The organism is Chloracidobacterium sp. N (genome assembly GCF_018304765.1).
GTDB classification, from domain to species: domain Bacteria; phylum Acidobacteriota; class Blastocatellia; order Chloracidobacteriales; family Chloracidobacteriaceae; genus Chloracidobacterium; species Chloracidobacterium aggregatum.
Map to the genome: position 1 here is coordinate 2,352,549 of NZ_CP072642.1, position 57,671 is coordinate 2,410,219.

Sequence of the window (57,671 nt, forward strand, 5' to 3'; positions counted from 1 at the left end):
AAAGCACGTACGCCTTCCTCCTTGTCCTCGCTGGCGAAACACAGGGCAAACAAATCCACTTCCCGGCGCAGCCCTTCGTCCAGGCCGGAGCGGGCCGCGGTTTTGACCGCCTCTTTGGCCATGCGGAGCGCCACCGGGCTTTTCTCGGCAATTTTGGCGGCCAGCGCCATGGTTTTCTCACGCAGCTCCGCGTGGGCAAAAACGTGGTTGACCAGTCCCACGGCATGGGCTTCCGCGGCCGTGATCATCTCCCCGGTGAGGATCATTTCCATGGCCTTGCCTTCCCCGACGAGACGGGTCAGGCGCTGCGTTCCGCCGCCGCCGGGAATGACTCCCAGATTGATTTCGGGCTGTCCCAGCTTCGCCTGTTCGCTGGCCACCCGGATGTCGCACGACAGAGCCAGTTCCAGCCCCCCGCCTAGGCAGAAGCCGTTGATCATGGCGATGACCGGCTTGGGAAAGGCTTCCATGGCATCAAACGCCCGGCGCTGGGTCATGACTTCCCGCTGGCTGAGCGCCGTCTGCCCGGCAAACTCCCCGATGTCCGCCCCGGCAATGAAGGCTTTGTCTCCCGCGCCGGTGATGACCAGCACCCGCACCTCCGCATCCGACTGGAGGGCATCGAGCGCCGCCAGGATTTCGTTTCGCGTCGCAATGTTGAGCGCATTGAGCTTGTTCGGCCGATTGACCGTCAGCACGGCCATGCGCTCGTGTTTTTCAACAAGCAGATTTTCGTACATGGTTCATTTCCCAACCTGTGTCCCACGCCGGCCCGGCCCCGGTTTGCCCCGAGTTACCTGCATCGTTACCTGCATCGTCACCTGCATCGTTACCTGCATCCGGGCAAGCCATTTCCAGTGTTTCCGGCGGGGCGTGCCGAGGCCTAGTGGGCCGCGTGGGCCTGCTCTTCGAGCCACCGTTCGGCGTCAATGGCAGCCATACAGCCGGTGCCGGCGGCCGTCACCGCCTGGCGATAGGTAAAGTCCTGCACATCGCCGGCCGCAAAAATGCCCGGCACGCTGGTGTGGGTCGAGCCGGGCTTCGTCAGGATGTAGCCCTGTGGATTGAGGTCGAGCTGCCCGACGAACAGGGACGTATTCGGCTGGTGGCCGATAGCAACGAACAGCCCGTCGCATTTGTAGTCAAAGACTTCGTCGTTCGTCAGATTCCGCAACCGGAGACCGGTCACACCCGTTTCCCGCTGCCCGTGGACCTCTTCCACAACGGTATCCCAGAGAAAGGTGATCTTGGGATTGGCAAAGGCCCGCGCCTGCATGATTTTCGAGGCGCGCAGTTCACGCCGCCGGTGAATGAGTGTCACCTTCGTGGCGTATTTCGTCAGGAAGGTCGCTTCCTCAACGGCCGTATCGCCGCCGCCCACAACGGCGACTTCGCGATCCTTGAAGAAAAAACCATCGCAGGTGGCGCAGGCGGAAACGCCATACCCTTTGAGATGTTCTTCTGACGGGAGCCCCAGCCACTTGGCTGAAGCGCCGGAGGAAATGATGACGGCATCAGCCGTGTATTCGTCATCCCGCGCCCAGACCCGAAAGGGGCGCGTTGTGAAATCCACCGCTGTCACGTTGCGCGTCAGGATGTCCGTCTCGAAGCGCACCGCCTGGGCGCGCATGTTGGCCATCAATTCGGGGCCGAGGATGCCGTGCTCAAAACCGGGATAGTTGTCCACATCGGTCGTAATCATCAGTTGCCCGCCGGGGATGTTTTCCGGACCCTCGCCCTCAAAAAGCAATGGCTTCAGGTTGGCTCGCGCGGCATAAATGGCGGCTGTAAAACCGGCCGGGCCCGAGCCAATGATGATGACTCTGCGATGCTGACTGGTCACGCGGGGAACTCCTCCAGAAACCGACGCACCCGACCGTCTGGCCGGCTCGTCACAAAGTGCCCGGCATCTTATGTCTGCCACCTTTGGTGCTGCAAGCTTGTGTGCCATGCGCGGGACAGACCGGCGGCAGACGGGCATCGAACTGACAGCCCCGACCGGACAATTTGACAGCCCGTGATAAAGTTCCCGGTTTGATCGCACGCTGGTCAGGGACGCGCCACCCCAAGGGCCCCTTCCGGCGGCGTATGTTCACCAGGGAGGACATCGCATGAGCTTACGTGCATTGGGGGAAACGGTGCGTCGGGGGCTACGTCTCTTTTCATTCAAGCCCTTGTTCACCTTCATCCTCGTCCTGCTGTCCATGGTCGGCAATCTGGCCGCCCGCGCCCAGCAGGGACGCCCGACCCCGGCATCCACCCAGACACCACAGCCAGACGAAGCACCACAGACCCCATCCCCTTCAACCCCATCCGTCGAGTTGACCCTCGACCTGCCAGCCACACCACCGCTGCTCGGTTCTTTTTCCCTGCGCAATGCCGAACCTTCCCCGCAGGCCATTCCGTTCGTCGCCACGGCCTACAGCCTGAAAGGACGAACGGCATCGGGGGAATACGTCCGGCCCGGCATTGTCGCGGCTGACCCCCGCGTGTTGCCGCTCGGCTCGGTCGTCAAGGTTCACGCCGGGCAGTATTCCGGTGTCTATCACGTCAAAGATACCGGCGGCCGCATTCGTGGACGCCACATTGACATCTACATGCCCTCCACCCGCGATGCCATCCGTTTCGGACGGCGCACCGTCCGGGTGGAAGTCATCCGTACCGGACGGCCACAGCGTACCAAACTGGGAACGCGGTAGCCGCGCTCGTCCTTTCGGGCGGTGCCTGGCAGCGCGGATGGATGAAAACCTCATCCGCGCTTTTTTATGTCGTTCCACGGCCCTCACCTCTGAAAGCCAGCCCTGAACACACCCCATGCAGACCGGACTTGACCGCCTGTTCACCCACCACCTCGACCTGCTCCGCGACCGCCGCGTAGGACTCATCTGCAGCCCGGCTTCGGTGGATGTCATCTACCGCCACGCGGCTGACCTGTTTGCCGCCTGCCCGGCTTTTCGCCTGACGGCGCTGTTCGGCCCGCAGCATGGGTTTCGGGGCGAGACGCAAGACAACATGATCGAATGGGAAGGCTGGCCGCGTGATCCACGGCTGGGCGTCCCGGTGTTCAGCCTCTACGGGCAGACGCGCCAGCCAACCCCGGAGATGCTGGCCGAGGTGGACATTCTCGTGTTCGACGTGCCGGATGTCGGCACGCGCGTCTATACCTTCATCTGGACAATGGCGCTGGCGATGCAGGCGGCCCAGGCGCAGGGCATTCCGTTTGTCGTGCTGGACCGCCCCAACCCGATTGGCGGTCTCGACATCGAGGGGGCCGTTCTCGAACGTGAATGGGCATCCTTCGTCGGGATGTACCCCATCCCGATGCGACACGCGATGACGGTTGGCGAACTGGCGCGCATGTTCAATGCCACTGAGGGTATTGGCTGCGAGTTGCACGTCGTTCCCATGGAAGGCTGGTCACGGCCGCAGTGGTTTGACACCACCTGGCTGCCGTGGGTGATGCCTTCCCCGAACATGCCGACGCTCGATACCGCCACCGTCTATCCCGGCATGGTGCTGCTCGAAGGCACGACGCTTTCCGAAGGACGCGGCACGACGCGCCCGTTTGAAATCTTCGGCGCACCGTTCATTGACCCCTATGAACTGGCAGCCGCGCTCGAACCGCTCCAGTTGCCGGGAGTCCACTTCCGGCCGCTCTGGTTTCAACCAACGTTCAACAAGTTTGCCGGACAGGTGTGCGGCGGGCTTCAGCTTCACGTACAGAACCGCAACACATTTCGCTCGTACCGCACGGCCGTCGAAATTCTCAAGGCTGTCCGACGCCTGTATCCACAGGAACGTCTGTGGCGTGAGCCGCCCTACGAATACGTCTTTGACCGGCTTCCCTTCGATGTCATTGCCGGACAGGCGCGGCTGCGGGCTGCCATTGAAGCCGATGCCGACTGGGCTGATATTGCCGCAGCAGACGAACCGGCCCTGGAAGACTTCCGCCGCCGCCGTACCGCCTATCTGCTCTATTAGCCACGGGAGCGGTGTGCCTTACTCGATACGCAGGCGTCCCCGCGCGGCAATCTGCCCACGGGCATCGAGCCGCGCCGGCGTCACCACCACGACATAGCCGCTGCCGGGCCGGTCGCAGTCATAGACAAAGCTGTAGTTCTGCTGAAAGTCGCTGCCGTAGATGACTTCCTGCGCCGGAAAGACGAACCGTTCACCCCGCTCTTCGAGTTCCAGAAACAGCCCGCTTGGATTGAGGGAAAAATGCCGGGTGAGGGCGTCCACGTGGCCGGCCCGCAGGCGGTCCCGGTAGCGCGCAATGATGTCCGAAACCCGCTGGTTTTCAAATGGATCGGGCGGGGGCAGCGTATCGGCGGCGCTGGCTTGGGGCTCGGCAGGCAGGGTTTGCGCCACAGCCATCCCGGATGACAACGTCGGCAACGGATGAGGTGGCGTCTCCGGCGAGACCAACAGCGTCGAAAGTTTGTTTTTCAGGTAGTCCACTTCGTCGCGCAGCGAACGCAGGTCGGACTGAAGGGCTGTCAAATCCGCGCGCAGCGCCGTTTCCGGGGCTGGCCCGCCGGCCGCCTCCGGTCTGGAAGCGTTGCCTGACGTGGGCGGCGCGGGTTGGCTTTCAAGCCGCTGGAGACGTGCCTGCAACGCGCTGATTTCACCTTCGAGTTGCTGCCGCTGGGTACGCAGAAGCCACCAGAACACAACGGCCACAACCACGAGTCCAACCAGCGCCACCACAAGGGTCAGCAGTGCCACCGGCCACACATCAGGCGCGGCCGCCACGGACGGGTCATCGAGCTTCCACCCGGCGGCTTTCACCGGCCAGACTTCCGGCGGCGTGCCCGGCTGCCCGGCAAAGGATGCCAACAGCCCGGCCAGGATCGCCAACCGGTAGACGGCGGGAAAGACGTGGCAGCGTTTCCGAACCTGGTCCCACACCGTTCGCCACTGGCGGGCAGGCATCAGCTCGCCGTGGCAATGCTTTTGCCAGGTTTCCAGGGTGCTGTCACATCGTCCTGTGCCCGGCAAACCTGCCGGCCGCTGTCTTACCAGCCGGTCACTCATAGGTCATCATCCCCCGGCGTGGCTCAGGTTCTTTCCGTCTGCGGCGGCTGGTCGTCATAAAAACCGGCCCGGCGGGCCATGTCCTCAATCAGCGGATAGGGCTGGTCCGGCAGACTCGTGACCAGTTTCAGGTCTGGGTCGGCGTAGAGTACGCCGGTCACAAAGACAGAGGCTGGCGTCATTGCCGGGTAGTGCCGTCCACCGGTCAGGTAGCCGTTGATGGTCGGCCAGCGCTTCTCCGGGATGAGGTCGGTGTTGCCCCGCGAAGTAAACAGGGTCAGCAGCACATCCAGCGGGGCGTTGGTCCCCGGCAGGCGGATGTTGACCTGGCGGATGTCCACGTCCGTCTCCATCCCAAAACGGCGTTTGAGGTCAGCTTCACTCCAGCGGTCAAACCAGTTCACAGCCTGGGGACCATACTCCTGGGCGCCATCGCCAAGCACCACCTGCGGCAGATTCACCCCGGTAAATGGAGCCGTTCGCCGGCCGAGGTTCTGGTTGGTCGCCACCGAGAGCGCCCCAATCGGGACGTTGGTCTTCGCGCGACTGATGTCGCCTTCATTGAGCAGGGTCACATCGTGGACGTGCAGATCGTGCAGGCAGGCCGCGGCTTCCGGCAGCAGGCTGCCACTGGCCCGCGTCTTGAGGCGATCCAGCAGCGTTTCGGCTTCCGCCAGCAACGCCTGCCCGGAACGCTCAAAATCGGCAAAGAGCAGCAAACCCCAGGCATTCCCGCCCAGCACCAGATGAATCCCGTGTGGCAACTGGTCCCGTCCCAGACGGCGCTCAATGGCGGCGGCCGCCGCCTGAATGATGCCGTACGCCAGGATGTGGCGGAAAAAGAGCTGGGCGCAAAACCGCTGGTAGGCGTCGCGGTAGCTTTGGTTCTCAGGCAGGGTGGTATCGCGCTGGCGCTTCAGAATGAGGTGTTCCCGCTGCACGAAGGTCTCGCTTTTGAGTTCGTTGACGCGCAGCAGGTAAAAGGTGGGGAGGCTCAGATTGTGGTCGCGCAGCCCCGGCAGGTCGCTCACATCCATCTCCATGGGCGCAGCTTCCTCATTCGGCGCCAGCAACAGCCCCAGATGACGGCGAAACACACTGGCCTTGCGCAGCTTGACGCGGGGTGAAAGGTTCTGCTCGGCGGTGCGGAAAAACTGCCGGCCGGCCAGCCGCAGACTGTCCAGCACGAGGATTTCCGTCCCGCGCCGGACGGCAATATCGGTCGTGCCGCCGCCCACGTCAATGAACAGATCGAGCCGGTCGGAACTGGGCGGCAGGTTGGCCCCGGTCGCTGCCGCGGCACTTTCGTCCACGTCAGCACGGTAGTGGGAGGCCGCTTCAAAGTTGCGCATTCCGTGGCAAAGCCACTGGATCACCTGGATGTTCTCCCGGTTCTGCTTGTGGAACACATCCCGGTCAGTCCGGCTCATCGCCAGCGGAAAGGTGAAGGTGTAATCCGTCACCTGCGCCCGCCGGTTGAAGAACAGTTCGGCATGGGCAAACAGCAGCAGCAAACGCAGAAACAGCGCGCGGTAGGCGGAGGTCTGGGACTGTCCCCACTTGAGGTTGTCGTGCAGGTCCCAGGCGTTGGCGCCACTGCCGGCCGCCAGCAGCATGCGGTTGAGGCCGTCGGAGTAGAGGTTGGGAATGGCGGCGGCAAACAGGTGTTCGACCGTCAGCATCTCCGGCGATACTTCCCGCAGCGATGCAGAGCGGCGCGTCAGCAGGGTCGTCGAGAAATAGCCTTTGGCTCCGCCCCAGTTAAACGGTGCAAACCCCAGCCGGTTGGCTCCGTCGCCATTCCACAGACGCAGCGGGGCGAGAGAAAACCGCAGGGTGTCGGTCACACCACCGGCCGCAAAAGCCGCTGACGTGTTGCTCGTGCCGAAATCCACGGCGAGGTGGGCCGAAGTCGGCGTCCTTGCCCCGGCGTCCGGCAGCCGGGCGAGCCAGACAACGCCCCGCTCCACATCGCGTCCCTGGGCCGGCCACCACCAGCTCAGGGCGCGCGGACGATTCGCCCGGACCTGTCCGGTGGCATCCGCCGTTTCCTGCGGACGCAGCAGGGTGACGTATTCATCCTGCGACGCACCAAGCTCATACAGGTCGCCCAAGCGCCCGTTTTCATCCACCAACCGCCAGCGCCCGGAACGTTCCCGCAGACCCAGCCCGTGGGCCGCGTAAAAGTACCACTGCGGGTCCACCCTGGGCGGCCAGAGGGACAGAGAAGCCACGGCCAAATCCCGGGCCTCAAAGTAGCGCGCCGTCCAGGTGACTTCCCGCCCGCAGAGCTGAAACGTCCACACCACCTGCTGCCCATCAAAGGCGATGCGGGACTGCAGGCCCGTTCCGTCTTCCGCCAGCAACTCCGGGAAATACGCCAGGAACCGGCTCGTGACTGGCGCCATACACACAGAAATCCGTGAGGCATCGGTCAGTCCCTGAAGCTTGTGCACCGGATGAATGAGCGCCAGCCGCTGGTCTTCACGCGGATAATCCACCCGTCCGACGAAATCGCTCACAAAGAGACTCGCCAGGTCAACGATCTCATCCCTGGCGTCAAGCGCCAGCGTTTCGAGCCGACCGCGCACTTCGACCCCGATGGCATTCGGTCCCAGGGCGCGGTAGCTGACCGGCGAGGGCTGTCCGGGACCCAGGGCGGTTGTCATCCAGGCTGGCGGCTGAGGAAACTTGTCCACCAGGAAGTAGGTCTGCCCGCCGCGCTCATTCGGCTTGCGTAAGGGGTAGATGTCCAGCAGGTCTGTCGGTTTGGGCTGTTCGCGTACAAGCGGCCAGGCGGCCGGGCTGGAAGCCAGCCGTGGGGCCTGGTCAAGGCCGTAGGGTGCCGGCCCGAAGGCTTCGTCACACAGCCGTTCGAGAAGCCGGCCGAAGCTGAGCGGCAACACGTCCCGTGCCAGGCAGCGCAAATGCCGGTGGCACTTCTCACGCTCGAAATTATCGGTCAGCAACAGGGTCTGTGTGCGCGCCCAGGACAGGTGTTCACCGTCGAGGTATGGGCGCAGATAGTTTTCCTGCGACCAGTGCGAACGGGCACGCGCCGGAAAAAACACGACATCGGGATAGACTCCGCCCAGGGTCGTCGCGCCAACACTCAAAAGCTGAAACTCCCGCAACCCACCACCCTGCGGATAGGTCGTCTCCAGGGCCGGGTGCAGCGCCGGCGGATATTCCCGCGCCAGCAGCGCCGGCGTCAGCGGTTCGGTCAGGTAGGCCACGCCCATGGCGTGCAGCACGAACAGCGTCAGCCACTCCCAACGTGCAGTCTCATCGCCCTGTTCGACAGCCTGACGAAAACGATAGGCCGCCGCCCAGACTGTGGGGAGCGTCTCAAAAAAGCGGGGATTGGGAGCCGGCGGTGTGACCCGATGGGGGTCAATCGGGAAAAAGGTCTGCGCCCGAAATCCGCCGACTTCGCCAAGCATGCCCTGGTTGATGAGGAGTCCCATAGTCCCTCCCTGCCCTGTCCGTCTTTATGCCAACCCGGACAACACGGTGTTCAGGCGGCTGTATCCCGCTTTTGCACGAGAAACGTGTTCGATAACTCGCCGTAGCGATAGCCCGTCCAGGCATCCTCCAGCACTTCCAGCACCTGACAATCCGCCTGAGCAATGATCCCGAAAACCCGCCGCTGCGGCAACACATGCATTTCAACTTCCCCCAGGCGCGCCTTGGCCGTGCGCAGGTAGTCTTTGGCAACGAACGCATAGCCTTCCCGGTAGGTCGTGACCTGAAACAGCGCCACCCCACCAGGCAGCAGCGCCGACAGCAAACCTTCCAGGATCATCCGAATCACCGGCGGCGGATTGTGCTGCAGGACAATGACGGTGTACACCACGTGTACTTTGGGAAGGCGGACCACATCCTGTGGGTGTTGTATCTGAGAAAAGGCGATGTTGGTCAGTCCCAGCCCGTCCGTCCACTGCTTGGCCAGCGCCAGATGGGGCGCAGAAATGTCGTAGGCGTAAACCCGGCCGAAATGTTGGGCCAGCGCGTGCGTCACCCGCCCGACGCCACAGCCGTACTCCAGCACAGCTTTGTCAGCCACCCCATCGGGAAAACAACCGTTGCGCCGCAAAAGATGGAGAAACTGCTCGGCATTGCCATGACCGGAGGCATAGAACCACTCGCGATTGGCAGCGAGGTTGGTCTGTTTGAATTCTTCGCTCGTCAGCACCGACCAGTGCGGCTCTTCCCGGCCGAGCTTCTGCCAGCTTGCCTGAATGTGGGCGAGCAGTCGTTCCAGTGTTGTGGCATTCACTTCATCTTCGAGCACCAGGGGAGGCTCGAAACCACTCAGGGATGGGCCACAGAGGATGCGCTCACGCTCCCGAAACTCCCGGCAGCCAAAGAATGCCTGCCGCAGACTCGTCAGGTCCGGGTAATGCAGATGGGCTGGGATGTCTTCGGGCAACGGCTCCCGCCCCAGAATCAACCGGTACGCCCACCGTACAGCTTCCGGGGTGACTTCCGGGGGCAACGGCGGAGCCGGCTGGGAGGGCTTGGTGTCAGTGGACATCATTGGTGTGTGGGAAAGGGCTTCAAATTGAAAGCTGTCTGGGAATCTGCGGCTGTCGGTCAGCACCCGGTTGAAGTTGTTTCTGCCTGCCTCACGGCCCACCACGGAGACGCGCTGCATCGCCCGTACCGGGTGGTACCACAACTAGCTGGCCGCCCCGGTTCGGGCAAAGACATTCGCCCAGACGAGCCGGGCATAGTCGCCGCGTCTGAATTCCGGCGGCGGTGTCCAACCGTAGAAGTCAAACGAGGTCAGTTCCACCTTCACCCGTCCAAAGCGCAGGGCTTCCTGGGGGGCATTGTCCGCCGCCAGGCCAAACAACCGCGTCCGGCGCTTCATGCGCTCGATGACGGCACTTTCCACCCCCGGTGCAATGAGTTTGTCCAGGTCGGCGCGAATGTCGGGACTCCAACCCATGGTACGGTCGGGCGAGACCATATCCCCCATGATTTCGCGGATGAGGTCGAGCGCCAGCCGATAGGCCAGCCGGTCCCGCTCCTGCCGCGCCGGATCAAGTTGGTAGAGGTGACGCAGCCCGCCCGGATCGTCACTCCAGCCACGGGCATCGGCATCCCATTCAATCTGGTATTGCAGCAGGTGGACGAGTACGGCCGTGGACAAAAACACCTTTTCGGCATCCACCGGCTGTCCCCCGACCATATAGACCGGAAGATCGGCCAGCCGCAGCACACTGGGCGACATATCTTTCGCACCCGAGGCCAGACTGTAGGACTGCCCGCTCCCCACGCGATTTCCGGCAAAGTAGTTGAGGGCGGTGATCGCGGCGGCAACTTCGGTGGCGTTGAGGGGATTGCGTTGGGTCTGCCCGCCGTTGCTCCAGCGCTGAAGGGCGTCCGGCTGGGCTTTTCCAATGAGGTAGAGTTCGTCGAAGGTCGGCGCCAGAATGTCGCGGTAATAAACCAGACTGTGACGTGAACGCAGGGTCAGGTCCTGCGGATCGGCATAAAAACCGGTCAGCACCTGCCGCGCCAGCGCCACGCGCTCTTCCTCATTGAGGACAGCAAAGGCTTCGTGCGTGGCAAACTGCTGTGCCATCCGCCGGGCTTCTTCATTCACGTAGCGCGCGTCGGACTGCCGGTCTTCGGGAAGCGGACTGAACGGCGGCGGCGGCGGCAGGAAGTAGGGCATCAGCAGACAGCCGCCGATGCTCCAGTTGAGGTTGCTGCGCTGGCGCTCGCGGGCCAGAAACTGTCCGATGACCGGCAGCGCACAGGCACCGGTGCCGCCATAGACGCTACCGCAGATGAAGAAACGCACCTGGGTTTGCTTGAGCGTGTTGAAGTCAATCTGACTTCCGGCCGGTGAGTTGCGGTCCATCAGCGACGCCGCAAAGGCCGCAATGACGGGCGAACCGATGAAAGGCTTTTGATAAAAGCCCCGGTTGATTTTCACATCCAGGTCCTTGTCCTCGTAGAAGGCGTGGAGCAGAGGCGTCCCGTCCTTCTTGCCCGGAAACTGGCCGAGCAACTCGCGCAGGGTCGAAATGGGTTTGTCGAAGCCGGGCAGTGCCAGCGGGTCAAAGTCCCGTACCTTGGTGTTGACCGTCATCGCCCACGGGCTGGCCGCCAGCGGCTGGGCGTCCAGCGGCGGCGGCTCGCCGTTGCCGTCCTGCATCAGGTGCTGAATTTGGCGATAGCGGCGCAACGTCTCATTCAGGACGGTGAGCGCACCGGCGCTGCGGTCGGGGTCAATGCGCCAGATTTCGAGTTCGTCACTGGCGCTTGTGGGAAGGTTGCCCTGCATCCGCGTCGGAAAGCCGATGGCCAGCAGCCGCACGAGCGCATCAGCGACGCGCGTTCCATTCCCACCGGTCACGATGATGATGTTTTTCATGACACAGGCCCCCGCTTCTCAAATCAGAACGTCCCCGGCACAGTTCTCACCGTCGCCGGGGATAGAGATCACGCCGCCACGGACTCACTGCATGAGCCAGCAGCATCAGGAACGCATAGAACAGAATGCCAAAGACCATCCCGACCATCAGACCATAGCCGCCGATGATGTTGGCGTTGGACACGACGAACTTCCAGCCAATGAAACACAGCACAATGAGCGGGATGAACCCCAGGCAGACAAAGCCAACGGTTTCTCCCAACGACCAGTTGCGGGCCTGTGGGTTGGGCGCACTTTGCTTGCGGAGAAACTTCACCCCCAGCATTCCCAACGTGCACAGCAACCCGGTAGCGACAAGGTAGAGAAACCACTTGTCACCAACCACCTGCCACTCGCTGTCGCTCGTGTCGCTGACGAAATACTGGATGAGTTGTTCCGGCAGCGCCAGATGATAGCCAGTCAACCCAAACCATGGCTGTTGAATGTATGCTGCACCGAACTCCATAACGACTCACCCCAATATCGAAAATGCCGGACATCCCTCACTTGGGGCCAACGGCCAGGTAGATGTTGGCCACCATCTGGTTGCCCACTGGCGACCGTTCCCAAGTTCCCTGCCAGGTTGCCAGCAGATTGTAGGTGCGATTGGCCTGTGCAGCCACGCGATCATCGCGGGTGTTCCACTGTTCCAGCCAGGGCGGCAGGCGCTTTCTGGGGTCCAGGCGTCCGGTCAGGCGAAAAATGCGCCAGACCGGTGTTTTGGTTTTGCTTTCCCAGGTCGGCTGAACGGTCATCACTGTCCCTTGGGGCCCGACCGTTACCTGCAGATCGTCCAGCCGGGGATAGGCTTTGCCCGGTTCCTCCTGCGCCGGATACACCGGCGTGAGTTCCCACGTCACCAACTCCGCAAGCTGTGCAGCATCGGCTGTGTTCGTCGCCGCCTCAGACCACTGCGGCGCAATGGTGATGGACAGGCGGCGGTTGTTTTCCCGGCCAATCTGCACGTTGAACGATGGCAACGTCTCCGACTGTTTGTGTTTGATCCTGGCCACGCGCGGCCCCAGCCCCGCGCCGGACGCCGCGCCGGCCACCTCGACCTGCGGCGGCCCGGCAACAAAACAGGCAGACAAGGGCAGTTCGTGAATTTCCGGTTTGCTTTCAAGCTTGCGCAGCTCGCGTCGCAACCGCGCCACATTGTTGTCGTGCTGGCTGGCATCGCTTGAAAACACGAGCAGGTAAAACGGCCGCCAGGTCTGCCTGTCCTCTTCCGTCCGGTACGTAATAACCTGTTTGCGGTCCAACTCTGAGAACACTCTGCCGTCGAATTGGCTCCGAATGCCAAAGAGCGTGGCCTGCCAGGGCGGGTTTCCGTCACGGCCGGCCAGGAGTTTGAGACATTCATCCCGGAAGGCCACCGACAGCGTCGTGCCAATGGACTGCACACCATCCGTGACGAGCACGTGCATGCGCGGCGGCGGGCCCTTGGGTTTGCCTTCCAGATTGACGGAAAAACTGCGCACCGCCGCGGCCAAATCCGTATCGGGCAGGTTGTAAAACGCTTCCGTGTCCGGGGTTGGCGTCAGAGCGGCCCACGGGCGAGGCGGTTCGACCACACCGCCCACTCTGCGGAACTGAATCCTCATGGGCGGCTCGAACAACGGGCCGATTTCCGTCAGCAGGCGCAGGGTTTCACGGTAGGCGCTCGCTCCACGCTGATTCACATAGCCACGCATACTGCCACTGCCGTCCAGATACACAATCAGATCATCACTGGCCGGCGCTGCGCCCGATGCCGCACACACCGGCTGGTCAAGACCGGCGAGGGCATTTTTTTCAATCAGCTCGTTCCAGCGCGGTGGAGGCGTCGCACAGCCGCCAACCATCCCCAAAAAGGCGCTCAGGAAAAAGACGCATCCGAATCTCCAGCGCCACTCAGGCCGCCGGTGCTTCAGCGTCAGTCGTATCTGTCCTTGGAACATGAGGTTATGTCTCACGGTAGCCCTGCCAGGGTCGGCAGCCACGGAAAACGCCTCGTCAGCGGTTGTCGGGCAAAACTTGGGACAAATACTTGTTTTGAAAGCCATCTGCAAGTCATGGGAAGCCTTGGCAGTGAAGATGCCGCAGGGCGCGCCGATGGCCAGCCCAGTGCAGGCGCGTCAACGCGGCTTCAAAAGGCAGCCAGGCGCAGGCGTCATGTTCATCCGTCTGGAGTTGCACCGCGTCGGTCTCAACCTGCGCGGCAAAGGCATGCTCCCGGTTGAAGACCGGCCCGGCGGCGGGCGCAAACCAGGCGGCGTTCATCAGGGAGGTTTCGGCCAACCCCAACGCGGCCGGCTCGGTTGTCTGGCCGGTTTCCTCCCGCACCTCGCGCCGGGCGGCTGCCGCTGGCGTCTCACCCGGCTCTACCTGCCCGGTGACGGGCTGCCAGAAACCGCCACGGGCGTCTGTCCGCCGCAGCACGAGGTATTCCGTCTGCGCGCCTTGCCGCCGGAAAAGCCAGACCTGCACAGAAGCCTGCTCCAACTGCCGCCAGACGACCGCCCGCTCAAACACGCCGCCGAAGTGCCGTGTGACGTGACCGGCTACGTCATGGAGTGTTGGAGTCTGTCCGGTTTCCCTGGCAATGGACGTTACGGCCTTGTCGGTAATGCCGCAGGGCACGATGAAATCAAAATCCTCCAGGTGTGTCGTCACGTTGAGGGCAAAACCGTGGGACGTGATCCAGCGCGAGATGCGTACTCCCAGAGCTGCCATCTTGCGCTCACCGGCCACCCACACCCCCGTCAACCCCGCAACCCGCCCGGCGGCAATCCCGTACTCAGCAACAGTGCGGATGAGGACTTCTTCCAGATCACGCATGTAGCGGCGGATGTCGCGGCGGTCCGGGTTGAGATCGAGAATGGGATAGCCAACGAGTTGTCCCCACCCGTGATAGGTGACATCCCCGCCGCGCCCTGTTTCATAGACGGCAATGCCCCGCCGCTCCAAAACCGCCTTTGGCGCAACGATATGCTCCGGCTCAGCCGCGCGCCCCAGCGTGATGACCGGCGGATGTTCCAGCAGCAGCAGCGTATCGGGAACTTCTCCCTGCCGTCGCCGGGCGACGAGCTGCTCCTGCATGGCCAGCCCGGCAGCGTAATCCACGACACCGAGCGGCCAAACCTCGACGATCCGTTGTGCGGACATAAACTCCTGACCACAGACGAGCTACGGAGACGTAGTGACGTAATCCATCGTCTCCAGGTCACGGTCAGCGACATCCGGCTGTCCAAAGAACTTCAGCCATAAGAAGCCCACCGTGCCAGCCGTCAGTGAAGCCAGCAAAATGGTCATCTTGGAGGCGCTTACAATCAGAGCATTGTCGGGAAAGGCCAGGTTCGTGATGAAAATGGACATCGTGAAGCCAATCCCCCCCAGCAGCCCGGCGCCAAGCAGGTGTTTCCAGTTCAAATCCAGTGGCATCCGGCAGATGCCCAGCAGCACGGCCGCGACGCTGGCCAGAACGATGCCAACCGGCTTGCCAATGAACAGCCCCACGAAAATCCCGACCCCGTTGGCGCTGGAGATAAGCGCAAGCACCCCCTGCTCGATGACAATGCCCGTATTGGCCAGCGCAAACAGCGGCATGATGCCAAAGGCAACCGGCCGTTGCAGCCAGCGTTCGAGCCGATGGGAAGGCGAAGTCTCATCCTCGCTTTTTTCCGTGAACGGAATGGCAAAGGCCAGCAGGACGCCGGCTATCGTGGCATGAACGCCCGACTGGAACATACAGAACCACATGGCGATGCCACCCAGCAGGTAGGGCCACAGCGCCCTGATACCCCACCGGTTAAACATCAGCAGCACGACCAGAATGGCCAGCGTTGCGCCCAGGTAGCTCCAGGCCAGCGCCCCGGAGTAAAACAGGGCAATGACCACAATGGCGCCCAGATCATCAATCACGGCCAGCGCCGCCAGAAACACCTTGAGCGAACCCGGAACACGGTTGCCCAACAGCGCAAGCACTCCCAAGGCAAAGGCAATGTCCGTCGCCATCGGGATGCCTATTCCCGGCTGGGTGACGGTGCCATTGTTGAGCGTGAAGTGAATGGCCGCCGGCACGACGATCCCGCCCAGCGCCGCCACAATGGGCAACAGCGCATGACGAAGGTTGGATAGCTCGCCGACGTACAGCTCACGTTTGAGTTCCAGCCCGATGAACAGAAAAAAGACCGCCATCAACCCATCATTGACCCAGACCTCGACCGGAAGGCCCGCCACCTTGACGTGCCAGGCATGCAGATAGGCGTGCCCCAGTGGCGAGTTGGCCAGGATGAGGGAAACCACCGTGCAGACCAGCAGCAGAACACCACTCGCCTGCTCCGACAGCAAAAACCGCTTGAAGGTCGGCGACAGTCGAATTTCGATGATGGGCATCAGACGTTCTCCGCTGGCAAGGGGCAGACTTTCCCGAAAACATTTCCGGGGCATCCAAAGCACACGCTGACCGACTACGGTCAACGCACGGCAATTCCGGGACTTTGAGCGTAAACAGTGGTGATACTTCCGGCAACTATCTCGGCCACATCAATCAGTGGTTGCGGATAGATGCCGAAAAACAGGACGGCGGCGGCCGATACCACCATTGCAGCCCGTACGCCGGGCGTCAGGAGCAGCGGCGCGGCGTCCGCCAGATTTTCACTGGGCGGATTCAGAAACATCGCCCGCAGGAAACGGGCGTAATAGTAAAACGCAACCACCGCATTCAGGACGGCAATGACGGCCACGTACGTCAGCCACGGCTTGCCGCTCTGAATGAGCGAACCAAAGAGCAGGTACTTGCCAACGAAACCGGCTGTGGCCGGAATCCCGGCCAGTCCCAGAACGAAGATGAGCATGAGTACAGCCACGCTTGGCGCTTTGGCAAACAGGCCGTTCAGGTCATCCAGTTTCTCGCCGATGACCCCCTGCCGATGCAGGGCGATGATGACGGCAAAGACGCCGGTGTTCATCAGCGTGTAGGTCATGATGTGAAAGGCCACGCCCTGATAGCCCATTGGCGTGCCGGAGACGATGCCGAGCAGGATGTATCCGGCGTGCGCAATGCTTGAATAGGCCAGCAGCCGCTTGACATTGTCCTGTGTCACCGCGGCCAGGTTGCCAATCGTCATCGTCAGCACGGCCACGACCGTCAGCATGGCGGCCCAACCCGGCAAATCCTGCATCTCCCGCAGGGGAGCCAGCGCAAACAGCAGCATGCGCGCCAGCAGGACGTATGCCCCGGCCTTGGGGCCCACCGACATAAACGCCGTCACCGTCGTCGGCGCGCCTTCATAGGCATCCGGCGCCCACATGTGGAACGGCACGGCCGCAATCTTGAACAGCAGCCCGGCCGCCACAAGCACCATTGCCACCAGCAGCAGCAACCGTGGGTCGCCGTTTTCCGCGCCGGCGCCCTGGACGTAGTCGGCGATGGTTTCCGCAATCAGCCCCAGGTTCGTGTGCCCGGTCACGCCATAGACCAGCGACAGGCCGTACAGAATGAGCGCCGAGGAAAAAATCCCCGTCAGAAAGTATTTCATCGCCGCTTCGTTCGAGCGCCCGTCGCGCTTCAGGTAGCCCACGAGCACATAGACGCTCAGCGACATCAGCTCAAACGACACGAAAAGCGAAATGAGGTCGCCGCTGACGGCGACAAACATCATGCCCAGTGTCGAAAACAGAATCAGCGCGTAGTATTCACCGCGCTGCTCCCGTTCAAATTCGAGGTACTTGATCGAGTAGAGAATCGAGAACGCCGCCGCGACAATGAACACAAAGCGGAACACGACGGACAGCCCATCAATGAACAGCATTCCGTAGAAGGCGCTGACAGGCAGCCGATCGGCCACGCCCATGACCTGCTGGGCCAGCGCCAGCGCGACGAACCCCAGTCCCACCAGACTCAGGTAGGCCGTCACCTGCTTTTTGCCACGCGGCAGCGCCACGTCCAGCACCAGCGCCGCGCAGGCAAACAGGGTCAGGATGATTTCCGGCATGATGAGTGCCGTCTCACGCAGGGTCGGCAGCGGAGGCAGTTCAACAAGCAGAGGCAGCATGGTCAGATTCAGCATAACGGTAGATGATTCCCGGAGATGACCCAGCAGTGATTTTCACTGCGGTGTTTCGGACGCACGGGTTGGCGAAACAGCCGCTTTCCCGGCCGCAGCTTTCTCGATGCGTGCCGCGTCGCGCTGGGCAAAGTAGTTCGGCCGCATCTGGCGCACGACGACTTCCGTCGTACCATTGAGCAGGGTGACAAGCGGCTTCGGGTACACGCCAAAGATGATCATGGCCGCGACGAGCGGCGTCAGGTAGGCCCATTCACGGGCGTTCAAATCCGGCAGGTCGGCATTTTTCGGGTTTTTGACCGGCCCCAGAAACACCCGCTCATAGAGCCAGAGCATGTAGGCCGCGCCCAGAATGATGCCCGTCGTCCCCCAGAAAGCCCAGGTGATGTTGGCTTCAAACACACCGCGCAGCCCGATGAACTCTCCCACAAAGCCGTTGAGCAGCGGCAGACCAACGCTGGCCATCGTCGCAATCATGAACATCACCGAAAAGGCCGGCATGCTGATGACGATGCCGCCGTAGTCGGCAATCTGGCGCGTATGCCGCCGCTCGTAAAGAATCCCAATCATGATGAACAGGGCCGCGCTTGTGACCCCGTGGCTCAGCATCTGCAGGGCCGCACCGTTGATGCCGTTCGGGTTGAAGGCAAACAGCGAAAGCATCGTCGTTCCCATGTGCGCCACGGACGAGTAGGCAATCGTCTTTTTCATGTCCTTCTGCGCCAGCGCCACGAGTGACCCATACACGATGCCGAGAATGGCCAGCGTGGCCATCACCGAGGCGACGCGCGCATCCATGGCGGCGTCGGGAAACATGGGAAAGTTGAAGCGGACAAAGCCATACGTGCCGATCTTGAGCAGAATCCCGGCCAGAATCGCCGAACCGGCCGTCGGCGCTTCGACGTGCGCATCCGGCAGCCACGTGTGAAATGGAACCATCGGTACCTTGATGGCCAGCGCCAAAGCAAACCCGGCAAACAGCCACAACTGCAAGGACAGCGGCACCAGCGGATTCCCCTGCCCGTCGCGGGCGCTGCCAATCGCCTGAAGCGCGTAGATGTTGAAAGTCCCGTATGCCGTCGGCTCGGCGTCATACGTTCCACCGCCGGCCAGCGCCGCCCGGTACACCCCGGCCCGGCGGGCCGTTTCAATCCCCTCCAGCACCATGCCGCGCATCGGTGCATTGTTGCCGACGATGACCTCCGCCGCGGCCCTGACCTCGTTCGGATACCTGGCCGCGGTTTCAGCCGCCGTGAAGTAGAACTTGAACACGGCCACCAGCATCAGCAGCGAGCCAACCAGGGTGTAGATGAAAAACTTGATGGCCGAATACAGCCGCCGCTCGCCGCCCCAGATACCGATGAGCAGGTACATGGGCACGAGCATGACCTCGAAAAACACGTAGAACAGAAACAGATCGGCGGCCGCGAACACGCCAATCATGAACGACTGCATGATGAGCAGCAGCGCGTAGTATTCCTTCTCGCGCTTCTCGATGTAGCTCCACGAGCACAGCGCCACAATCGGGCCCAGAAAGGTCGTCAGCATCACCAGCGTCAGGGCCAGCCCGTCCACGCCCATCTGGTACTTGGCCCCGATGGCCGGAATCCACGCGGCCGTTTCCATAAACTGCAACCCGCGCACGTCGTAGTTCCACATCAGCACGAGCGGGAGCGAAGCCAGGAAACACAGCGTCATCCAGAGGGTGGCGAACTGCTTGATGAGGTCGGTACGGCGCTTGTCAAGGAAAAAGACGATGACGCCCCCGACCAGCGGCAGCCAGGTGACGAGACTCAGAATGCCAATCGGCCCGAAGTACAGCTCGGCCGGGCCGGAGGATGCCAGAAAAACGTTGCTCAGTATCATGCCGTGTAATCCCTTGATGAACTCCCTGAATACGCCCCTGTTTCAGCGTCCGGCGGCAAACACAAGCCTTACGGCGCCAGGACGCGCCCGGTCTGCGGCGACGAAGATGCCGGCGCCGGCGTGCGGCTCGGCGCAAACAGTTCCTTGAAGAGCGGATACCCCATGCCGGTAATGAACAGGAACAGCCCCAGCGCCATGACCAGGACGTAGTTCTGCATCAGCCCGGTCTGCAACGTGCGGAAGACCACCGAACCGGCGCGCGTCAGCCAGGCGAACATGTTAACGATGGAGTCCACGACGAAATCCAGCCCCCACGCCCCCAGGTTGATCTTTTTGAACGCACCCACCAGATAGACATCAATGAACTCATCCCAGAACCACTTGCGCACGCTCAGCACATACAGTGGGCGCAGGGTCTGGGCCAGCTTGTCGGGCAGTTCCGGGCGGATGACATAGAGAAAGTACGCCAACCCCATCATGGCCAGTGCCCAGACGACGCTCACCATGGCCAGCAGCCATTCGGTCGGGTTGACACCGGTGACGGGCTTTTCAGGATACAGCGTGGTGTCCATCACCGGAGCCAGCCAGTGATGGACGTAGTTGGGTATCGCGCCGCCTGTCAGCTCTTCCGACACACCGGCAAATCCGGCCCCAAAGGCGAACACCGCCAGCACGATGAGCGGGAGCGTCATCACCAGTGGCGACTCGTGCGGATGAAAATCCTTTGTCGCCGGAGCGTGGTGGTGCTCGTCGCCGTGATGGCCTTCCTGGAAATCCGGCCCTTCCAGAAAGCGTTCTTTGCCGAAGAAGGTCAGGCACATCAGGCGCGTCATGTAAAACGCCGTCACACCCGCCGTCAGAAAGCCCACCACATAGAGCGCCAGCCCCACGTCGTGGCTGAACACAGGCGTGTGCAGCGTCTTGGCCAGAATTTCGTCCTTACTGAAAAACCCGGAGAACGGGATGATGCCACAGATGGCAAACAGTGAGACCATCATCGTGGTAAAGGTGATGGGCATGTACTTTTTGAAGTTGCCGTAGTAGGTCATCTCCTGCTGGTGGCCGCTGGGCGAGCCGCCGTGGATGACACTGCCGGAACCCAGAAAGAGCTGGGCTTTGAAAAACGCATGCGTCACGACGTGGAACACGCCGGCGACAAAGGCCCCCACCCCGCAGCCGACGAACATGTAGCCAAGCTGCGAAACTGTCGAGTAAGCCAGAGCCTTTTTGATGTCGGTCTGGGTAATGCCAATGGTGGCCGCCACGAAGGCGGTCGCCATCCCAATGACGGCCACGGTCAGCATGGCCGTTGGCGCGCGCTGGAAGAGCGGGTTACACCGCGCCACGAGATACACCCCGGCCGTCACCATCGTGGCGGCGTGGATGAGCGCCGACACCGGTGTGGGGCCGGCCATGGCGTCCGGCAACCAGGTGTAGAGCGGAATCTGGGCGCTCTTTCCGGCGGCACCCAGAAACACCAGCAGGGCAATGACCGTCAGCGTGCCGGTCGTGAAACTGAGCGCCGCCAGCCCCAGCGGCTCCTGTGGCAGCGCCTTGACCATCACCATCACGTCGGCATAGTCGAGCGTGCCAAAGACGGCAAAAATCGCCATCATCGCCAGCATCAGCCCAAAGTCGCCGACACGGTTCATCACAAAGGCTTTCTTGGCGGCCACCCCGGCTTCGGGCTTCTTCAGGTAGTAGCCGATGAGCAGATAGGATGCCAACCCAACGCCTTCCCACCCGACGAACGTCATCAGAAAGTTCGCGCCCAACACCAGGTTGAGCATCATGAACATAAACAGGTTCAGGTAGGCGAAAAACCGGTGAAAACTCGGATCGCCGTGCATGTAGCCGATGGCGAACAGGTGAATGAAAAAGGCGACAAAGGTGACGAACAGGATGTACAGCCCGGAAAGCTGGTCGAGTTGGTACGCCCACTTGATGGAAAAGTCCGCCAGGCGTCCGGCACTTGGTCCCAGCGTCGTCGTCAGTGCCCCGCCCGGCATCCACTCAAACAGCGTGACCACATAAGGTGTGGCCACTTCTTCCGAAGCGCCGGCTTTTTCGGGTGCAGCCTCCGACGCCTGCGGATTTTCAGCCGCTTTGGCCACTTCCTTGGCACGCCGGGACTCCACATCCTCGCCGGACACCCGCGCCATCAACTCGGCTTCGCGCTGCCTGGCCGCCGCCTGAACCTGGGCATCGTGCGCATGGTGGCTGAACGCATAGACGGCAACTGCCGAGCAGACAAACGAAGCCGCCACCATCGTGCAGGCAATGGCACCGATGACCTTTTCAGAAAAACCAAGCCGCCGGGCAAACAGGCCGTTGATGATGAAACCGAGCAGCGGAAAGAACGGAACGAGTGCGACGAATTCCATCGAAGTCACCACTTGAGCAGGTTGATTTCGTCAGCCGCCACCGTTTCGCGGTTGCGGTACAGCGCCAGAAGCAGTCCCAGCCCCAGCGCGGCTTCGGCCGCGGCCACCACGATGACGAAAATCGTCATGACGTGGCCGTTGTAGGCATAGAGACTCCCCTGGGTCTGCCAGTAGCGCGCGAAGGCAATGAAGTTGAGATTGGCTGCGCTCAGCATCAGTTCCACCGACATAAAGATGACGATGATGTTGCGCCGGATGAGCACGCCGCCGATGCCAATGCTGAAAATGATGGCGCTCAGCACCAGAAACTTCGAGGTATCCACCTCCTTCAGCCCCTGGAGGTAACGCTCCATAAACGATGGTTCAGCAACCTGCCGGGCGGCCCAACCGGCCGCCAACGCCAAAAACGTCATCATCGGGTTTTCTCCCAGGGTCTAGTCGTAGGTTTCTTCCTGTCTGCGGTCACGCGCCAGCAGGACTGAACCCACAATCGCCATCAGCAGCAATACGGAAGCGATCTCGAAGGGCAGGACGGCGCGCGTGTACAGCGTCACGCCCAGCGTCTCCGTATCGGACGAGATCACACCGGCCGGGGCATTCGGGTCAGGGCGGGCATTCTCGATAGCCATGCGGTCGGCTGATGGGCGCGTTTTGAAGAAGCCCCCCCGCTGCTGCGTGTAGGTCACAGCGCCCAGCAGCGAAAGCCCCACCAGCGCCGCGATGACCGCCCCCGCCTTGTCCTGCCGGTTGAATGGATTTTCGACTTCGCTGCGGGTGTTGACGAGCATCAGCACAAACAGAAACAGCACCAGAATGCCGCCCACATAGACCAGAATCTGCGCCCCGGCCACAAATTCCGCCCGCAGCAGCAGGAACAGTGCCGCCGTGGCAATCAGCGTCGAAATCAGAAACAACGCGCAGTGAACCGGATTGCGCGCCGACACGGTAAAAACGGCAGCAAAGAGCGCCACCAGCGTCAGCATCCAGAAGAAGACGGCTTCCCAGCCAACGAGCAACATACTTCTCCCCTTTCACCCAGCGGACCGACCGGCCATTACGGGCATCGCCCCGGTCAGACTCCGGCCGGCTTGACGCCGGGCGACAGCTTGACCTTGCGCGTGCTGATGGGAATCGTCGTCCGCTGCGCGCGCAGGTTGAAACTCTTGGAATTGCGGTTGATGGCGTTGAGCAACGCCAGAATCGGAAACGCCGACAGAAGTCCGGCAACAGTGAAAAACACCTTGCCCTGCCAGTCCATTTCCAGTACGCCGCCGACGGAGCGCACCAGACCCAACTCTTTGCCAATGAGGAATATGGTGGCCGTCAGGACGATGTTGGCCAGCGCCGCCGGCATCAGCCACTTCCAGCCCAGCTCCATGAGCTGGTCGTAGCGGTAGCGGGGAAACGTCCAGCGCATCCAGATGAAAAGATAGAGGATGAGACCACACTTGATAGCAAAGGCCGTGACGCCGATGAGCGTCAGGACGGCTTCGCGGTACGCTTCAGGCGCCCGCGCGGCAATGGCGTCCATCCCCGGTACATACCATCCGCCCAGGTAGAGCGTCGCCCCAATCGCCGAAACGACGACCATGTTGGCGTACTCGGCAATGAAGAAGATGGAGAACCGAAAGCCGCTGTATTCCGTGTGAAACCCGCCGACCAGCTCGGACTCCGCTTCGGCCAGATCAAATGGCGCGCGGTTTGTCTCGGCCACAACCGAAACCAGAAAGACGATGAACGAGGGAAACAGAAAGAGAACAAACCACACGCCGAGACTTTTCTGGGCCTCAACAATGCCCTGCATCGAAAACGTGCGGGTGAAAATGAGCGCCGAGACAATCGTCAGCCCAATGGCGGCTTCATAACTCACCATCTGCGCTGAAGACCGCAGCGCACCGAGCAGCGGATACTTGCTGTTCGACGCCCAGCCGCCCAGGATGATACCCAACACCCCAACTGACGAAACCGACAGGATGAACAACAGACCGATGTTGATGTTGGTGATGCTGGCGTAGTGGGGGCCGTAGGGCAGGACCGCCAGAACAATGAACGCACACACCATACTGATGATGGGCGCCAGCGTAAAAATGGTCTTGTCGGCCTTGAAGGGAATGACATCTTCCTTGATGAGCAGTTTGATGCCATCGGCAGCCGGCTGGAGCAGTCCCAGCGGACCCGTGCGATTGGGTCCGACCCGCACCTGAATCCACGCGCTCACCTTGCGTTCCGCCAGCGTCAGATACGCCACGGCGGTCAACACCACGACCAGCATGACGCCAACCTGAATGAGCGGCCACACGATGAAATCCGCCGCGTCGGTTGCCGTCAGGTTGGCGGTTATCCATGTCGGCAGGTACGTGTAGAGCCACTCCACCAGCGACTCAATCCACTTCGGGGATGCGTTCAGCGCCAGCATCCAGGGCCAAGAGGTCATCATCATCGGTCAATCTCACCCAGCACAATATCGAGCGAACCAATCACGGCCACGACATCCGACACGAGCGAACCAATGGCCATCTTGCGCAATGCGCCCAAGTTAACAAATGAAGACGGACGCATGCGCAGCCGGTAGGGCTTTGTTCCCCCATCGGAAACCAGATACAGCCCCAACTCGCCTTTCGGGCCTTCGACCGAGTGATACACCTCGCCGGCCGGAACACGTATGACTTTTGGAACCTTTCCCATCACCGGGCCATCCGGCAGCCTGTCGAGCGCCTGCATGATGATGCGGCGGCTCTGGCGCATTTCTTCCATGCGCACAAGGTAGCGGTCGAAGGTATCGCCGTTTTCGCCAATCGGGATGTCAAACTCCAGGTCGGCATAGCACTCATAGGGATCGGTCTTGCGCACATCGTAATCTACACCTGACCCGCGCAGCGGTGCCCCGGTCAGGCCCAGACTGATGGCGTCTTCGGCCGAGATAACCCCAATCCCAACGGTACGCCCCAGCCAGATGCGGTTTTCGTTGAGCAGCGTCTCGTACTCCTCCAGCCGCTTGGGAAACAGGTCACAGAAGGCACGTACCTGAGCCTCAAACTCCGGGTAGGCGTCATAGGTCATCCCGCCAATCCGAAAGGCGTGGCAGGTCAGACGCGCCCCAAAGAAATTCTCGAAAATTTTGAGAATCTCCTCCCGCTCGCGGAAGGCATACAGAAAGACCGTAAAGCCGCCGATGTCGAGGGCGTGCGTCGCCAGCCACAGCAGATGGCTCGACAGCCGGTTGAGTTCGGTCAGAATGACCCGGAGGTACTGCGCCCGGGGCGGCACTTCAATCCCCATGGCTTTTTCGACCGTTTCGACATAGAGCAGCCCGTTCGAGACGGCAGCAATGTAGTCCAGGCGGTCGAAATACGGCGCAATCATCGGATAGAGCCGGTTCTCGAAGATTTTTTCCGCGCCCCGGTGGAGATAGCCAATGTCGCAGTCGAGGTCCACGACCCGCTCCCCATCGAGCTTGAGGATGACCCGCAGCACACCGTGCGTCGAAGGATGCTGCGGCCCCATGCTGAGTACCATCTGGTCAGCGTCAAACAGGGTCTCGGTATGATGTGTCACGAGCGGAATTTGGTTCATACGTCCTTCCTCACAGCGTTTCGGGCGCGCAGCCTGGGGAACGGTGCAACGCGGACAGGGGCATCGGGGTCAGCCATTATTCAAACTTCCCGGTGAGATCAGCCCCTTCCGGGATTTCAAGGATGTTCAGGTTCTCCGTCACCCACTCGTTGGGACGGTATTCAACCGGGTACTCCTTGCGGAGCGGAAACCCAACCCAGCCCTCCGGCAACAGGATGCGGCGCAGATCGGGGTGCCCCTCGAAGCAGATACCGAACATGTCGTACACCTCACGCTCCAGCCAGTTGGCCGTCGTCCAGATGTCACAGACGGTGTAGATGGGCTGTTCCTCCGGCAGCTCCGCCTTGACCCGCAGCCGCCGGTTTTCCGCGATGGAATACAACTGATAGACCACCTCGAAGGCCTTGCGGTCGGGGTAGTGAACAGCGGTGACATCCGTAAGCATGTCAAACCTGATGGAGGCGTCGTAGCGCAGATACCAGAGCAGATCGCGCGCGCGTTCCGGCGCCACCCGCAGGATTTGCTGCCCATTGCTGGTGACAGCCTCTTTGATGTCGTCCTGAAAAGCCGCGCGCAGGGACGCAATGAAGGAGTCGTCCTTGATTTCGGCATAAGCTGGTACGGCTTCTTTCTTGGCGGCGGCCTTGGCCGGGGCCTTGGCGGCGGCCTTGGCCGGGGCTTTGGCCGGTGCGGCCGGGGCCGCAGACTCGCCTTCCGGCGGTGCTGCCGCCGCCGCTTCACGGGCGGCTTTCGCCGCCGCCGCCTTGGCCTTGGCAGCGGCTATCTTGGCCTCACGTTCCGCATCCGGCGTGGCTCCCGCTTCGGAAGCCGGCGGCGCGGCGTCTGGTGTCGGCTTGGTTTCCTCAGACATGCGTTGCAAAAACCCCAATCTGGTGCAGGTTTGGGCGTCCTACAGGGGCGGAGACACCCTGCGCACGGGCTGCTTATAGCCCAGTGCAGGCACTGGTGACGAGTGTCCTTTCCGCCTTTTTTCCGTTGCAAGTATATGATTCTGAATATGTTAGAAAACTCACGCTGCCCATTCGGCGCCATTTGCGGGACGGGCGGCAGGTGAACCTGCCGTGGCTAAACCGGAGATAACGACGGGCACCAAAAAGGGCGGGGTTGTGTCACCCCGCCCCAGTCTTCAGGGATAGCGTGGCTGCCGGCAGTTACTTCGTCGCCGGCCGCCCATGGCTGCCGGCCGCGGTGGCGACGGCAACCGTGTTCGATGGGGACGGCCCGGCGGCCACGGGGCTCACCCCGTTCCCATGGACAGCGCCGGCGCCGTTGGCGGCGGCTTTTTTGGCACGCCCAAGCTGAACGAGCTTGGTTTCGCCGTTCTTGATGCCAAGCACTTTCTCCCGGAAAAGCTTTTCCATCATCCGCTTTTCTTCAGCCGCGGTCATCGGCACTTCTTCATCACGTGGACGAACGCGGGCCGCATCTTCGGGGTTGACGTTGAGGCTGTAGGGGGCATTCGGCAGCTCGACGTTCCGCCCCTTGGCGTAGATTTCGTGCTTGCCGTGCTCCTTGTACCACTTCGCCACCGTGGCGTTCTTGTGCATTTCCTCGATGATGTTCCGCCAGCCAACGCCGGTGTTGTAGGCGCAGAAGGAAATTTCACCTTCCTGGGTGCCATAGGGGATGATGCACATCTCCGTCCGCCGGAAGTCATAGTTGAACAGGTCCTGAAACCACATGCCGGCAATGAACAGGAAGTTCCACCGGTCACGCCGGCGTTTCTCGATGTCTTCCCGCGTCCGGTTGCCCTTGACGCTGCCGTAGTCCCGCCCCGAAATGCCCAGCGACTTGTCGAACTTTTCAATCAGGGACTTGAGCGTGAAGTGCGTTGGCGACTTGTAGGGGTCATAGTTCCGCAGCAGTGACAGGGCCATCATAAACGACGAGAAGGCGCGCCCACGGCCGGCGTCCGTAATCGCCTGCATGTCCTTGAGAAGCTGCGGCACATTGATGAACTCCGGCACCGGCACCATCTCCTTGGTTTCCTTGTCAATCATCACGGCCGTCCCGACGCCGCAGTTGGGGTGACAGCCACAGCTCAGATGCCCGAACTGGGCTTCCGGCCCGTGGGCCAGATCGGCAAAGTCGGCAATCGTGCTCATGACGGAAATCGGAAACCAGTCACGGGTCGGCTCCGTGATGCCCACCTGCTCTTTGACATCATGCGCGAGGTGCGAGAGCGTGTAGCGTTGGCGCAGCCGCCGCTCGTCGGTGATGTCTTCGTCCCGCCCGGTAAAGGAAACCGGCTGGAAGGAGATGAAGGCAATTTTCTTGGGATTGTCCAGGGCAAAACGAATCACCGGGGCCACCTGATCGTTGGTGACGCCGTTGACCAGCGTGACGACGAGCACGATTTCCACGCCAGCTTCGTGCAGGTTTTCAATCGCCCGGAGTTTCACATCAAACAGGTTCCCAACCTGCCGGTGGCTGTTGGCGTCGTTGCCGATGCCGTCGAACTGGAGATAGACGTACCGCAGGCCGGCTTCGGCTGCCTTGCGGCAGAACTCCTTGCTCTTGGCAAACTCGATCCCGTTGGTGGCGCACTGGACGCTGTTGTACCCCAACTCACGGGCATACCGGATGGCCTCGAAGAAGTGGGGCGACAAGGTGGGCTCTCCGCCGGAAAACTGCACGGACATCTGCCGCCGCGGCTTGATGCTGATGGCGTTGTCGAGGATTTCCTTCACCTCTTCGAGCGACAGTTCATGGACGAAGCCAACCTGGTTGGCGTCCATAAAGCACGGGTCGCACATCATGTTGCAGCGGTTGGTCAGGTCAATGGTCAGCACGGAACCGCGTCCGTGCTTGATGGAACTCGTGCCGTGGTTGTGCAGTTTGGCATCGTTGTGGGCATCAATGTCGCGCCCTGGAAACTGGGCCTCGATGTGGGCCAGAAAATTGGCATCAATGGCCATCAGGTCCTCAAAGCGGCCGTGGACCGGGCACTCTTTCTCCATCCAGACTTCATCCCGCCCGGTCTCCGGGTTGTGGCGCTTGACGATCTGAGCCTTGATTTCCCCCACCCGCTCGTTGATGAGGATGGTGTAATCCACCTCACCGCTCAGAATTTTCTCGCGCGCCTCCTTGACACACTTCGGGCACAGCGAGTCGGTCGTCCGTGGCCAGCCGAGCGTTGGTTTGGTCTTCTGCCATGACTTGAGCATGGGCTTGTCAGACCACTTGGGCGTGAAGGAAGGGGCTGGGCGGTACTTGTTGACTGACTGTATGGCTTCAAACAGCCCTCCTGCGAGCTTCGACAACGCCTTTTCAGCGTGTTTGATGGGCTTCATGAGTCCTGTGTTTCTCCTGTGTGGGTGTAGTGATTCCCCGGTGATGAGTTTCTGACTTCGGGTAACAAACTTTGGTTGCACCCGTTGCCACCTGGTGAGCACCGCGCAACCGGCATCAACCGAACAGTTTCAGCCAAGGTTAATCAAGCCAGCAGATGCCTGTCAGGATGCTGCCCGTGGGTGAAAATACAGAAACCGTCCTTTGATGCGCACGCATCTTGTTGTCCGTCCTCCAAGGTGTCAAGACGAACCCGTGCAGCGCCAGTGTATCCGCTGTTCTTCATGCACCTGGAGCCGGTGCGCCCAAGCCGTACGGGCAGTTCCGGGGATTGCCCCTACCACTCGCCATTCGCCACTCGCCACTCACAGGTTCCACAAAGCTTCCACAGGGGACTGTAAACAACCGGTGAGAAGCCACACTAACTCTTACCCACTAAACCGAACAAAAAAAAAGATTTCAATCTATAGATGGAGATAACTCGAAGTCTCTCAACAATTTGCCTTGGATGCACCGCTTCGCTGCCGGATGTGAGCGCAAAAGAGGGCTTGACACTTACTTTAGCCTTCAATAGATAACTCTCTGTCCAGAAAAGATTTCACAGATTCATCCAAGGGTGAGCAAGGGGAACGCACCACCAACCGGTCGCGGCAGCGGAGGGTTGTCTTTTCCACAGCGCCGGGTGCTGTCGGACGGCGGGTGGTGGCAGAAGCGGAAGTATCGGTCAGGGTAACACCCGCGCCCCGCATCTTGCGGCAGGAAGGGAGACACGCAGAAGGAGCAACATGGATTATGGAAGCTGAGGACAAAGCACTTACACCGGTGTTTGAAGACATCCACCTCAACTGTGTCGAGTGTGGCGCGCCTTTTGTCTTCACCGTCGGGGAGCAACAATTTTTCTCTGACAAGGGACTGAAAAATCCACCGAAACGCTGCAAGCCGTGCAAAACACGCAAGAACGAGCGTTTCAACCAACTGCTGAGCATGATGGCGACGGATGGGAGCCGTCCGCGCATCCAGGTCGAAGTGGAATGTGCGGAGTGCGGTATCCAGACGACCGTGCCATTTTTACCAACGCAGGGGCGCCCGGTGCTCTGCCGGGATTGCTTCGTCCGCGCCCAGGTCACGGCACAAGTCACGACACCAGCCTGTACCAAACCAACCGTCAAGTACGTGCCGCCCACCGCGGCCTGATCCTTTCGCCACAGAACATGGGAGACCAAGCAGGCTGAGGGCAGCCACCGACGAGCCGGGTTCGCCACTTCAACCCCAGCGAAAGGCCCACGACGTTTCATGAACGCATCACACGGGCGATGTCACGGCAACACAGCCGTTGACATCGCCTTTTTTCAGCCCGTTGTGCGCTCCCGGTGGCTTTCCCCGACCGGTGGCTACGCGCTCGGTCGTTCCTGTAACGTCACGCTGACCGTCAGTGTCTGTCCGGTGCGCACGATGGTCACGGGGATGGTTTCGCCGATTTTTTTCTCCCGGAGCGAACGATACAAATCCTCATTGGACCTGATGGGTACGTCACCCACTTTGACCAGCACATCCCCAACGATGATCTGTCCGCCCCGCTGGATGACCCGGTCACTGGCATACAGGCCCGCCTGTGCGGCCGGGCCGCGCGGTGCCAGTCCTGTCAGAATCAGCCCCTCACTGACCGGCAGGTTCAGCCGCTGCGCCAGCCGGGCGTTGAGCTGATACGTTCCGGTAATCCCCAACCACGGACGGCGTACCCGGCCATATTCGAGCAGGTCGGGGATAATCTGCCTGGCAATATCCACCGGAACGGCAAAACCGATGCCGACGCTGCCTCCGCGCGGGGAATAAATTGCCGTATTGATGCCGATCATCTCGCCAGCCGAGTTGAGCAGCGGGCCGCCGGAGTTGCCGGGATTGATGGACGCATCGGTTTGGATGACATTCTCGATGGTGCGTCCATTCTCACTGCGGAGCGGCCGTCCCAAGGCGCTGATGATGCCCGAGGTAAGGGTCTGGTTCAGTCCAAATGGATTGCCGATGGCCAGAACCTTCTGCCCGACTTTCAGGTTACGTGACGACCCCAGCGGCACGACGCGCAGGCGCTCCGGCGGCGCCTGGATGCGGATGATGGCCAGGTCATTGTCCGGGTCCGCTCCGACGACCGTCGCCGGATAGGAAGTGTTGTCGGCCAGGGTGACATCCAGCCGGCTGGCCCCCTCGATGACGTGGTAGTTGGTCAGGATATGACCTTTGGTATCAATGATCGAACCCGACCCGCTTCCCTGCTGAGGATAGGCCCCAAAAAAGAAGTCTTCGACAAACGAGGTCGTGTTGATGTTGACCACGCCGGGGCTGACCCGCTCGTACACGCTGATGTTGTTGCGCTCATCGGCATCGAGTTGCGGGGGGGCCGCCTCCGGCAGCGGCTCGGAGCCGGAATTGACCGTGGAAGGCAGGGGCGGCGGTGTCTGCCGGGCATCGAGCCATTTGGCGGTGAAGTAGGCAGCAACTGTAATGCCACCGCCGCCAATAATGGAAGCTGCAATGACCAACCAGATGACTTGGCGAATCGTCAGGCGAAGCATGGTCCGTACCAAAAGGGTTGCATTCAGATGAAAAAGTCCGGCAGCAGTTCGGCCGAAGCGTCTATGGCGTAGGGCGTGAAGTCGGTAACGCCAGCGCTCCGCAAAACGTCTTCGTCAATGAAGAAGTTGCCCGTGCAGGCGCGGCTCGGCTGGGTCAGAATGGCATAGGCGGCATCGGCCATGATTTCCGGCTTCCGGCAGCGCCGAATCGTCTCGTCGCCACCGAGCAGGTTGCGGACGGCAGCCGTAGCAATCGCTGTGCGCGGCCACAGCGCATTGACCGCCACGCCCTGTTCACGAAACTCCTCGGCCATGCCCAGCACGCACATGCTCATGCCGTACTTGGCCATGGTGTAGGCCACGTGGGGCGCAAACCACCGGGCTTCCATGTTGAGCGGCGGTGAGATGTTGAGGATATGCGGATTGTCCGCCTTGAACAGGTGCGGCAGACACGCCTGCGAGCAGACGAACGTGCCACGGGTGTTGATCCGGTGCATCAGGTCATACCGCTTCATGGGCGTTTGCAGCGTCGGGGTCAGGCTGATGGCGCTGGCGTTGTTGACCAGAATATCAATGCCGCCGAAGGTTTCGACCGTCTGCGCCACGGCTGCGGCCACCTGGTTTTCGTCCTGAATGTCCACGACAAGCGGCAGGGCTTTTCCGCCAGCGGCTTCAATTTCCGCTGCTGCCGTATAGACAGTTCCGGGCAGCTTCGGGTGAGGTTCGGCCGTTTTGGCGGCAATGGCGATGCGGGCGCCATCGCGTGCAGCCCGGAGGGCAATGGCCAGCCCAATCCCACGGCTGGCGCCGGTAATGAACAGCGTCTTTCCGGTCAAATTGGCGGTTGTCATTGGCAGTCTTCCATTTTGGTCCAAGGTGCGGCCACCGGGAAATGCCCTGCGGGCCGGACTGTCTTGTAACACAAGTGTCCGGGAAAAAGGGCGTCTTTCCTACGGATGGACTGTGTTAGCATGGGTTCAACAAGCGTCCCACACTTGAACACTGCAAGTCATGGAGGGAGTCGCCATGGAAGACATCAGCAAGGTTGCCTGGGCGTGGTTTGGGGTTTTGCTGGCAATTTGCCTGATCGGGGCTTTTGGTAACTACGTGCCAAAGCTCTTCGTCAAAATGCTTATGTTTCTCAACTGAGGCTTTTCCTTACCGGGGGCAATGCCTGTACAAAGGTTTGCCCGACCGGGACGAGTTCAGTAGGTTGAAGGCAGGTGGCACTGGCGTCCCCTGCCTTTTCCTTTTGAAGTGAGTATGCGTCATGGAAGTCTTCGATCCCGCCTGGCGTGCAGCGTCGCTGGCTGGCGCAGCGGACAGCTCGGAGATGCGCCGGCGGCTGGTGCATGTCGGTATGGGGATTTTCGCCCTGGCCGTCGTTTCGTTCTGGCAAACCCTGTTGATGGGGCTGTCCGGGTTGGCTCTGGCCTGGGTACTCCCCAAGTGGATGCCCAGCCTGCTCCGCCCGCATGAGCAGGCGCAGGGTTACTCAGTGGGCGTCATCGCCTACCCGGCAGCGGTAGTGGTGCTCACCCTGATCTTTCCGAAGGACTTGTGGGTTGTGGCCGGCGGCTGGGCCATGATGGCGTACGGGGATGGCATGGCGGTGGTCTGTGGGCAGGGCATCCGCGGCCCGAAGCTGTGGTGGAATCCACGGAAAAGCCTCTTCGGAACACTGGGATTCATCCTGTTCGGATGGCTGGGCACACTCGTCACAGTGCTCGTGGTAGGCGGCCATCCCTTCACGCCACTGGGACTCGCCCTGGTCATTCTGGCGGCCGCTGGCGTGGCAGCGCTGCTGGAGTCGCTGCCCTATGACATCTGCGACAATCCCCTCGTGGCCGGTTCGGCGGCTGGCGTGCTGTTCCTGGCCACCCAACTCGACTGGACGGCCTGGCAGGCCGCCCAGGCCGGCGTCCTTGCCCGGCTGCCCTTGGCCTTGGCGCTGGCCGTCGTTCTGGGGCTTGTCGCCCGCGCGACGAAATCCGTGGACTGGTCGGGGGCGCTCACCGGCGCCGGCTTTGCGCTGATCCTCTATGCAACGCTGGGCTGGCTGGGAGTGGGCGGACTCATGGCGTTTTTCATTGTCGGCACAGTCGCCTCGAAAATCGGCTATGAGAAGAAGCGCGCCAAGCGTACGGCGCAGGAAATCCGTACCTGGCGCAATGCCGTCGCCAATGCCGGCGTTGCGGCCTTGTGTGCCCCCCTGGTTGTCCTGACACCTCATGCCGGACTCTTTACGGTTGCCGTCCTGGGCTCATTTGCGGCGGCGGCTTCAGACACCGTGGCCGGAGAAATCGGCCGGGTCTATGGCGGCGTGCCCTACTCGATCACGACCTGGCGGCGCGCCCGGATTGGTGACAACGGCGCGGTGTCCGTCATTGGTCTGCTGGCCGGGTTGCTCACGGCCATTGCCTTTGGCGCGCTGGCCTACGCTGCCGCCGATGCCAATCTGCACCGGGCGGTCTGGTGCATTGCCATCGGGGGCATGGGCGGCAACCTGATGGACAGCCTGCTCGGCGCTACGGCTGAAAACGCCGGCTACCTGGACAACGAAGCCGTCAACTTCGTCTGCACGCTGTGCGGCGCGCTGCTTGCCGTTTTGCTTTTCGCGTTGTAAAAGCGAAGGCAAACCTGAGAGTTGGCACAAGGCGCAACGTGCGGCGAGGTAGCGTGGCATGACGCTTCTCCAAAACCGGTATCTTCTGGGTGAGGAACTCGGCCGGGGTGCGTTCGGGAAAACGTATCTGGCCACAGACACGCACTCGCCCTCGAACCGGAAGTGTGTTGTCAAGGAACTGATCTGGAGCGGCGACCCAGAGATGGCCGATCAGGTGCGCGAGCGCTTCCGACGGGAAGCCATCCTGCTGGAAAGTCTGGGGCGCGACTCGCAGGGGGGCATTCCCGAACTGTATGCGTACTTCAGCGAGAACGAGCGCCATTACCTGGTTCAGGAATGGATTGACGGTGAGACCCTCACGCAAAAGCTGAAACGTGAAGGGCCCCAGACGGAAGCCGCCACGGTGCATCTGCTCCTGGGGGCGCTCCGGGTGCTGGACTACATCCACACGGGACTGACCCCGATCATTCACCGCGACATCAAGCCGGACAACATCATGCTGCGCCGTGCCACGGGGCAGGTCGTTCTCATTGACTTCGGTGTGGTCAAGGAAGTGACCCACACGGATGGTTACACCATGCAGACCGGGACGAGAGGGTATATGCCGCCGGAGCAGGTGGTCGGACGGCCCACCTTTGCCAGTGACCTCTATGCTCTGGCCATGACCGCCATTACCTATGCTACCGGTCGGCATCCACATTCCCTCGCAAACCAGGACCGCCTGGAACTCGACTGGCGCGGGATGGCCCCGGAGATTTCCCCGGCGCTGGCCGACCTTCTGGACCGGGCCATCCGATACGACCCGCAGGAACGGTTTTCATCGGCTCGGGCGTTTGCGCTGGCGATTATCCAAACACTTCGTCTGCCGGCATCGGAGGCAAACGACTGGCTGGCACCCAGCCGAAGCACGAATGCCAACGTCAGCCGGGCCACAGACCCCCTGCCTTTTACACAACTTTCGGCAACCCAACCGGCAGGTGGATTCCTGGACTCACCGACGATACCGCTGTTGTCCGTGCCGTCATCCCCTTCCAACAACCCCTCCATTCCACCGACCTACCGGGGACAACCATCCGCCCGCCAGCCGGAACAGTCCGGACCAATGCCGTCCCCGGTATCCACCCGACTTGTTTTACCGCTGGTGAGTGTCAGCCTGGCCCTGGTTCTGTTCGTTGGCGCCGGACTGCTGATGTGGCGGATGTTTACCCCGGCATTGAATCAATCCACGGCGTCATCCAAATCAACCAGGGACGAGTCAGAGGGGAAGACAGCACGCCCGTCCGTGGCCCCCCCCGACATGGTTCTGATTCCAGGTGGCGTCTTTCAGATGGGCAGCCCGAGCGCGGAAGACCCGGCCCACCAGGTCACTGTCAGTTCTTTCTTTATTGACAAATATGAAGTGACCAATGCCGCCTACGCTGCCTTTGTCAAAGCCACGGGACACCCGGCGCCACCGGGCTGGAAAAACGGCACGTATCCGAAGGGCAAGGATAACCACCCGGTAGGCAATGTTTCCTGGGAAGATGCCCGGGCCTATGCCGCCTGGGCTGGGAAACGCCTGCCGACAGAAGCTGAGTGGGAATTTGCCGCCCGTGGAACCGAAGGCCGCCGCTATCCTTGGGGGAACGAATTTGCCCGCTGGCGGCTCAACTCGGCTGAAGCCGAAGTGGGACACACCGAAACCGTCGGCAGTTTTCCGACCGGCGCCACACCGGAGGGTGTGTTTGATTTGGCGGGGAATGTCGCTGAGTGGACGGCCTCTGATGACGCACCCTATCCGGGAAGCGCCCGCAAGCCGGTGCCTGGAACCAAGATCGTGCGCGGCGGTGGGTTTTCGCTGCCAGGCAAGTATGCGTCGGCGACAAAACGTACCCAGGTCCCACCTGACACCCGCGACCCGGCGCTGGGTTTTCGCTGCGCGCGGGATGTCGAACTGCCACCGTCCAAAAACCAATAAACTGATGCCCCAGCCTCACAGCCCATGCCTGCCCGACGTACCCATCCTGTGAACGGGATACTTGCCTGTGTACTCGGCATGAGTCTCTTCAACCTGGGTTTTATCAACCGGGCCTGGGGACAGGGCGACAACCCCTTCAGGAAAGAGCCGTCCAGGAAAGAGCCGGTCAGGCGCAAGACCGTCCGCAAACCACCCTCCGCTTCACGCCCAACCGCCCCGCCGACACCGGCAACTTCCACTACGCAGCCAGCCAACCCCACAACACCAGCAAGTCCAGCCACGCAGCCGGCCAATGTGCCATTGCCGCCGGCCTCCCGTCCCCTGGTCAACACCCTGGGCATGGAAATGATTCCACTTCGCTTCAACGGGCAGGTCCTGTACTTCAGCAAGTATGAAGTCACCCAGCAGCAGTGGTACGCCGTGATGGGCAACAACCCCAGTTACCAACGGGGCGACACCGTGCCGGTCAACCGCGTTTCGCTGGAGGATGTCTTGCAGTTTATCGAGACGCTCAACCAGTTGGAACGCAACAGCTCCTTCCGGTACCGCCTGCCAACCGTCGAGGAGTGGGAATTTGCCGCCCGGGGCAGTGGTTCACCTGGTCTCGACGCCGTGGCCTGGTACCAGCCCAATTCGGGCGGGCGGCCCCGTCCCGTCGGCGGCAAACAGCCCAACGGGTTTGGCCTGCACGACATGTTTGGCAATGTCTGGGAGTGGTGTGCCGGCGGATTCATCCGCGGCGGCGCCTATGACAGCCCTGCCGAGCAGTGCAGTCCGAGGGGCGGGCGCATAGAATCGCCGCAGAGACGCGACAGCAACATCGGCTTTCGGTTGGTGGCGACACCGGTCGCGGAGTCACCCCCTTAGTGACGCCTGGCCCTCCGCCACACCGCCGGATTGGAACCCGTCAGGATTTCTTCGCTGTCCTGCGCCGCGCCGCCGACGGTTTGTGGTTGTCAGCCGCCGCTGCTCCGGTAATGCCTTTCAGCTTGCTGGCTTCGACTTCACTTAGCGACACGATAGCTTCGCGCCGACCTTCCAGATCGGCTTCAGCCGCAGCAACACCGGCTTTGGAAGGCGGATTCAAAGCCGCCGGTATCTCTACAACCGGGGCGACCTTGGGCAGTACCCTCCGAATCTTGCGCTGCAACACGCTGAACACCTTGTTGACGGTCTGGGTCGCGTCCACCGTCTCAAAATCATACTGCCGCGCCAGTTGATCGAAGGTTGCCAGCAGCCGGGTCTGGTACTGCACGAAGCAGTCATACATGTCATCGCCCGGCAGAAAATCCATCCCGGATTCCCAGTAATCAAAGCCGGTACTCGTCAGCACCCGCGGAATGAGATGCGCCAGGTCAATCTTCAGATAGAACACCGCATCCGGCTTGAGGGCAAAACCATAGACACTCTGAATCCAGTCCAGTGCCGCGCCGCGCACAATGGCACGCGCCATCAGTGAATACACATAGCGGTCGGTCAGGACGATGAACCCCGCCCGCAGTGCCGGAATCATCTGGTTTTCCAGACGGTCGGCCAGGTCAGTCGCATAAAACAGGTCCATGGTCCTGGCGCCAAGGGTGTGACCTTCCTTGGCTTTCTTGAGGCCGCGCCCGGCAAGCAGCGAGCGCGTCAGTCCGGTGTCCAGGACGGCAAACCCGGAGGATTCGAGCCAGGTTTTGAGCAGGGCAATCTGGGTCGAGCGCCCGACGCCATCCGTGCCTTCGAGAACGATCAGGCGGCCCGGCAGGTCTTTTTCCTGAAAGCCCGGAAGTCCGGCGCCAAAAAACTGAACCTTTGTCATAAGGTACTCCAACGTTGACCGTCGCAGGACGGCCGCCACGGCATCCACTCACCGCCGGCGACGGCGAAACTGTGGATCGCGCAGAACATCCTTCAGGTGTGGCTTGACGAGACTGCGCACGATCCGCTGCTGTTCGGTAATGGGAAGCGTGGCGTCAATGACCGTCAGGTTATACTCCTCCACGAGTCGCTCGTATTCCTCCAGTATCTTGCCCTGAAAGATACGGAACGACTCATAAGGGTCCTCTGACCAGCCCATGTCGAGACCGGCTTCGTAGTATTTCAGCTCCGGCCGCCCCACCAGAATGCGGTCCAGCGCCGTTTCCAGCGGTACACGAAAATAGAACCCGATGGTTGGTGGAACGGCAAAACCATAGACCTTGCGGACCCAGTTGCGGTCGTTACCCCGGACGGAATCCCGTGCAAAGGCCGTGTAAACGTAGCGGTCGGCTAGCACAATCGCCCCGGCTTTGAGCGGAGGAACAATCTCGCGCTCGGTACGGTCGGCAAAGTCCGTCGCATGAATCAAACTGAACGTGGTCGGAGAAAGGGAATGGGTTTCCTTGCCGAGCTTGGTTGTCTTTTTGACGAGCGGCGAGGAGTTCCACGCACTGAAAAAAACGCAGTACCCTTCGGCAATCAGCCACTTGTGCAACAGATCAAGTTGCGTGCTTTTGCCCGAACCATCAATCCCTTCAACGATAAACAGTTTCCCGGGAAATCCAGTTGTCAAACCAGCTTGCATGTTGTTGCTCCAGGCGGCCGGCCGCGCCCTGTGGCCACAGTGGCCGCGCCAGGCCGTTCAGGTCGTGCGCGCCGTTTCTGTACGGGTCACAATCCGTATGTGGGGTTCTTCGATGACGACCTTGCTGTAGGGCGCGACGGAGTGCGTCAGCCACACATTACCGCCAATGACGCTGCCCCGTCCAATGACCGTCTCGCCGCCCAGAATGGTGGCCCCGGCATAGATCACCACATCGTCCTCAATGGTCGGATGCCGCTTGATGTGGCGGACCAGCGAGCCGTTGGCATCCTTGGGAAACGACAGCGCACCCAGGGTCACGCCCTGGTACAGCTTGACGTTGTTGCCAATGACCGTCGTCTCCCCAATCACCACGCCTGTGCCATGGTCAATGAAGAACCGCCGGCCAATCTGTGCGCCGGGATGAATGTCAATCCCCGTCCGCCCGTGAACATACTCGGACATGATGCGCGGAATGAGCGGCACGCCACGGGTGAACAGATCATGGGCGATGCGGTGGACAAAAATCGCCTGCACACAGGGATAGCTCAAAATCACTTCATCGTGGTCATGCGCGGCCGGGTCGCCCAGGTATGCCGCCTCCACATCTTCGGCCAGCATCTCCCGGAGCGCCGGCAGCCGGTCGAGCAGGTCCCACACAATGGCCTCGGCTTCCGCCTGGCAATCCGAACATTCCGCACAGTGTTCCCTGGGCAGCTTCCGGTCGTGGCACAGCGCCAGCGCAATCTGCTTTGGCAACTCAGCGGCAATGTCTTCCACCAGCCCCCTGACCCGTTCCCGTGTGGCCGCCTGCGCCACGATGCCGTAATACCCCGGAAGCAGTAGTTCCCGAAAGTCAAGCAGGGTTTTGATGATGGCGTCGCGTGACGGAAGTGACCCATGGTTGGTCTGCAACACGGACGGCGACGTATATGCCTGCATCAACGCCTGAACGGCGTGGGTCAATCGGGAGTGCGTCATGGCAGAACACTTGTGGCGGGCCGGGTGATAACGGCCGCGACCACAACTCTAAACGAGAACCGCCCGGACGTGAAACCATTCCGATGCCTTTGTGCCGTGGAACACCTTGCACATCGGGCCCGGCCGGATGACAATCAAATGTGCGTTTTCTTACCTGCTCTCCAGGGGGTTATCATTCTATGTCCGCACCCAAAGAAGCAACCCGGCACGAGCGCGCGCCGCTGGCCGTGGCGGATTTCGACCACGTTGAGTTTTACGTCGGCAATGCAAAGCAGGCGGCCCATTTCTACCGTACGGCGTTCGGCTTCGACATTGTGGCCTACCGCGGCCCCGAAACCGGCGTGCACGATTGCGTATCATACGCCCTCCAGCACGGGACGATTCGCCTGGTCGTCACCGGTGCGCTCACCCCGGACCACCCGGTTGCCGAACACGTCCGCCGGCACGGCGATGGTGTTCAGGCCGTAGCTTTTCGCACCCCGGATGTCGTCGGGGACTTCACCCGGGCCGTCGAACGTGGCGCGACGGCGCATCGCGCGCCGGAAACGCTGCGTGATGACCACGGCATCGCGCATATCGCCGAAATTGCCGCCTATGGCGACACGATCCACCGTTTCGTCGGCCGCGACGACTACACCGGCCCATTCCTGCCCGGCTTTGTGCCGCGCCTGGTCAAGGCCCCGCACACCGGCTTTCTCCACCGCATTGACCACGTGGTGGCCAACGTCGGCTGGCACCAGATGGAAACGTGGGTGAAGTTCTACGAAGACATTTTCGGCTTCTTCCAGTTCCGGCACTTCGACGAGAAAGACATTTCGACGGAATACACGGCGCTGCGGTCAAAGGTGATGGCAAGCCCGAACCTGGCCATCAAACTGCCCATCAACGAGCCGGCCGAAGGCAAAAAGCGGTCTCAAATCGAGGAATACGTGGATTTTTACGGCTCGCCCGGCGTCCAGCACATCGCCATTGCCACGCCGGACATCATCGGGGCCGTGTCCCGGTTGCGGGACAACGGCGTGGAGTTGCAGAGCGTCCCGGCAACCTACTACGACACCATCACGGAACGGGTCGGCAACATCGAAGAAGACCTCGCCGTGCTGCGCGATCTCAACATCCTCATTGACCGGGATGACCAGGGCTACCTGCTTCAGATTTTCACCAAGCCGGTTCAGGACCGGCCGACGGTGTTTTTCGAGATCATCCAGCGCAGGGGCAGCGAAAGTTTCGGCAAGGGCAATTTCAAGGCACTGTTCGAGGCCATCGAACGCGACCAGGCCGCGCGCGGCACGCTCTGAACCGGAAACACCCTGTCCGCCGGAGCCGGAAATTCCGGCGCGCGGAGTGCCGGGGATGTCCAGCCAGCGGTACCCCGGCATTCTGGCGGCGTTTTGACCGCTCACCCGCCAGTGGAGTCGTCAGATGTCTGGCGCGGGCCGACCAGCAGAAAGCGTTGCTGTTCGGTGTAGATGGGCCCTGCCGGCGTCAGGGTGCTCTGGTAGAGCACGAGTGCATCGGCCCGGAAACCGGTTCGGGCCGGGGCAATATCCAGTTTCGGGGAGACGGTCAGGGTCGGGCGCATACGTCCCAGGGTGATGTGCGCGCGGAAAGGTCTTTCTTCGGGGGTCAGTCCGGCATCGCGGGCGCTGACTTCGGCCAGCGCCGCCAGCGCCATCAGCGGCGGTGTTTCCGGCACAAGACAGGCCAGTGTCCGGGGCTGCCGCGCCGAGGGAAACCAGCGCGGCTCGGTCAGTTCCAGCTCCAGACGCCCCGGCGCGCCGGGTCGGGAAAGTGCCGCTTCCAACCGGCCGACCAGCTCCGCCTGCACCGCCGGCGTCACCTCGCCCAGAAAGCGAATCGTCAGGTGCAGGTTGGTTTCCGCCACCCATTTCACCTGGTGCGCCCATGAAGCCTGCGTCAGCCGCCGTTGGTAACGGCACAGCACGGTCTGGGCGGCAGGGTCAGGCGCAAGGGCCAGAAAGGCGCGCATCGGTCGTTTTCTCCATTCCGGTACAGGGCGGCTGCCACGCACAGCCGCCTACTCAAAACGATACCTTTCAATGCGGGCCAGGCCGCCGGTCGTCCCCACAAACAGGGCGTCAGGACGAACCGCCAGCGCCGTGACGTTGGACGAGGGCAGTCCGCTCTGCCAGACACGCCATTGCCGCCGCCGAAGGTCATACACCAGCAGACCACGGTCGAGTGTTCCGACGTACAGCCGCTCGCCATCCGTCGCCATGGCGTTGAGGTTGACTTCGATGCCTTTCGTTTCAGGAAAGCGCACCATGTCGCCATTCGGATGCAGGGCGCAGACGCCGCCGCCGTAGGTCCCGACGTAGAGCAGGCCGTCCACACTCAGAAGGGCGCTAATCCAGTTGGCCGGCAGTTCCGCGTTGTCGGTGCGCCACGTCCGCACTACGCGCAGCCCGTCGAGTTCTGCCAGTCCAGCGAGCGTCCCAACGTAGAGCCGGCTGTCATGCACGGCGCAGCAGTACAGGTAGTTGCTTGGAAGCCCGTGAAAGGCCGTCAGACTGCGGCCGATGCCATCCTGCCAGAGGGTCAGCCCCTTGGCTGTGGCCACGGCCAGCGCCGCCGGGCCGCTTCCGCTATTGACCGGACACAGATGTGAGACGGCATTGCCGATCAGCATGGACGAGGCGGTATCGTAGCGCCGTACCACGCGGCCGTTGGACTCAAAAGCCACAATTCCCTGCGAGGTTGCCGCCAGCATCGGCGACAGACGCGACGTGGCGCACAGGTAGTTGATTTCGCGTACGGTTTCATCCTGCACGTGGCGCAGCACGTCGCCGGTTTCGGGGTCCAGAATGTCCAGCCCCTGCTCGAACGTGCCGACCCAGAGCCGTCCGGTGGCATCAAAGGCCAGGCTGGTCACATGGCCGGACTTCAGACGTTGCCTCGGACTTCCCGGACGGTCAAACCGCTCCCATTCAAAACCGCCATTGGCTTTGGGAGACACCACCTGCACTCCGTCTGGCGTGAGCGCCAGCAGCCGCTCGCCGACAACGGCCAACCTGACCTGACGGGGTGCCTTCGCCGACGCCTGGGCGGGAGACAGGCGCGCGGCGCGCAACATGGCTTCTGTCATCGGCTGGACTTCGACCACGCCGCCAACCACCAGCCCGGCGTAGAGTTTGCCCTGATGCACGGCCAGCGAGCAGACGTTGGCCTGGCGCGAAACCAGTTCGAGCTGTTCGTCGCGCGTCAGCCGCGCGATGCCGGCGTCGGTTGCCACGTACAGATGCCCGTCATGCCAGGCAAAGTCTGTCACGTGGGGGGAGGGCAGTCCGCTTGCCGGAGGCAGGTGTTGCAGACTGCCCTCCCGCCAGATGAACAGCCCCTGCGCCAGTGTGCCGACGTACAGGCGCGTCCCCTGGGCATGCAGCGCAGTGATGCCGGTCATGGGCGTCGCCTGCGGCGGCTGAAAGCGTTGGGCGAACACGCTGCCGTCGAAGTCATAGAGGCCGCCGTCGAGCAGCCCGATGATCAGGTAGTCTGGCGTAGCCAGCAGACAACTGACGTGGACGGCCGGCGGACGGCGAAACTCGTGCCGGATGAGTTTGGTGCCGTCGTATTCGAGCAGGCCCGCCGTGCGCGTCCCGATAAAGAGCCGGTCACGAAAGACGGCCAGCGCTGTCAGGGCGTGGTCGGGCAGGCCGTCAGCCGGTGTAAGCTGGCGGACTACCCTGCCATCGGCGGACAGAACCAGCAGCCCACCGTTGGTTGCGGCGTAGAGCTGTCCGCGAAACTCAACCAGCGCCTGGATGTCGGAAGTATCGAGCCAGAGCACAACGCCGCTGGTATCCGGCGCAGAGAGCGGCATTGAACGGATGTCCGGCTGGCCGGCCGCGGCCGCTGCCAGCCGTACTTCCTGAGCGGCCCGCCGGGCCGACCACCAGAACCACACCCCGGCCGCGGCCACGAGCAGGGCGGCCGGCCCCAGCGACAGCCGCAACGTACGTGACGACAGGGAGCGTATCACTACAGACACTCACTTGCGTTTGAAAACGCCGCGTAATACATTTGAAACCTCACCGCTTCACGAAACCTTCGCTTGTCCCTCACTGGTTTGCACCCTGTCCCGGTTTCGATGACCACCGCGCTCGTCCTATGCAGTTCTCACCAAGGAGAATACACCCATGAGTCTTGCCACGTTGGAGTCGCTCAAACAACACCTGTTCCAAACCCATGCGGAGTATCGCAGCCTCGTCCGTGAACACCAGCGCGCCGATGCCCGCTTGCAGGAAATTCTGGCGCTGCCCCACCCCCGCCCCGATGAACTGGAAGAATCCGCCCTGCTCAAACGTCGTAAGCTATACCTGAAAGACCGGATGGAAGAAATTGTACGCCAGCAGCAAGCTGGAGTGGCTGTGTAAGTTCCCCCTGACCGCCTTTTCCCGGTGAGGGACACACGCTTTGCGCACGAAGCGCCGCCTGTCACAGGTGGCGCTTCGTCGTTTTTGGCGCGGCCTGTGCTATAGGTTACGCGCCCCCGGCGCTTCGCCGGGCAGCCTGCCCGACGGGCAAGCCATTTCACAGCGAGGCACACCATGACAGCGCCACGACGGGAACGCATCCGTTTGCCCAGGCTGCGGGCAGCCGACTTTCAGCACCCACTGGACGTGGCGGCCCTGGATGCTGTCAAGCAGGCGCGCGGGCTGGACTTCATCATTCGCAAACTGAACGAGTACGGCTGGGAACGCTGGTTCCGGGTGACGAACACTGCCGACAACGTGCGCGTCACGCCCCGGCAGTGCAAGCGCATTCACGACCTGCTCCGTGAAGCCTGCGCCATTCTGGCCCTGCCGGAGCCGGAGCTGTATCTCGACCAGGACCCGATTCTCAACGCCTACACGTTTGGGACGGAACAGCCCTTCATCGTACTTCAGTCCGGGCTGGTGGATTTCCTGTCGGAGGATGAGCTGCTGGGTGTCATTGCTCATGAACTGGGTCATATCAAGTGCGGCCACGTGCTGTACAAGATGATGGCCAACTTCCTCTCGATCATCATCGAGCGGATTGGGGAAGCGACCTTTGGGCTTGGCTCGCTGGTGGGGACGGGCCTGCTGCTGGCACTGTACGAATGGGACCGCAAGGCCGAACTTTCCTGTGACCGGGCGGGGCTGCTGGTGGTCCAGGACCTGGACACCTATCTGACGTTGCTGCTGAAGCTGGCCGGGGGGAGTCGGGCGGTTTTTGACCAGCTCAACGTCGAGGAATTCCTGCGTCAGGCCGACGCCTACGAAGAACTCGACCGCGACCTGCTCAGCCGGGTGTACAAGTTCCTGCAGGTGTACCGGCGCACGCATGCTTTCCCGGCCGTCCGCGCCAAGGAAATCAAGCAGTGGGCGGAAACCGGTGCCTATGCGTCCCTGCTGGATGGGAGTTACTGGATGCGTCCGACGCCGCCCGATGACGTGCCGGGCCGGGCGTGGTCTCCGGCGGACAGCCCTAGTCCGCCGCCGACGGGCGGCGCGGTGGTGCTGCCGGTCTGTCCGGCCTGTGGTGCCGGACAGGTCGATCCCCAGGCGCGGTTCTGTTACCAGTGTGGGCATCCGATGGACCGGCCGGCGGCCAGGTCAGCCCTGCCGCCACCGTTGCCGGCAGAAACGGGGCTTCGTTGCCCCAACTGCGATGCGGTCATCTCGAAAAGCGACGTGTTCTGCCCGGTCTGCGGCTTGAACACACAACTTGGATGAGTCCAAAGCCAAGGACCTGAAACATCACGATGCTGGCCAAGCGCATCATTCCCTGCCTCGATGTCAACGCCGGGCGGGTCGTCAAAGGCGTCCGATTCCTTGATCTCGTGGATGCCGGCGACCCCGTTGCCCAGGCGCGGCGCTACGATGCCGAAGGCGCGGACGAACTCGTTTTTCTCGACATCACCGCCTCATCCGACCGCCGGGCGATTGTCACCCAGATGGTACGCGCCGTGGCCGACGCCGTGTTCATTCCCTTCACGGTCGGCGGCGGCATCCGTACCGTGGACGACATGCGCGCCATTCTCCTCGCCGGCGCCGACAAAATTTCCGTCAACACGGCCGCCGTCCAGCAACCGCAGCTCATTGCCGAAGGCGCGCTGAAATTTGGCAGCCAGTGCATCGTCGTCGCCATTGATGCCCGGCGCATCCCGGAGACGAACCCGCCACGCTGGGAAGTCTTTCTGCACGGCGGACGTACTCCGACGGGCAAAGACGCCATGGCCTGGGCCGTCGAAGCCGAACGGCTGGGCGCTGGCGAAATCCTGCTGACCAGTATGGACCGCGACGGCACACAGGACGGCTACGATCTCGAACTCACCGCGCAGGTAGCCGCCGCCGTGTCCATTCCAGTCATTGCTTCCGGCGGCGTGGGGACGCTTGAACACCTGCATGCCGGTTTGACCGTCGGCGGGGCCAGCGCCGCGCTGGCCGCTTCCATTTTTCACTTCGGGCAGCACACCATCGCCGAGGCCAAAGCCTACCTGCACGCGCGCGGGGTGTGCGTCCGGCAGGTCTGACCGCCGGGCGCATCAACCGCCGGAACCTCAACCGCCGGAACCGGCACAATCGCACCCAGGGCGTCCAGTTCCGCCTGCCTGGAGCGCACGAGGTCATAAACAGCCGTATCCAGCCAGGCACGGGTTTGAAACCGGGGATACACCGCCAGACGCGGACGCAGTACAAAACCCCACGCCGCCAGTTCGGCTGCATAGCGCGCCGGAGCCAGCCAAGGGGCATCCGGGTTGATCTGGTCCGGTTCCGGCGAAATACCGCCCAGGTCACGCGCTCCGGCCAGCACCAGTTCCCGCCGGTCGGCAGCGTCCGGCACGAGGTTGGGCGGAATCTGGATCACCACGTCCGACGGCAGTATGGCGCGCGCCAACCGTACGACGGCGGCCAGCGTTGGAACGTCCGGCCCCGTCCAATCCGCCATGGCCGTTCCCGGATGGGGAACGAACGGCTGAAGGATGACCTCCTGAATGTGTCCGTACTGGTGATGCAGTTCGGCAATCGCCTCCAGCGAGGCTTCGCGGTCGGCCGGTGTTTCACCGATGCCGATGAGCAGACCCGTCGTAAACGGCACCTGCGCCCGCCCGGCGGCGGCCAGGGTTGCCAGCCGCAGGTGGGGTGCCTTTCCTGGCGCATGCTGATGGGCCGGCTGCCGGAGCAGCTCCCGGCTGGTTGTTTCCAGCATCATGCCCATCGAAACACAAACCGGGCGCAGACGGCGGAATTCTTCCTCTGTCTGATTGCCGATGTTGATGTGCGGCAGCAAACCCTGTTCGAGCGCCAGCCGGCACACGGCGGACAGATAGTCGTGGTAGTCCCGGAAACCCCAGGCAACCAGCGTCGCCCGCAGGCGCGGAAAGGCCATGACGCCTTCGCCGCTCATGATGAGTGCCTCATGACAACCAGCCTGTTTTCCGCGAACAAAACAGCTTGCCGCTGCTTCCAGGGAAGCCAGCGGTGTCGGGCGCGCGAACGCACAGTAGCCACAGGCAAAAAGACAACTGTAGGTGGGAATGAACGTCAGGCTGTGCGAGCAGGTGACAACTTCCAGCCGGTGCGGTTCCGAACCGGATACTTCCCAGCCTGCGCCGGTGCCTTCCGGGACTGTGGGCTGGGAACCGCCCCGTTGCATCTTTTCCGGGCGTGCGTATGCTGAAACCAAGTCAACCATCCTGCCGTTGGCGTGCCGGACCATAGCGGGTCACGCAATGGCTGAAATGTGAGGGATGCCTATTTCCAAGGTCGAAGGTAACACACAAGGTCTCAAATCCAGTCAGGTCAGGCGGCTCGAACGTCTGCTTGCGCGCCGGGTTCCGCCACGGGACATCATCACCCCGGAGTTGGCACGGCAGATGACGGAACTTTCGGCTGAAATCCGGCGGCAGGTCGGTGTGCTCATCAGCCGGCACGGACAGGTCGAATGTGTCATGGTCGGTGACGCCGGTGGCATCGTCATTCCCGACCTCAAGCGGGTGCGCGTCGGACAGGGGCGTTTTCGCGGGTTGCGGTGTCTGCACACGCAGCTTTCCGGGCCGGGGCTGACCCGCGACGACCTCAACGACCTGGCGTTGCTGCGTCTCGATCTCATGGGCGTCATCAGCGTCAGCGACACCGGACTGCCAAACTGGATTCACGCCGCCCATCTTCTCCCGGCCACCGATGCCGTCACGGACGACACGGCAGAACCTTGGGCCTATCTGGACAAAGTGCACCCCGGTCAGCTCCAGGTGGATTTCCTCGACCTCATCGAACATCTCGAAGCCGAGTTTGCCCGCACCCGGCGGCTGCGGGACGCGCGTGACCTGCGGGACCGCGCCATGCTGGTCGTGGTCACGACCGGGGCGCTGGCAGACGCCGAAGCCTCCATGGAAGAACTCGTCGAACTGGCGGAATCGTGCGATCTGGTCGTGGTGGACAAGCTCATCCAGCGGCGACGCGAACTCGACCCCAAAACCCTGCTCGGCAAAGGCAAGCTGCAGGAAGTCATCATCCGCAGCCTCCAGCATGCGGCCGATGTCCTGCTCTTTGACCAAGACCTGTCTCCAGCGCAGGTACGGACCATCGAAGCGGCAACCGACCTGAAAATTCTCGACCGCACCCAGCTCATTCTGGACATCTTCGCCCAGCGCGCCCGCAGCCGCGAAGGGAAAGTCCAGGTTGAGCTGGCGCAGCTCAAATACCTGTTGCCGCGGCTGGCCGGACACGGGGCGGATATGTCCCGGCTGGCCGGCGGCATCGGTGCCCGTGGGCCCGGCGAGACGAAACTCGAAGTGGACCGCCGCCGGGCCCGCGACCGGATTGCCGATCTGGAAAAACTCATCACCGGGCTGCGCAGCCAACGCCAGACGCGCCGCGCCCAGCGCGACCGGCAGCAGTTGCCGGTGGTCTCCATCGTGGGCTACACCAACGCCGGAAAATCCACGCTCCTCAACACGCTGACCTCCAGTGAAGTCGTGGCGGAGCGCCGCATGTTTGCCACCCTCGACCCCACGAGCCGCCGGCTTCGCCTGCCACGCGACCGCGACATCATCATCAACGATACCGTCGGGTTCATCCGGGACCTGCCGCCCACGCTGATGGCCGCCTTCAAGGCGACGCTCGAAGAAATCGAAACTTCCGATTTGCTCCTGCACCTGGTGGACATTGCCGCTCCCGACTACGAACGGCGCATCGCCGCCGTGGAGGACATCCTGGCGCAACTGGAGCTTTCCCACCTGCCACGCCAGCTCGTCTTCAACAAGGCCGACCTGCTCCCGGCAGAGGAGGTCGCGGCGCTCTGCGCCCGCCATCAGGCGCTGGCCGTCGTGGCGCACGACCGGGCAACGCTGCCGCCGCTGTTGCAATCCATAGACGCCTGGCTTTCTTCACCGCGCAACCGGGAGGCAGGTCCCGGCGTTGGATACGCCCCATGGGAACCGGTCGGCAACCCCGGCGCGGTCGTTTCCTGAAGCACGGGCCCTGAAGCACGTTTCCTGAAGCACGGTCCCGACGCACACTCCTGTTCCCGAACCGGCGTCCGCCCGCCGCCCCGGCCTGAACGTCGTCGTGCGCCACGAAATGACTTTTCTTGATTGCGAACACGATTCGGCTATGATGCGCGCCTTGTTGCGCGATTCCTACCTTTGCTGGGCGATGTGACTTTCTTTTATCGTGTTACGTTTCATGTTCCGGTCTTTTCCATCATCCGTTTTTCCTCTTCACGCCGCCTGGGCCGTCCTGACCCTGGCGGCCTGGCTGTTCTGTGGGGTGGTGATGACCACGCCGGTCATGGCCCAGGGAGGACTCCAGGCCGATGCCATGCAGGACCCCCTCCAGCCGCAACTCATCGAAGATGTGCAGTTCCGGGGCAACCGCCGGATTCCAACCGACACCCTGCGCCTGTACGTCACCATGAAACCGGGCGACCTCTACAGCGCCGAGCAGGCCCAGCGCGACTACCAGGCCGTTCTCGCCCAGGGCTTTTTTGACCCCCTGCGCAGCAATGTCACCCTCGAACCGGGCAATACAGGCGGCGTCATCGTCGTCTTCAACCTGACCGAATATCCGGTCATCCGGGACATTCAGTACGAAGGATTGAAGTCCATTCAGCTCAGCGATGTGCTGACCCGCTACAAGGAAAAGCGCATCTCGCTTACCAAGGACTCCCCCTACGATCCTGTCCAGGTCAAGCGGGCGGAAACCGAACTCAAGACCATGCTCAGCGAACGCGGCCGCCCCAATGCCATCGTGACGGCCGAAATCGAGGACGTATCGAAGACCTCCATCATCGTCATCTTCAATGTGGACGAAGGCGCGCGCGTCCGGGTCGCCAAAATTGACTTCGAGGGCAATCAGGTCTTTTCGAGCCGCACGCTCCGCAAGCAGATGAAATACACCAAACCGTCCGGCTTTCTCACCCGCTTCACCTCCAAGGATGTCTATTCACCGGAGAAGTTCGAGACGGACATGCAGTTGGTGGCGCAGTTCCTGCGGGAAAAGGGCTACCTGCGCCCCACGATTGGAACGCCCCGCATCGAGAACATCGGCAAGGTTGGCGGCGGTATCCCCCTCATCAGCAAAAAGTCCGACGGTCTGCGGATTGTCGTCCCGATTGACGAGGGCATCCGCTACCGGTTTGGGGAGATCACCACGGAAGGTTCAACCATTTTCACCCCCGAACAGGTGCTGCTCATTTCAGGGATGCGCAAGGGCGACATCGCCAGCGCCAAAACCATCCGGGAGGGCGTCTATGAGCGCCTCAAAAAAGCCTATGGCAGCCGGGGCTACATTCAGGCGGATGTCAACGTCCAGCCCACCTTCAAGCCGCCCGCCGCCGGAGAGTCGGAAGGCGTCGCCGATTTCACCATCTTCATCGAGGAAGGTTCGGTCTATACCATCGAGCAGATCGAGTTTTCCGGCAACAACACAACCCGCGACAAGGTGCTGCGGCGCGAACTGCTCGTCAGCGAAGGTGAACCGTACAACCAGGAACTGATGGAGTATTCCATCCTGCTGCTCAACCAGCTCGGCTACTTCGACGAAATCAAAAAGGAAGACATCCAGACGACGACCGACGAACGCCGCAAGACGGTCAACGTCGTCATCAAGGTCAAGGAACGTGGACGCCAGCAGATTCAGTTTTCCGGCGGCGTTTCCGGCATCGGCGGCTCATTCATCGGACTGACCTACACGACGAACAACCTGTTTGGCTACGGACAGAGCGTTTCGGTGGACATCCAGGCCGGAAACCTCTTTCGCAACATCGCCCTGTCGTACAGCGATCCCTACTTCCTTGACCGCCGGATTGGGTTTGGCGTTTCGGTCTTCAGTCAGCGTTTCCGTTATGCCAGCGGCATCAGCGGCGCGGCCATTGCCAGCGGCTTTTTCAACAGCTTCACCGGACTGGACGAGCGAAACCTCTTTACTCAGGACACCACCGGGGCTTCGCTATCGCTTTCCGCTCCGCTGGCCGTACTCACCAACCGGTTTCCCAAGTTCAGCCGCGTCTCGCGGATTGGCGTCAGCTACAGCTACAGCCGCTCACGCATTACCGATCCGCCGGTCAACCGTGACAACAACCCCGACAACGACATCATCGTGACCTTCGCGCAGCCGGGCATTACGATCAGTTCCCTGACGCCCTCGTTCGTCTATAACACGGTCAACAATCCCATCAACCCGACGAGCGGGCGTAACTTCACCCTCAGTTTCACCTGGTCGGGACTGGGCGGACGGGTCAAGAACCTGTCCCCGGTGCTCGAATACCGTGAATTCCGCCCCTTCCGTTTTCTGGGGCAGGGCATCGAAAAACCGGCCGTGCTGGGCATGCGCTTCCGGGCGGCCCACGTGAGCGCCTACGGCACGCCCTTTGACAGCAACTCGCTGGCCTTCATTGGCGGCGTTCCCCAGTTCAACCGCTTCTACACGGGCGGCGAGTTCGAGATTCGCGGCTACGGGATTCGTACGATTTCACCGGTGGCCCCCATCGAGGACCGCCGGACGACAACCGACGTCCGGGTGGTGGACGGACTGACCGGGCAGGTGCTGCAACCGGGACTGCAGGTCAGCCCGACAGTCATTCAGGAATACACCTACACGGACAAGCTCTTTCCGCTCCCGATCGGGTCCTTCCAGTTCATTCCGGTCGGCGGGGACTCCCAGTTGTTGCTGAACGTCGAGTATCGCGTTCCCATCGTCGGGCCGCTTTCCCTGGCGCTGTTTGCCGATGGCGGCTCGGTGTTCAACCTGCGCTCGCTGAGTGACCAGAGCATCCGCGCGCGGGCGCTGCCGGCCACGCTGGGTTCGACGCCCGATTCACCCGTGCCGGGCCCCATCGTTCTGCGCCCGGACGGCACCCGCCTTGACGGCACCCGGCCCAACGATCCCAATCCCGGCGGCCCCCTGCCGGACGGCTTTCGGGTCGCGTTCGTGCAGGCCCAGCAGGCTTCCCGGACGCAGGTCAACCTGAGCCAGACGCTGGGCGGCATCGGGCGCAACTTCCGCGCCTCGATTGGGGCCGAGTTGCAGGTCAACCTGCCGGTGTTACAGGTTCCGTTCCGCCTGATCTTTGCCTACAACCCCGGCGCGAAAACCAACGTCTTTGACCCCCGCCAACTGGGTATCATTGAAGAACGTGGCGTCATCCGCTTTACTGTCGGGCGAACGTTCTAGGGTGGCGTGGTGCGTTTTGCGGCCTGCTTCCGGGCGGACGTTTGCGGATACGGCTTTGTGGAAACTGCTTTGTGTTGTGGAAACTGCTTTGTGAAGGATACAGCTTATGCCCCTGTTTGCATGTCTTGCGTTGAGCCTCCTGCCTCCGGTTGGCGGAAGCCTGCCCGTGTCCCCCGCCATCACGACTGAACCCCCTGTACCGCAGTCGTCCCCGGCTGCCCCCCGCATTGCGGTCGTCAACACCCAGGCGTTTGGTGAACTCATCAATGAATACCGCCAGCAGGTGGTGACGCTCCAGACCGAGTTTCGCCCGACACTGGACACCCTGCAGCGGCTGGGGGCTGAGATTCAGGCCGAAGAAGACGCGCTCCAGCGTCTGGCCGACCAGCTTACGCCCGATGTGCGCCTCAAACGCACCGATGACCTCGAACGCAAGAAAAAGGATTTCAAACGCCGCCAGGAAGACCTCAACGAAGCCGCCGAAAAGCGGGCCGCGATTTTGCTCAATCCCGTCCGCGAAAAAATTTTCAAGGCGCTGGAAGCCTATGCCAAGGAGCGCGGCATTCACATCCTGCTCGATGTTGCCACGGCGGCCGAAGCCGGGGGACTCGTCTATCTCGCGCCCGGCATGGACATTACCGAAGACTTTGCCGCCCGCTATAATCAGGCCAATCCGGCTACGAAGCCGGCGGCGTCCCGCTGACGAGTTGTTGTTGTGCGCCCATAGCTCAGTTGGATAGAGCAACTGCCTTCTAAGCAGTAGGTCGTAGGTTCGAGTCCTACTGGGCGCACTGTTTCCCCCGCAACCGGCTCCGGCTGACACCGAAGCCCCCCGCCAGCCCGACCGGAGCAGGCTGCCCGGCGGATTTCCCGGCCCGGTCGGCGTATGGGACTGGCCGCAACCTCACGCTCACAGCCAACCACCGCCCATGTCACGCCTGCTCGCTGCTTTTCTGCTTGGCTTCTGGTTGTTTGGCGCGTGGCCGCTTCCCCAGGCGGCCCTCCTTCCCACGGACCCTCCCAAGTCCGTGCCGATGCTGGCCGAGCAACCGCTGGCCGACTTCCAGGCGCGGCGGGCGCGACTGCGGGCGCAGTTGAAGGATGGGCTCGTGCTTGTTCCCGGACGGGTCGAAACCTCGCTGGGCGTGAGTGAGAAATTTTTTCAGGACGAAAACTTCTTCTACCTCACCGGTGTGGAAGCGCCGGGTGCAACGCTGCTGCTCACTCCGGTTCCCTACCAGGGCGCGCAGGAAATCCTGTTTCTTCCGCGCCGCGACCCGCAGATGGAACGCTGGACGGGCCCCCAGCCGGGACCGGGTCAGGAAGCCGAGCAACGCTTTGGCATGGAAAAAGCCCTGCCGACCGATACGCTCTCCCAGGTGTTGCGGGAAATTGGGGCCGCACTCCCGGACGGCGGCAAAATTCACCTCATCGCCAACCCGCAGGAGGCGCAGGAACGGGCAGCGCGCACACTTCTGGAGTTACTGCGGCAAACCGTCCCGGCACTCCCTGTCACCGACGCCCGCTCGGCCGTCAGTCTCATGCGCATGTGCAAGACACCGGCCGAGGTGGACCTGCTGAGGAAAGCCGTTCGCATCACCGGCGCGGCCTTCCGCGACATTCCCAGACACCTGACGGTCGGATGCTACGAGTATGAAATCGAGGCCGTCGTTCTGGCAGCCTTCTATCGTAACGGCGCGGAGCGGCCGGGCTACCCATGCATCATCGGGGGCGGGCAGAATGCCACCATCCTGCACTACAACCGCAACCGGGACCAGATTCGGGATGGTGATCTCGTGGTCGTGGATGTCGGTGCACAGTACCGGGGCTATACGGCTGACATCACACGTACCTTTCCGGCCAACGGCAGGTTCAGCCGGCGGCAGCGCGAACTCTACGAACTCGTCCTGGCAGCGCAGGAAGCTGCCGTCAAAGCCTTTGTGCCCGGCAAAAGCCGGATGAGTGACCTGACCCTGGCCGCTCGTGAGGCGATGCGGTCCAGCCCGCTGCGCGCCGGCAACGACCTGACCCTGGACAACTTTTTCATCCACGGGCTGGGGCACTTCATCGGCCTCAATGTTCACGACGTAGGTGACTATGGGCAGCCACTCCCGCCGGGAAGCGTCATCACCATTGAGCCGGGGGTTTACATTCCGGCCGAACGCATCGGCATCCGCATCGAAGACGACTACCTGGTGACGGAGACCGGACTGGTCAAGCTTTCCGGCGACATTCCTTCGCGCCCGGAAGCCATCGAGCAGGCTATGCGCCAGGCGCGCCGGCTGCCGCGTCAGCGGGATTCAGTCAAGGATTGAGTTCGATGGGCGGCGGCGGTCATACCGGACGCTGACGCGCTGCCCCGGCCAGTAGCGGTTTTCCCGCCCGGCCGTATCCACCACGTCGAAGGACTCGTACTCGACGCTGGCCACTTCATACCGGTAGCGCACCAACGCGCCCTGCCCGGCCGGGCGGATGTCGAGCACCTCACCTTCGATGATGCGGCCGGACTGGCGTAACCAGCGTCGCCGGGCGGCCTCCGGGTCTTCCCGGCCCAACAGACGCTGCCACCAGCTCCGCCAGCGGCTCAGCGTGCCTTGGGAACGTACTTCCGCCATGGCCAACCATCCGGTGCGGCTACTTCTCAGCGTCCGGGGTTGCCGGGACGAAGACTCCGTCCCGAAGCACCAGGTCATCCGCCGTGCCAAACTCGCCATCCGCCCCCGCCGAGACAATGCTGTACTGGGTCAGCAGCGGTGTGGTCAGCGGACTGGTCGCCGCCAACGCACCTGTGGGCTGGTAGCGCAGCTTCTTGCCCCACGCATCCGTCACCAGGTTGGGTGCCAACCCTGCCGTCCGCAGTTCCTGAAGCCGAGGCGAGGGCAGTGCCCCCTGCTGCTTCTGGTAGGCCTGAATCGCCAGGGCAAGTTCGAGCATCCGCGCCCGGCTGGCCGCGCGGGCGCGTTCCTGCTCGTCGGCATACCAACGCTCGGCCCGGTAGCCGCCAAACAGCAGCAGACCCGGCAGCACCAGGCTGGACAGCACGACTCCAACCTGCGCCAGACGCAGACCACCGAAGTGCGCCGGTTCGCGCCGCGCCCGGCGGTAGGCTCTCACACTCGCATAGGCGCCAAGCAGCGCCGGGACAATGAGCCAGGGGATGAAGAAACTTCCCAGCCCCAGAATGGCACAGGTGAGACCGCACACGGCCTGTCCCACCCGTGGCAGGGCGACAATTTCATCCGTCTGTGGCGCGGCGATGGCGCGGGCACCGCAGACGCAGCCAGCTTGCAAGTCTTGATGTTTCCGACCACAGCAAGGACATACCATCGCTGCCGGTTTCCTCCTTCGTTACCTCCGGGCCAAGCGTGCAGTTGCGTTTCCTCTGGCATTCATGATCATCTTTTGCCTTCCGTACGGTTTGCGCTAGGTAGCCCGGTACCAGGAAGGTGCCTGCTTTTTGGGAAGCGCCGGTTCCCATACCTCATCCTGGTCCGGCGCGGCCGGTGTGGTCGGCTCAGCGGGCGTGTCGCCAAGCATGTCCAGTCGCTGGGCTTCCAGATAGGTGTGATACATCCGGTGCACGACGGTCCAGTGGGACAACACGGCCAGCACCCACAGCACCGCCCGCATTTTGTGCAGGAACGGGTTGTCTTCCGGGCCGATTTCAGTCAGCGAGCCGATGATGATGAGCACCACCCGTTCCGGGCGCTCCAGAAAGCCCACCTTGCACTGCTGGATGAGATTTTCCGCCCGTGCGCGGGTGTAGCTGACCAGCACCGAACCCAGCAGCGCAATGCCCGCGAGTGTGACGTAGAGCGTGCTGTGCTGGGGCGTATTCCGCGCATAGAACACCATGATGCCAATCAGAACGATGACATCCGAATAGCGGTCGAGCACCGAATCAAAGAAGCCGCCAAACCGTGTCACCCGTCCGGTGAGCCGCGCCACCCGTCCATCGAGCATGTCGAACAGATTGGCCACAATCATCACCAGTCCGGCAATGAAAAAGTGACCCCACCCATAAAGGAAAGCACAGCCGATGTTGATGAGCAGCCCGATGAAAGTCAGCGTATTCGGGTTGGGAAAGATTCGGGCAAGGTAGCGAACCAGCGTGTCCAGAACCTTTGTGCCAGCACTGCCAATGCGTTCACTAAGCATGAAGCCGCTGGAAACCTTTCTCCGCCAGGATGACCGTCCGTCTGACCCGTAAACGATTGAAAATGACAATCCAGCCTATGTTGCCCCCAAGCTGGCTGTCAAGGAACGGTCTGACCACCTCACGGCCCCTACCGGATGGGTTCACGCAGTGCCTCCACCAGCCAGGTGTAGCGCCGGGCGGCTTCCACCTGCCGCACAGCCAGGCCGATGGCACGGGTCGTCCCCAGCAGCACCGCCGTCCGTTTGGCGCGCGTCAGCGCCGTGTAGAGCAGGTTGCGGCTCAGCACCGGAAACGCCTGCGTATGCAGCACAATCACCACCGCCGGATACTCCGACCCCTGGCTTTTGTGGACGGAAAGGGCAAAGCCGTGGCTGAGTTCGTTGACATCCGCCCAGTCATAGGTGACGCACCGCCCATCGTAATCCACGGTCATGGTCTGGTCCTCAAGCTGGATGTCCACGATGCGCCCGATGTCGCCGTTGAAGACTTCGCGGGTGTAGTTGTTGACACGCTGCACGACCTTATCCCCGACCCGGAAGCGGCGTCCCAGACGCTCGATTTCAGGCTGCCCCGGACGCAGCGGATTGAGCGCCTGCTGTAAGCGCCGGTTGAGTTCGACGGCGCCAATCTCTCCCCGGTTCATGGGCGTCAACACCTGGATGTCGTTCACCGGGTCGTACCCAAAACGCCGGGACAGACTCGCCACGACATGTTCGAGTCGCGTCTGGATGTCCGCCGGGGTGTCGGCCGCCACGAAATAGCAGTCGGTGGTTGTCCGGCCATCCGGTCGGATGAGCCGGGGAAACTGCCCTGCCCGAATCCGGTGGGCATTCTGGATGATGGCGCTCCCCTCGGCCTGGCGAAACACCTGGGTCAGACGGCAGACCGGCACGACTCCGGCGGCAATGATGTCCCCCAGCACCCGGCCCGGGCCGACGGAAGGCAACTGGTCCACATCCCCCACGAGCAGCAGCCGTCCCCGCGCCGGCATGGCCTTGAGCAGCGCCGCGGCCAGCGGGGCATCGAGCATCGAGGCTTCGTCCACGATGACGGCATCCGTGTCGAGTGGGTAATCGCTGTCGTGGGTGAAGCGTCCCCGGGCCGGATCGTAGGCCAGCAGCCGATGCAGGGTACGCGCCTCGACGCCGGTCACTTCGGAAAGCCGCTGGGCGGCGCGTCCGGTCGGTGTCGCCAGCTCGACCCGCAGCCCAAGCCAGCGGAACAAACCGACGATGGCCCGCAACGTCGTTGTCTTGCCACAGCCGGGGCCGCCCGTGACCACCGCCACGCGCTGCGTTGCCGCCGTCAGCACGGCCTGCTGCTGCTCCGGCGACAGTTGCAGCGACTCCCTGGCCGCGTAGGCGTCCAGCCACTGCCGCGCCGGTGCTTCCAGTTGGGTCAGGGGACGCAGGGTGAGACCGCGCAGCAGCCGTGCAATATGCTGCTCGGCATAAAACAGGTACGGCAGGTGGTAGCTCGTTTCCGGCGCGTCGGGCGGCGTCGGCGGACGGGCAACGAGTTCGGC

Annotated in this window: 46 protein-coding genes and 1 tRNA gene (2 of these 47 cut by a window edge); 16 read left to right on the forward strand and 31 right to left on the reverse strand. The window is 62.2% G+C overall.

What is annotated here, in order from left to right; all coding sequences use genetic code 11:
• Together J8C05_RS09875 and trxB are read right to left on the reverse strand one after the other, a co-directional pair.
• Positions 1-740, reverse strand: the 5' portion of a protein-coding gene (locus J8C05_RS09875; protein WP_211422029.1) for an enoyl-CoA hydratase/isomerase family protein. Its footprint begins 37 nt before the window's first position; 740 of the gene's 777 nt are visible here — the first part of the coding sequence; it begins with the start codon at positions 738-740; its stop codon lies beyond the left edge, outside the window.
• A gap of 143 nt (positions 741-883) precedes the next feature.
• The gene (gene trxB, locus J8C05_RS09880) at positions 884-1,843 is read right to left on the reverse strand and encodes a thioredoxin-disulfide reductase (protein ID WP_211422030.1); all 960 of its coding nucleotides are present in this window, start codon (positions 1,841-1,843) and stop codon (positions 884-886) included.
• A 268-nt stretch (positions 1,844-2,111) separates the two neighbouring features.
• Between trxB and J8C05_RS09885 the strand changes: the two genes are divergently transcribed.
• Together J8C05_RS09885 and J8C05_RS09890 are read left to right on the forward strand one after the other, a co-directional pair.
• Positions 2,112-2,699, forward strand: coding sequence for a 3D domain-containing protein (locus J8C05_RS09885; RefSeq protein WP_211422031.1), 588 nt, complete (start codon positions 2,112-2,114; stop codon positions 2,697-2,699).
• 115 nt (positions 2,700-2,814) lie between these two features.
• Positions 2,815-3,981, forward strand: a complete 1,167-nt coding sequence (locus tag J8C05_RS09890; RefSeq protein ID WP_211422032.1) for an exo-beta-N-acetylmuramidase NamZ family protein — start codon at positions 2,815-2,817, stop codon at positions 3,979-3,981.
• Positions 3,982-3,999: 18 nt separating this feature from the next.
• Here the strand turns inward: J8C05_RS09890 and J8C05_RS09895 are convergent, their stop codons facing one another.
• The 17 genes from J8C05_RS09895 to J8C05_RS09975 form a co-directional block, all read right to left on the reverse strand.
• Positions 4,000-5,037, reverse strand: coding sequence for a hypothetical protein (locus J8C05_RS09895; protein WP_211422033.1), 1,038 nt, complete (start codon positions 5,035-5,037; stop codon positions 4,000-4,002).
• 23 nt (positions 5,038-5,060) lie between these two features.
• A complete protein-coding gene (locus tag J8C05_RS09900) occupies positions 5,061-8,504 on the reverse strand; it encodes a rod shape-determining protein (RefSeq protein ID WP_211422034.1) in 3,444 nt (1,147 codons plus the stop codon).
• Positions 8,505-8,554: 50 nt separating this feature from the next.
• Entirely contained in the window at positions 8,555-9,577 is a 1,023-nt protein-coding gene (locus J8C05_RS09905) for a class I SAM-dependent methyltransferase (protein ID WP_211422035.1), read from the reverse strand.
• A gap of 141 nt (positions 9,578-9,718) precedes the next feature.
• Positions 9,719-11,428 (reverse strand): hypothetical protein, encoded by a 1,710-nt coding sequence (locus tag J8C05_RS09910; protein ID WP_211422036.1) that lies wholly within the window; start codon positions 11,426-11,428, stop codon positions 9,719-9,721.
• Between the two features lie 46 nt (positions 11,429-11,474).
• Positions 11,475-11,933: a hypothetical protein gene (locus tag J8C05_RS09915; RefSeq protein ID WP_014100509.1), complete on the reverse strand. Its 459-nt coding sequence runs from the start codon at positions 11,931-11,933 to the stop codon at positions 11,475-11,477.
• A gap of 37 nt (positions 11,934-11,970) precedes the next feature.
• Positions 11,971-13,407, reverse strand: a complete 1,437-nt coding sequence (locus tag J8C05_RS09920) for a hypothetical protein (protein WP_211422037.1) — start codon at positions 13,405-13,407, stop codon at positions 11,971-11,973.
• Between the two features lie 112 nt (positions 13,408-13,519).
• Complete coding sequence (gene lipB, locus J8C05_RS09925) at positions 13,520-14,614, reverse strand: lipoyl(octanoyl) transferase LipB (protein ID WP_211422038.1); 1,095 nt, start codon at positions 14,612-14,614, stop codon at positions 13,520-13,522.
• A 21-nt stretch (positions 14,615-14,635) separates the two neighbouring features.
• On the reverse strand, positions 14,636-15,844 hold the full coding sequence (gene nhaA / locus J8C05_RS09930) for a Na+/H+ antiporter NhaA (RefSeq protein WP_211422039.1): 1,209 nt from the start codon (positions 15,842-15,844) through the stop codon (positions 14,636-14,638).
• A gap of 80 nt (positions 15,845-15,924) precedes the next feature.
• Positions 15,925-17,505: an NADH-quinone oxidoreductase subunit N gene (locus J8C05_RS09935; protein WP_211422040.1), complete on the reverse strand. Its 1,581-nt coding sequence runs from the start codon at positions 17,503-17,505 to the stop codon at positions 15,925-15,927.
• A gap of 54 nt (positions 17,506-17,559) precedes the next feature.
• Positions 17,560-19,383, reverse strand: a complete 1,824-nt coding sequence (locus tag J8C05_RS09940; protein ID WP_211422041.1) for a complex I subunit 4 family protein — start codon at positions 19,381-19,383, stop codon at positions 17,560-17,562.
• Positions 19,384-19,451: 68 nt separating this feature from the next.
• Entirely contained in the window at positions 19,452-21,767 is a 2,316-nt protein-coding gene (nuoL, locus tag J8C05_RS09945) for an NADH-quinone oxidoreductase subunit L (RefSeq protein WP_211422042.1), read from the reverse strand.
• A 5-nt stretch (positions 21,768-21,772) separates the two neighbouring features.
• Entirely contained in the window at positions 21,773-22,183 is a 411-nt protein-coding gene (gene nuoK / locus J8C05_RS09950; RefSeq protein WP_343316625.1) for an NADH-quinone oxidoreductase subunit NuoK, read from the reverse strand.
• Positions 22,184-22,201: 18 nt separating this feature from the next.
• Positions 22,202-22,786, reverse strand: a complete 585-nt coding sequence (locus tag J8C05_RS09955) for an NADH-quinone oxidoreductase subunit J (protein WP_211422043.1) — start codon at positions 22,784-22,786, stop codon at positions 22,202-22,204.
• A gap of 53 nt (positions 22,787-22,839) precedes the next feature.
• A complete protein-coding gene (nuoH, locus tag J8C05_RS09960; protein ID WP_343316626.1) occupies positions 22,840-24,207 on the reverse strand; it encodes an NADH-quinone oxidoreductase subunit NuoH in 1,368 nt (455 codons plus the stop codon).
• The gene (locus J8C05_RS09965) at positions 24,204-25,340 is read right to left on the reverse strand and encodes an NADH-quinone oxidoreductase subunit D (protein WP_459543825.1); all 1,137 of its coding nucleotides are present in this window, start codon (positions 25,338-25,340) and stop codon (positions 24,204-24,206) included. The genes nuoH and J8C05_RS09965 overlap by 4 nt, the downstream gene beginning before the upstream one ends.
• 76 nt (positions 25,341-25,416) lie before the next feature.
• On the reverse strand, positions 25,417-26,211 hold the full coding sequence (locus J8C05_RS09970; RefSeq protein ID WP_211422044.1) for an NADH-quinone oxidoreductase subunit C: 795 nt from the start codon (positions 26,209-26,211) through the stop codon (positions 25,417-25,419).
• Between the two features lie 301 nt (positions 26,212-26,512).
• Entirely contained in the window at positions 26,513-28,654 is a 2,142-nt protein-coding gene (locus tag J8C05_RS09975) for a radical SAM protein (RefSeq protein WP_211422045.1), read from the reverse strand.
• 790 nt (positions 28,655-29,444) lie between these two features.
• Here J8C05_RS09975 and J8C05_RS09980 point away from each other — a divergent pair.
• Complete coding sequence (locus tag J8C05_RS09980) at positions 29,445-29,846, forward strand: zinc-ribbon domain containing protein (RefSeq protein ID WP_063896876.1); 402 nt, start codon at positions 29,445-29,447, stop codon at positions 29,844-29,846.
• A gap of 197 nt (positions 29,847-30,043) precedes the next feature.
• Here the strand turns inward: J8C05_RS09980 and J8C05_RS09985 are convergent, their stop codons facing one another.
• Both J8C05_RS09985 and J8C05_RS09990 read right to left on the reverse strand, forming a co-directional pair.
• Complete coding sequence (locus tag J8C05_RS09985; RefSeq protein WP_058868056.1) at positions 30,044-31,222, reverse strand: S1C family serine protease; 1,179 nt, start codon at positions 31,220-31,222, stop codon at positions 30,044-30,046.
• A gap of 23 nt (positions 31,223-31,245) precedes the next feature.
• Positions 31,246-32,073 (reverse strand): SDR family oxidoreductase, encoded by an 828-nt coding sequence (locus J8C05_RS09990; protein ID WP_211422046.1) that lies wholly within the window; start codon positions 32,071-32,073, stop codon positions 31,246-31,248.
• 175 nt (positions 32,074-32,248) lie between these two features.
• Between J8C05_RS09990 and J8C05_RS15635 the strand changes: the two genes are divergently transcribed.
• The 4 genes from J8C05_RS15635 to J8C05_RS10005 all read left to right on the forward strand — a co-directional run bounded on the left by J8C05_RS15635 (position 32,249) and on the right by J8C05_RS10005 (position 36,672).
• A complete protein-coding gene (locus tag J8C05_RS15635; RefSeq protein WP_256444015.1) occupies positions 32,249-32,371 on the forward strand; it encodes a hypothetical protein in 123 nt (40 codons plus the stop codon).
• A gap of 121 nt (positions 32,372-32,492) precedes the next feature.
• Positions 32,493-33,848 (forward strand): DUF92 domain-containing protein, encoded by a 1,356-nt coding sequence (locus tag J8C05_RS09995; RefSeq protein WP_014100526.1) that lies wholly within the window; start codon positions 32,493-32,495, stop codon positions 33,846-33,848.
• Positions 33,849-33,906: 58 nt separating this feature from the next.
• Complete coding sequence (locus tag J8C05_RS10000) at positions 33,907-35,805, forward strand: bifunctional serine/threonine-protein kinase/formylglycine-generating enzyme family protein (protein WP_211422047.1); 1,899 nt, start codon at positions 33,907-33,909, stop codon at positions 35,803-35,805.
• Between the two features lie 78 nt (positions 35,806-35,883).
• Entirely contained in the window at positions 35,884-36,672 is a 789-nt protein-coding gene (locus tag J8C05_RS10005; protein ID WP_211422048.1) for a formylglycine-generating enzyme family protein, read from the forward strand.
• Positions 36,673-36,712: 40 nt separating this feature from the next.
• Here the strand turns inward: J8C05_RS10005 and J8C05_RS10010 are convergent, their stop codons facing one another.
• From J8C05_RS10010 to epsC, 3 genes are read right to left on the reverse strand one after another with little or no spacing between them, the layout of a single operon-like run.
• Entirely contained in the window at positions 36,713-37,606 is an 894-nt protein-coding gene (locus J8C05_RS10010; RefSeq protein ID WP_148264023.1) for a dTMP kinase, read from the reverse strand.
• Positions 37,607-37,654: 48 nt separating this feature from the next.
• Positions 37,655-38,350, reverse strand: coding sequence for a dTMP kinase (locus tag J8C05_RS10015; RefSeq protein ID WP_041569875.1), 696 nt, complete (start codon positions 38,348-38,350; stop codon positions 37,655-37,657).
• 57 nt (positions 38,351-38,407) lie between these two features.
• Complete coding sequence (epsC, locus tag J8C05_RS10020) at positions 38,408-39,328, reverse strand: serine O-acetyltransferase EpsC (RefSeq protein ID WP_246840695.1); 921 nt, start codon at positions 39,326-39,328, stop codon at positions 38,408-38,410.
• A gap of 179 nt (positions 39,329-39,507) precedes the next feature.
• Between epsC and hppD the strand changes: the two genes are divergently transcribed.
• Complete coding sequence (gene hppD / locus J8C05_RS10025; RefSeq protein WP_211422049.1) at positions 39,508-40,626, forward strand: 4-hydroxyphenylpyruvate dioxygenase; 1,119 nt, start codon at positions 39,508-39,510, stop codon at positions 40,624-40,626.
• 101 nt (positions 40,627-40,727) lie between these two features.
• On the opposite strand, the gene thpR is transcribed toward hppD, so the two are convergent.
• Together thpR and J8C05_RS10035 are read right to left on the reverse strand one after the other, a co-directional pair.
• Complete coding sequence (gene thpR / locus J8C05_RS10030) at positions 40,728-41,318, reverse strand: RNA 2',3'-cyclic phosphodiesterase (protein ID WP_211422050.1); 591 nt, start codon at positions 41,316-41,318, stop codon at positions 40,728-40,730.
• 48 nt (positions 41,319-41,366) lie between these two features.
• Positions 41,367-43,328, reverse strand: coding sequence for a ligand-binding sensor domain-containing protein (locus J8C05_RS10035; protein ID WP_211422051.1), 1,962 nt, complete (start codon positions 43,326-43,328; stop codon positions 41,367-41,369).
• Between the two features lie 157 nt (positions 43,329-43,485).
• Between J8C05_RS10035 and J8C05_RS10040 the strand changes: the two genes are divergently transcribed.
• The 3 genes from J8C05_RS10040 (at position 43,486) to hisF (ending at position 45,845) form a co-directional block, all read left to right on the forward strand.
• A complete protein-coding gene (locus J8C05_RS10040) occupies positions 43,486-43,722 on the forward strand; it encodes a DUF465 domain-containing protein (protein ID WP_058868046.1) in 237 nt (78 codons plus the stop codon).
• 174 nt (positions 43,723-43,896) lie between these two features.
• Complete coding sequence (locus J8C05_RS10045; protein ID WP_211422052.1) at positions 43,897-45,045, forward strand: M48 family metallopeptidase; 1,149 nt, start codon at positions 43,897-43,899, stop codon at positions 45,043-45,045.
• 29 nt (positions 45,046-45,074) lie between these two features.
• Complete coding sequence (gene hisF, locus J8C05_RS10050; RefSeq protein ID WP_211422053.1) at positions 45,075-45,845, forward strand: imidazole glycerol phosphate synthase subunit HisF; 771 nt, start codon at positions 45,075-45,077, stop codon at positions 45,843-45,845.
• Here hisF and cofG read toward each other — a convergent pair.
• Positions 45,806-46,999, reverse strand: coding sequence for a 7,8-didemethyl-8-hydroxy-5-deazariboflavin synthase subunit CofG (gene cofG / locus J8C05_RS10055; RefSeq protein WP_211422054.1), 1,194 nt, complete (start codon positions 46,997-46,999; stop codon positions 45,806-45,808). The two genes, hisF and cofG, sit on opposite strands and share 40 nt — an antisense overlap.
• A 64-nt stretch (positions 47,000-47,063) precedes the next feature.
• On the opposite strand from cofG, the gene hflX reads away from it, so the two are divergent.
• From hflX to J8C05_RS10080, 5 genes are all read left to right on the forward strand, one after another.
• Positions 47,064-48,785 (forward strand): GTPase HflX, encoded by a 1,722-nt coding sequence (hflX, locus tag J8C05_RS10060; protein WP_211422055.1) that lies wholly within the window; start codon positions 47,064-47,066, stop codon positions 48,783-48,785.
• 214 nt (positions 48,786-48,999) lie between these two features.
• Entirely contained in the window at positions 49,000-51,987 is a 2,988-nt protein-coding gene (gene bamA, locus J8C05_RS10065) for an outer membrane protein assembly factor BamA (protein ID WP_211422056.1), read from the forward strand.
• Positions 51,988-52,093: 106 nt separating this feature from the next.
• On the forward strand, positions 52,094-52,690 hold the full coding sequence (locus J8C05_RS10070; RefSeq protein ID WP_211422057.1) for an OmpH/Skp family outer membrane protein: 597 nt from the start codon (positions 52,094-52,096) through the stop codon (positions 52,688-52,690).
• Between the two features lie 14 nt (positions 52,691-52,704).
• Positions 52,705-52,778, forward strand: a tRNA-Arg gene (locus tag J8C05_RS10075).
• Positions 52,779-52,916: 138 nt separating this feature from the next.
• The gene (locus J8C05_RS10080) at positions 52,917-54,302 is read left to right on the forward strand and encodes a M24 family metallopeptidase (RefSeq protein ID WP_211422058.1); all 1,386 of its coding nucleotides are present in this window, start codon (positions 52,917-52,919) and stop codon (positions 54,300-54,302) included.
• Here J8C05_RS10080 and J8C05_RS10085 read toward each other — a convergent pair.
• From J8C05_RS10085 to recD2, 4 genes are all read right to left on the reverse strand, one after another.
• On the reverse strand, positions 54,288-54,602 hold the full coding sequence (locus J8C05_RS10085) for a DUF3592 domain-containing protein (RefSeq protein ID WP_211422059.1): 315 nt from the start codon (positions 54,600-54,602) through the stop codon (positions 54,288-54,290). The genes J8C05_RS10080 and J8C05_RS10085 overlap by 15 nt on opposite strands.
• Positions 54,603-54,621: 19 nt before the next feature.
• Complete coding sequence (locus tag J8C05_RS10090; protein WP_211422060.1) at positions 54,622-55,278, reverse strand: hypothetical protein; 657 nt, start codon at positions 55,276-55,278, stop codon at positions 54,622-54,624.
• Positions 55,279-55,410: 132 nt separating this feature from the next.
• Complete coding sequence (locus J8C05_RS10095) at positions 55,411-56,145, reverse strand: CDP-alcohol phosphatidyltransferase family protein (protein WP_211422061.1); 735 nt, start codon at positions 56,143-56,145, stop codon at positions 55,411-55,413.
• Between the two features lie 128 nt (positions 56,146-56,273).
• On the reverse strand, positions 56,274-57,671 hold the 3' portion of the coding sequence (gene recD2 / locus J8C05_RS10100) for an SF1B family DNA helicase RecD2 (RefSeq protein WP_343316627.1). It continues 807 nt past the right edge of the window; 1,398 of the gene's 2,205 nt are visible here — the last part of the coding sequence; its start codon lies beyond the right edge, outside the window — the gene reads right to left on this strand; it ends in the stop codon at positions 56,274-56,276.

Coding starts and splice junctions, on each gene's coding strand:
- J8C05_RS09990 (WP_211422046.1), bottom strand. CDS start 32,073: ATGACAACCGCCAATTTGACCGGAAAGACGCTGTTCATTACCGGCGCC.
- J8C05_RS15635 (WP_256444015.1), top strand. CDS start 32,249: ATGGAAGACATCAGCAAGGTTGCCTGGGCGTGGTTTGGGGTTTTGCTG.
- J8C05_RS09890 (WP_211422032.1), top strand. CDS start 2,815: ATGCAGACCGGACTTGACCGCCTGTTCACCCACCACCTCGACCTGCTC.
- J8C05_RS09900 (WP_211422034.1), bottom strand. CDS start 8,504: ATGGGACTCCTCATCAACCAGGGCATGCTTGGCGAAGTCGGCGGATTT.
- J8C05_RS09995 (WP_014100526.1), top strand. CDS start 32,493: ATGGAAGTCTTCGATCCCGCCTGGCGTGCAGCGTCGCTGGCTGGCGCA.
- J8C05_RS09940 (WP_211422041.1), bottom strand. CDS start 19,383: ATGATACTGAGCAACGTTTTTCTGGCATCCTCCGGCCCGGCCGAGCTG.
- J8C05_RS10095 (WP_211422061.1), bottom strand. CDS start 56,145: ATGCTTAGTGAACGCATTGGCAGTGCTGGCACAAAGGTTCTGGACACG.
- bamA (WP_211422056.1), top strand. CDS start 49,000: ATGTTCCGGTCTTTTCCATCATCCGTTTTTCCTCTTCACGCCGCCTGG.
- nuoL (WP_211422042.1), bottom strand. CDS start 21,767: ATGGAATTCGTCGCACTCGTTCCGTTCTTTCCGCTGCTCGGTTTCATC.
- J8C05_RS10080 (WP_211422058.1), top strand. CDS start 52,917: ATGTCACGCCTGCTCGCTGCTTTTCTGCTTGGCTTCTGGTTGTTTGGC.
- nhaA (WP_211422039.1), bottom strand. CDS start 15,844: ATGCCCATCATCGAAATTCGACTGTCGCCGACCTTCAAGCGGTTTTTG.
- J8C05_RS10010 (WP_148264023.1), bottom strand. CDS start 37,606: ATGACAAAGGTTCAGTTTTTTGGCGCCGGACTTCCGGGCTTTCAGGAA.
- J8C05_RS09885 (WP_211422031.1), top strand. CDS start 2,112: ATGAGCTTACGTGCATTGGGGGAAACGGTGCGTCGGGGGCTACGTCTC.
- J8C05_RS09965 (WP_459543825.1), bottom strand. CDS start 25,340: ATGAACCAAATTCCGCTCGTGACACATCATACCGAGACCCTGTTTGAC.
- thpR (WP_211422050.1), bottom strand. CDS start 41,318: ATGCGCGCCTTTCTGGCCCTTGCGCCTGACCCTGCCGCCCAGACCGTG.
- J8C05_RS09955 (WP_211422043.1), bottom strand. CDS start 22,786: ATGTTGCTCGTTGGCTGGGAAGCCGTCTTCTTCTGGATGCTGACGCTG.
- J8C05_RS09895 (WP_211422033.1), bottom strand. CDS start 5,037: ATGAGTGACCGGCTGGTAAGACAGCGGCCGGCAGGTTTGCCGGGCACA.
- hppD (WP_211422049.1), top strand. CDS start 39,508: ATGTCCGCACCCAAAGAAGCAACCCGGCACGAGCGCGCGCCGCTGGCC.
- J8C05_RS09935 (WP_211422040.1), bottom strand. CDS start 17,505: ATGCTGCCTCTGCTTGTTGAACTGCCTCCGCTGCCGACCCTGCGTGAG.
- J8C05_RS10000 (WP_211422047.1), top strand. CDS start 33,907: ATGACGCTTCTCCAAAACCGGTATCTTCTGGGTGAGGAACTCGGCCGG.
- lipB (WP_211422038.1), bottom strand. CDS start 14,614: ATGTCCGCACAACGGATCGTCGAGGTTTGGCCGCTCGGTGTCGTGGAT.
- J8C05_RS09970 (WP_211422044.1), bottom strand. CDS start 26,211: ATGTCTGAGGAAACCAAGCCGACACCAGACGCCGCGCCGCCGGCTTCC.
- hflX (WP_211422055.1), top strand. CDS start 47,064: ATGCCTATTTCCAAGGTCGAAGGTAACACACAAGGTCTCAAATCCAGT.
- J8C05_RS09980 (WP_063896876.1), top strand. CDS start 29,445: ATGGAAGCTGAGGACAAAGCACTTACACCGGTGTTTGAAGACATCCAC.
- J8C05_RS10070 (WP_211422057.1), top strand. CDS start 52,094: ATGCCCCTGTTTGCATGTCTTGCGTTGAGCCTCCTGCCTCCGGTTGGC.
- hisF (WP_211422053.1), top strand. CDS start 45,075: ATGCTGGCCAAGCGCATCATTCCCTGCCTCGATGTCAACGCCGGGCGG.
- J8C05_RS09915 (WP_014100509.1), bottom strand. CDS start 11,933: ATGGAGTTCGGTGCAGCATACATTCAACAGCCATGGTTTGGGTTGACT.
- J8C05_RS10015 (WP_041569875.1), bottom strand. CDS start 38,350: ATGCAAGCTGGTTTGACAACTGGATTTCCCGGGAAACTGTTTATCGTT.
- J8C05_RS09920 (WP_211422037.1), bottom strand. CDS start 13,407: ATGTTCCAAGGACAGATACGACTGACGCTGAAGCACCGGCGGCCTGAG.
- J8C05_RS10045 (WP_211422052.1), top strand. CDS start 43,897: ATGACAGCGCCACGACGGGAACGCATCCGTTTGCCCAGGCTGCGGGCA.
- nuoK (WP_343316625.1), bottom strand. CDS start 22,183: ATGATGACGTTTTTGGCGTTGGCGGCCGGTTGGGCCGCCCGGCAGGTT.
- J8C05_RS09985 (WP_058868056.1), bottom strand. CDS start 31,222: ATGCTTCGCCTGACGATTCGCCAAGTCATCTGGTTGGTCATTGCAGCT.
- J8C05_RS09905 (WP_211422035.1), bottom strand. CDS start 9,577: ATGATGTCCACTGACACCAAGCCCTCCCAGCCGGCTCCGCCGTTGCCC.
- nuoH (WP_343316626.1), bottom strand. CDS start 24,207: ATGATGATGACCTCTTGGCCCTGGATGCTGGCGCTGAACGCATCCCCG.
- J8C05_RS10005 (WP_211422048.1), top strand. CDS start 35,884: ATGAGTCTCTTCAACCTGGGTTTTATCAACCGGGCCTGGGGACAGGGC.
- J8C05_RS09910 (WP_211422036.1), bottom strand. CDS start 11,428: ATGAAAAACATCATCATCGTGACCGGTGGGAATGGAACGCGCGTCGCT.
- epsC (WP_246840695.1), bottom strand. CDS start 39,328: ATGACGCACTCCCGATTGACCCACGCCGTTCAGGCGTTGATGCAGGCA.
- J8C05_RS10085 (WP_211422059.1), bottom strand. CDS start 54,602: ATGGCGGAAGTACGTTCCCAAGGCACGCTGAGCCGCTGGCGGAGCTGG.
- J8C05_RS10040 (WP_058868046.1), top strand. CDS start 43,486: ATGAGTCTTGCCACGTTGGAGTCGCTCAAACAACACCTGTTCCAAACC.
- J8C05_RS09975 (WP_211422045.1), bottom strand. CDS start 28,654: ATGAAGCCCATCAAACACGCTGAAAAGGCGTTGTCGAAGCTCGCAGGA.